The following is a 55,355-nucleotide window of genomic DNA, read 5'->3' on the forward strand; positions in this document are numbered from 1 at the left end:
TGGTGCAGACGTACCACGCGCTGGGCACGGTCAAGCGCCGCTACCAGGGCGTGCAGGACACCAGCCCGGCCCGGCGCATCTCCTACGAGCGGGAACTGGGCCGCTCGGTGGACCGGGTGGTCGCCCAGTGCCGCGACGAGGTCGGAGAGCTGGTCCGGATGGGCGTGCCCCGGTCCCGGATGACCGTCGTGCCCTCCGGGGTCAACCTCGCCTCGTTCTCCCCGCTCGGGCCGGTCGCCGACCGTGAGCCGGTCCGAGCCCGGATCCTGACCGTGGGCCGGCTGGTCGAGCGCAAGGGTTTCCAGACGGTGGTCCGCGCCATGGCGCTGGTGCCCGACGCCGAGTGTGTGGTGGTCGGCGGCCCGCCCGAGGGGCTGCTGGAGACCGACCCGTACGCCCGCAGGCTGCGCGCCCTGGCCGAGTCGTGCGGGGTCGCCGACCGGGTGCACCTCGTCGGCGCGGTGCCCCGGGAGGAGATGGGCCGCTGGTACCGCTCGGCGGACCTGCTGGTCGCCGCGCCCTGGTACGAGCCGTTCGGGTTGACCCCGCTGGAGGCGATGGCGTGCGGCGTGCCGGTCGTCGGCACCGCCGTGGGCGGCATCCGCGACACCGTCGTCGACGGCACGACCGGCGACCTCGTACCGGCCCGGGACCCGCAGGCCCTCGCCGCCGCGATCCAGCGGCTGCTCGACGACCGGATCCGCCGCTTCCGGTACGCCACGGCGGCGCGCGAGCGGGCCCGGTCGCGCTACTCCTGGGAGGCCACCGCCGAACGCCTGGCCGAGGTCTACGGCGAGGTCGCCGCCGTGCGCCGGCCGACCCGGGTGGTGGCCTGATGCCGGCGGGCAGCCCGCTCGACGTGCACCTGACCAACCTCGCCGCGGCACTGGCGCCGTACCGCCGGTGTGAACCGCAACTGGCGCGCTGGGGCGCGGCCCTCGCGCACCGGCTGGCCGGCGGCGGACGGCTGCTCGTCGCCGGCAACGGTGGCAGCGCCGCCGAGGCCCAGCACCTCACCGCCGAGCTGGTGGGCAAGCTGCACGACGACCGCCAGCCCCTGTCGGCCATCGCCCTGCACGCCGAGACCAGCGCGGTGACCGCCATCGCCAACGACTACGGCTACGGCGATGTTTACGCCCGTCAGGTCCGCGCCCACGGCCGGCCCGGCGACGTCCTGTTGCTGCTCAGCACCAGCGGCACCAGCCTCAACCTGCTCACCGCCGCGCACGCGGCGCGCGACGCCGGCCTGACCACGTGGGCACTCACCGGGCCCGCTCCCAACCCGCTCGCCGACGCCTGCGACGAGGTGCTCGCCGTGCCGTCGGCAGACACCCAGGTCGTCCAGGAGCTGCATCTCGTCACCAGCCACCTGATCTGCGAGTACCTCGAACAGGAACTGCCCGCCGCGCTGGCCGTGACCGGGGCCGCCGCGGGCGTGCCCGCCGAGCCGGCACCGGCCGGTCGGCTCGCGTCCGGGCCGGTGCGGACCGGGGTCGAGGTGGTGCTCGACGGCGGGGCCGGACAGCAGGTCGACGCGTGAGGATGAGGGGGAAAGCGTGAGGGGACCCGTGGTGGTGGTCGGGGACACCCTGCTCGACCGGGACGTGGAAGGGGTGGTGAACCGCCTCTGCCCGGACTCCCCGGTGCCGGTGCTCGACGAGACCTCGGCCGTCGACCGACCCGGCGGCGCCGGCCTCGCCGCGGTCTTCGCGGCCGCGCAGGGCGCCGAGGTGGTGCTGATCACCGCCCTCGCCGACGACGCCGGGGGCGCGCGGCTCAGCGCGCTGCTCGCCGCGGCCGGCGTGCAGGTGTACCCGCTGAGCCTGTCCGGCGCGACCCCGGAGAAGATCCGGCTGCGGGCCCGGGGCCGGGTGCTGCTGCGTCACGACCGTGGCGGCGCCTCCGGCGAGCCGGGTCAGCCCTCCGATGAGGTGCTGCGGGTGCTCGCCGCGGCGTCGGCGGTGCTGGTCAGCGACTACGGCCGGGGAGTGGCCCGCCAGCCCGCGCTGCGCGCCGCGCTGGCCGCCACCCGCGCGCCGGTCGTCTGGGACCCGCACCCGCGCGGCCCGGCCGCGGTGCCCGGGGTGCACCTGGTCACCCCGAACGAGTCGGAGGTACGCGAGCTGGTCTCCGCGCTGCCCGGCGCGTCCCGGCTGGCCACCGCGTCCCGGGGTGCGCAGGGGCTGCGGCGGCGGTGGCGGGCGGGCGCGGTCGCGGTGACGTTGGGCGGGGACGGCGCGTTGCTCTGCCACGCCGGGTCGACGCCGCTTGTGGTGCCCACCCCGGGCAGCGCCGAGGGCGACACCTGTGGGGCCGGTGACCGGTTCGCCGCCGCCGCCAGTCTCGCGCTGGCCGAGGGCGCGCTGGTCTCCGAGGCGGTGCAGGCGGCGGTCGCCGAGGCGTCCGCGTACGTGGCGGGTGGGGGAGTGGCCACGGCGCTGCCGCCACCGGAGCAGCCGTTTCCGCGCGTCCTGCGGGCGGGGTCGAACCGCGGACCGGCGAGCGGGCACGGGGTCGCCGGCCCGGGGCATGAGCGGGTGGGCATCGCGGCGGTCGCCACGCTGCTCGCCGAGGTGCGGGGTGCCGGCGGCACCGTGGTGGCCACCGGAGGCTGCTTCGACCTGCTGCACGCCGGGCACGTGGCCACCCTGCAGGCCGCCCGGCAGCTCGGCGACTGCCTGATCGTCTGCGTGAACTCCGACACCAGCGTGACCGGGCTGAAGGGGCCGGACCGGCCGGTCATGTCCGAGGGTGATCGGGCCCGGCTGCTGGCCGCGCTGAGCTGCGTCGACGCCGTCCTCGTCTTCGACGAGCCGACGCCGGAGGCGGTGCTGTCCTGGCTGCGCCCCGATGTCTGGGTCAAGGGCGGCGACTACGCGACCGGCGGCCCAGACGCGGCCGGGCTCCCCGAGGCGGAGGTCCTGCGCCGCTGGGGCGGGAACACGGTGGTGGTGCCGTACCTGGACGGTCGTTCCACAAGTGACCTGATCACCCGTTCGGCCGGCGGGCAGTCCCCCGGCCTGGGCGGACGCACGCAGCAGCCGGTGTCGACGACGCGGGAGCGCAGCCGATGACCGCCACGAGGTCCGGCGCCGGGCCCACCGTCCTGGTCACCGGCGGCTCCAGCGGGCTCGGCGCGGCGGTGGTCGCGGCGGTGGTCGCCGCCGGTGGCCGTCCGCTCGTGCTGGACCGGCAGGCGCCGGTCGACGGCGTGTCCTGGACCGAGTGCGACCTCGCCGACACCCGCGCCGCAGAGGTGGCCACCCAGCACCTCGCCGAGCAGGCCGGCGGCCTGGACGCGGTGGTCACGGCCGCCGGCATGGACGTGCCGGGTCGGCTCGCCGACGTGCCGGGGGAGATCTGGGATCGGATCGTCGCCGTGGACCTGCTGGCCACCGCCGCGGTGATCCGGGCCGCGCTGCCGTTCCTGCAGACCTCTCGGGGCCGCATCGTCACGGTCGCCTCGACCCTGGGGGTCAAGGCGGTCAGCGACGCCACCGCGTACTGCGCGGCGAAGTTCGGCGTGGTCGGGTTCACCCGCGCCCTGGCCGCCGAGCTCGCCGGCCAGGTCGGGGTCACCCTGCTCATTCCCGGCGGGATGCGTACCGCGTTCTTCGACGAGCGCGACCCGCAGTACAAGCCGGGGCCGGACGCCATCCTCAACGACCCCGTCGACACGGCCGCGGCGGTCATGTTCGCGCTCAACCAGCCGCCCGGCTGCGCGGTGCGCGAGATGGTGGTCTGCGCCGAGCAGGAGACGTCGTACCCGTGATCCTCGTGCTGCGCGCCCTCGGCGTCGGCGACCTGGTCACCGCGGTGCCCGCGCTGCGGGCGCTGCGGGCCGCGTACCCCGGTAGGGAGCTGGCGCTCGCCGCGCCCGGCGGCCTGGCCCCGCTGGTCGACCTGGTCGGGGGCGTCGACCGGCTGGTGGACACCGCCGGGCTGGACGGGCCGTCCTGGCCCGGCCCCGCCCCGCAGGTCGCGGTGAATCTGCACGGACGCGGCCCACAGTCGCATCGGCTGCTGGCCGCCGCCCGTCCGGGGCGGCTGCTCGCCTTCGCGAACGCCGCCGCCGGGTTCGGCGACGGGCCGCGGTGGGTCGACGACGAGCACGAGGTGGACCGCTGGTGCCGGCTGCTGTCCTGGTACGACATCCCGACCGACCGCCGTGACCTCGGCCTGCGTCGGCCCGGAAAGGCCGGCCGACCCGCCGGCGCCACCCTGCTGCATCCGGGCAGCAAGGTCCCCGCCAAGCGGTGGCCCGCCGAACGGTTCGCGGCCCTGGCCCGGGCGCTCGACGAACGGGGGCACCGGGTGCTGGTCACCGGCTCGGCCGACGAACGCGCGCTGGCCGCTCGGGTCGCCGACGCGGCCGGCCTCGCGCCGGCCGCCGTGCTGGCCGGCCGGACCGACCTCGGCGCGCTGGCCGCGCTGGTCGCCGACGCCCGGCTGGTGGTCAGCGGGGACACCGGCGTGGCCCACCTGGCCACCGCGTACGGGACCCCGTCGGTGGTGCTCTTCGGGCCGGTGCCTCCGGCGGCGTGGGGGCCACCGCCGGACCGGCCCCGACACCGGGCGCTGTGGGCCGGTGCGGGGGATTGGCGCAGGTGGGACGGGGTAGGGAGCCACCCGACACTGACGGCCCTGCGCCTCGACGAGGTGCTGGCCGCCGTGGACGAGGTGGAAAGGGCGGTGCGGGTCTCCGGTGCGGTTGCGGCGTAGCGACCCGGGTCGGCCCGGTTACGGGCGACGCCGGCGCGGTAAGGGCTGGACCTTCGTCGATCCGGGGGGTGCGGTCGTGCGGGATCCCGCGACCCTGGCGCGGCTGCGGGAGCTGGTGATCCCCCCGGCCTGGCAGGACGTGTGGATCGCGCCGCACGCGAACGGGCACATCCAGGCGACCGGCATCGACGCGGCCGGACGCAAGCAGTACGTCTACCACCCGGTGTGGCGCGAGAAGCAGGACGCGGCGAAGTTCGACCACATGCTGGAGGTGGCCCGGCGGTTGCCGGGGCTGCGGGATCGGGTGGGACAGGACCTGGGCGGGCGAGGGCTGGGTCGGGACCGGGTGCTGGCGACCGTGACCCGACTGCTCGACATGGGGATGTTCCGGGTCGGCAGCGACCAGTACGCGGCCGGCGACGACCCGACGTTCGGGGTGTCCACCCTGCGCCCGGAGCACGCCCGCAGACGCGGCGGCTGCGTGGTCTTCGAGTTCCCCGCCAAGGGCGGTATCGAGCAGGTGCGCCGGATCGAGGACCCGGAGTTGTGCGAGGTGCTGGTCAACCTGCGCCGGCGTCGCCGGCGGGCGGACCGGCTGTTCGGCTACTGGGACGGCCGGGAGTGGCGCGACGTACGCAGTGACGAGGTCAACGGCTACCTGCGCGACGCCAGTGGCGGCGAGATGACCGCCAAGGACTTCCGCACCTGGCATGCCACGGTGCTGGCCGCCGCGGAGTTGGCCGCGGCCGACCCGGCCCGCTCGGCCACCGCCCGGCGCAGGGCGGTGGCGGCGGTGATGCGTGCGGTGGCCGAGCTGCTGGGCAACACGCCGACGGTGGCGCGGACGTCCTACGTGGACCCCCGGGTCGTCGACCTCTACCACGACGGAGTGGTGGCGCCGGTGGACCCGGGTGCGCCGCGCGAGGAGATCGAGCGGGTCGTGTTGGACCTGTTGGCGAAGGCCTGACCGGCCCCGCCGACGATCCTGGGGGGGAAGCGACGGGGCCGGGGCCTCGGCCCGGGGGCGACACCGGGCGGCCGCCCGCCGCGTCCCGCGGCGGGCGCCTCGCCACGGCCCCCGTTCGTGGCCGCTGTCGAGCCCGGTGCACGGGCGCCGCCTCGGCCACGTCGGTCGTCAGTCTGCCCCGGACGAGTTGACTCTGGACGCCAGGCGGTTGACGGGCCGCGCCGCAAGTGCGTCGCCGTCGCGACACGCCTGCGGGCTCACCCCGTACGCCGCCCGGAACACGCGACTGAAGTGGGCCTTGTCCCCGAACCCCCAGCGCGCGGCGATGACCTGCACGGGCTGGGTCCGCAGCGTCGGGTCGGTCAGGTCACGCCGGCACCGGTCCAGCCGAAGGTCCCGGATGTACGACGCCACAGTGGAGTTCTCGGCCTCGAAGAGGCGGTGCAGTGTGCGCAGCGAGATGTGGTGGGCGTCCGCGACGACCTGTGGGCTGAGCGTCGCGTCGCCGAGGTGGCGGTGGACGTACGCCTGCACCTGGGCGACCAGCGCCCGGCGGCGGACCTCGGTCGGCACCGCGTCCTCGGCGACCAGGTGCCGGCCGAGCATGGTGGTGGCCAGGTCCAGCCCCACCGCGCCGAGCCGGCCGGCGTCGGCGGCGTGGTACTGCTCGGGGTGCCCGGTCACCTGGAGCAGGAACTGCGCCAGCAGCGCACCGAGCCCCTCGCTGCCGGACATCCGGCCGCCGTAGAGCGCGGCCATCCGCTGGGGTGGCAGCGGCAGCGCGGCGTGCGGGATCAGCGTGATGATCGAGGTGGCCTGGGTCCGTTGCGGCTCGGTCGAGTGGTGGCAGACGTCGTGTTCGCGGGAGGCGTCGTAGAAGGTGAACTCGCCGGCCAGGATCTCGCTGCGGCGACCGTCCTGACTGGACGTGCCGACGCCACCGGTGGTGAGGGCGAGCACGTAGAGCTCCGGGTCCGAGCGGCGGACCAGCTTGCGGGTGCGGGTGGCGTCCAGTGACGGGTACTGGTACTCGACCAGTTGGATCGCGCCGAGGTCGACGAAGTCGGCCCGGGCGGCGAAGTCGGCCGTGTGCGCGGACCGGATCCGCAACGGCGCGGAGGTGCGCGCCACCAGGTCCAGCCACATGCCGAACCGTTCACCGGGTGGCAGGACGGTGGTGTCGACGGTCTCTCTGGGAAGCATCGGCGTCGCCTCAGGCCGCTCGGCGGGCGATCAGCGCCTCGATGCCGTCGAGGATCCGGTCCAGGCCGAACGTGAACTCGTCGTCCGGGTCGTCGTCCTGGTCGAGGACGCCGGCGTTCAGCACCCGCAGCAGCGCGGGGAAGCGGACCGGGTCGATGAGACGCCCCACCATCCGGCGGTACGCCGGCATCATCTCGCCCGGCTCGACGCCGGCCGCCCGGCTGCCCTCGGCGATCTGGTTGGTGAGCGTGGCCTCGTTGCGGACGTACCCGGTGATCAGCAGGAGGATCGACATCTTCTCGCCTTCGGGCAGGGTGGTGCCGTCGAGGCAGCGCAGCCCGTCCTCCATCCAGTCGAGCTGCTGAGGGGTGATCGGCGGGCCGGTGATCGGCACGTGCAGCAGCCAGGGGCGCTGTCGCAGCACGTCGTGTTCGGCCCAGGCCCAGCGGGTCAGGCGGGCGCGCCAGTCGTCGTCCGGCGAGGCCGGGCCGGGCGACGGGCCGTACCCGGCGTCCACCATGAGCGTCAGCAGCTCGTCCTTGGAGGCGACGTGCCGGTAGAGGGCCATGGTGGCCGCGCCCAACTCCTTGGCCACCCGGCTCATCGAGACGGCCGGCAGCCCGTCGGCGTCGGCGACCCGTACGGCGGCGTCGACGATGGCGGGCACGCTGAGGCCGGGTCGGGGACCCCGCGGTGGCCGCCCCCGCAGGCCCCAGGCGCTCTCAATGGCCGGCGGGAGCGCCGGGCCGCTGTCGTCTTTCGTCTCCGCCACATTTCCTCCTTGCCCCGCCATCCTAGTTCTGCGTATGGTCTACGCATAACAGCGTACGCCATACGCAGAAGGAGTTCTCCCATGACAGCGACGACCGCACCGGCACCCCGCGCGGGCCGGCGGGAATGGATCGGATTCGCGGTGCTGATGCTGCCGCTGCTCCTGGTCTCGATGGACGTGTCGGTGCTCTACTTCGCCGTCCCGTTCATCAGCGAGGAGCTGCGGCCCACCGCAACCCAGCAGCTCTGGATCTTCGACATCTACGGCTTCGTGCTCGCCGGACTGCTGATCACCATGGGCGCCCTCGGCGACCGGATCGGCCGGCGTCGGCTCCTGCTGCTGGGCGCCACCGCGTTCGGCGCCGCGTCCCTGCTGGCCGCGTACGCCGACAGCGCCGCGACGCTGATCGCCGCGCGCGCCGTGCTCGGCGTCGGCGGGGCCACCCTGATGCCGTCCACGCTCGCCCTGGTGCGCAACATGTTCCACGACGCCAAGCAGCGGGGCACCGCGATCGGCATCTGGACCGCCACGCTCACCGGCGGCATCGCCATCGGACCGGTGCTCAGCGGCGTCCTGCTGGAGCACTTCTGGTGGGGCTCCATCTTCCTGATCAACATTCCGGCGATGCTGTTGCTGCTCCTGCTCGCCCCGGTCCTGGTGCCCGAGTTCCGCAACCCGGTGCGCGGGCGGTTCGACCTGGTCAGCGCGGCGCTGTCGCTCGGCGCGCTGTTGCCGGTGATCTACGGCATCAAGGAGATGGCCCGCGACGGCGTCAGCGCGGTCCGGGTGCTGGCCGTCGTCGCCGGTCTGCTCGTCGGGGCGCTCTTCCTGCACCGGCAGCGGACCCGGGCGTACCCGATGGTCGACCTGGCGCTGTTTCGTCGCCACGGCTTCGCCGGGTCGCTCGCGGTGAACCTGCTGGCGATGTTCGCCCTTGTCGGGTTCGCCATCTTCACCACCCAGCACCTGCAACTGGTGCTCGGCCTGAGCCCGCTGCGGGCGGCACTGTGGAGCCTGGTGCCGTCGCTGGCGGTGGGCGGCGTGGCCCCGGCCGCCGCCGCGCTCGCCCAGCGTGTCGAGCGGGCGTACCTGATCGGCGCCGGCTTCGCGATCGCCGTGCTCGGGTTCGCGGTGCTGACTCGGGTCACGCCCGAGACGCCGCTCTGGCTGCTGCTGGTCGGCGCCAGCGTGTACGCGGGCGGCCTGGTGATGGTGATGTCGCTGGTCACCGAGCTGGTCCTCGGTGCGGCGCCGCCGGAGCAGGCCGGTGTCGCCTCCGCCCTGACCGAGTCCAGCAGCGAGCTGGGCGGCGCGCTGGGGATGGCCATCCTGGGCAGCGTGGGCGCCGCGATCTACCGCCGCGAGTTCCTCGACGAGCTGCCGGCCGGGCTGCCGGTGGACGCCCGCGACGCGGCCGGGGAGACGCTGGGCGGTGCCCTCGCCGTGACCCGGGGACTGCCGGCGGAGGTGGGTGACGCGGTGCTGCACGCAGCCCGGTTCGCCTTCACCGACGGGCTGCACCTCGCCGCGATCGCCGCCATGGTGGCGATGGTCCTGGGCGCGGCGACCGCGCTGGTGACGCTGCGCGGCGTCCGGCCGGCCGACCCGGCGGCGCTGGCCGCCGAGCCGACCGAACCGAACGGTACGCCGCTGTCGGAAGCGTCGTCGGTCAGTCGTTGAGCACGTGCGCGAGCCGGTCGCGGAACCGCCGCTCGGAGTCGCTGACCGACTCGCCGCCGAGGCCGAGCAGCCCGCCGCTGGACGCGGCGCCGACCACCTGCTCGGCGATCTTCACCAGCCAGTGCTTGTACGCGCCGGCCTCGCCCTCGTCGACCCGGGCGGCCAGCAACGCGGACGCCTCGCCGGCCCGCACCAGCACGTCGTCGATCATCGCGCCCGGGTCGGCGGGCGCGATGACCGGCAGCTCCTCGCCGCTGTCCGGGTCGCCGACCCGCGCGACGATCTCGCCGGCCACGGCGGCGACCAGCGGGCTGGCCGACTCCCGGCCCGCGGCGATGGTCTCCAGCCCGGCCGCGTTCTCCGCCATGGTCCGGCGGGTGCCGTCGGACTCGGCGGCGCTCGCCGCGGTCAGCACCGACTGCGGGAGGCCGACCAGCAGCCCCCACTCCCCGTCGGAGAAACCGAAACCGGTGTACGCCGGCTGCTCGATCACGGCAACGCCCCTTCCGCCCTGCTCAGTGTGTCAATCCACGGGCCCCGCACCGGTGCCCGGGTCAGGCTAGTCCAGGGTCAGCAGACCCTGCTCGGACACCACGCGCACCGACAGGGTCTTGTACCCGACCTCATCGAAGAGAACCGTCATCTTGTCGTCCTCGTAGGAGAGCACCAGGCCGTGCCCCCACTCCGCGTGGCGCACCTGGCTGTGCACCGGAAACGGCCCGACCGCGCCCTGGTCGGCCACGCTGGTGCCCCGGTGGCAGTTGTCGCAGTGCGCGCAGACCTCGGTCATCTGCTCGCCGAAGTAGGCCAGCAGGGTCTGCCCGCGACAGGCGGTGGTCTCGGCGAAGGCCCGCATCATGTCCGTGCGGGAGCGGGTCACCGTCTGCTGGCGTTCCGCCTCGGCCAGCGCCGCGGCCGCCGCGTCGGTCGGGGTGGGCGAGTAGCGGGGCGCGGCGATGCGCTGCCGGGCGCGCGGCTCGGCGGCGCCGGCCTGCTCCAGCAGCGAGAGGTACTGGCCCAGCTTGCGCGGGCCGAGGCCGGTGGCCTCGCGCAGCTCGGTCTTGGTGGCCGGCTTGCGGCGCAGCAGCGCGGCCAGGTCACGCAGCTCGTCGGGGTCCGGCAGGCCGCCGCTGAAGAACCGTTGCAGGCCCACGTCCTCGGCCTGCCAGAGCAGCAGCACCCGGGCCGGCTGTCCGTCACGTCCGGCCCGGCCGATCTCCTGGAAGTAGCTGTCCGGCGAGTCGGGTAGCGCCATGTGCACCACCCAGGCGATGTTGGGCTTGTCGATGCCCATTCCGAACGCCGAGGTGGCCACCATGATCGGCACCTGGTCGGCGAGGAACGCCTCGTGCAGCTCGTTGCGCGCCCCGGCCGGCATCCCACCGTGGTAGAACTGCGCCGGGAAGCCCGCGTCGGTCAGCCGGGCGGCCAGCTCCTCGGCCGACCTGCGGGTCGGCACGTAGATGATCCCCGGTCGCTCGTCGTCGCGCAGCAGCGCGATCAGCCGCCGCCACCGGTAGTCCTCGGTGGGGCAGTGCGCCACCTCCAGGAACAGGTTGGACCGGTCCAGCCCGGACACCACCACCTCGGGCTCGCGCAGCCGCAGGCGGGCGATGATGTCGTCGCGTACCGGCGGGGAGGCGGTGGCGGTCAGCGCGACCACCGGCGGCCGGCCGATGCCCTCGATGAGGTGGCCCAGCGCCAGGTAGTCGGGCCGGAAGTCGTGCCCCCAGGCGGAGATGCAGTGCGCCTCGTCGATCGCCACCAGCGCCGGCTTCAGCGCGGCGACCTCGGCCATCCGGTCCGGGTTGCTCAACTGCTCCGGCGTGATGAACAGGAACTCCGCCCGGCCCGACTGGATCTCGGCGATCGCCTCGGCCTGCTGCGCGGCCGACTCGTTCGAGCTGATCCGCACCGCCCGCAGCTCCGGACGCTGACGCTCGTTCAGCGCCGCGATCTGGTCCTGTTGCAGCGCCAGCAGCGGAGAGATCACCACGGTCGGGCCGGGGATCAGGCTGGCCGGGATCTGGTAGATGGCCGACTTGCCGGCGCCGGTGGGCAACACCACCAGGGCGTCACGTCGCTTCATCACCGCGCGCATGGCGGCGAGCTGGTTGGGCCGCAGCGCTTTCCAGCCGAAGAGGCTCCGCGCCGCGCGGCGCAACGTCATCGAATGCGTGGACAGTTTCATCGAGGGCCGGAGGTACCCGAGCCCACGACCGCCGAAACGCGTTCGGCGATCATGGGCTCGGCGGGTCGGTGGCTCAGCGCAGGCGGGGGAGCACCTCGCGCTGGTAGAGGTCGAACAGGCCCTGGTAGTGCGGGCCGGTGTTGGCCACGTACACCTCGTCGAAGCCGGCCTTGGCGTACTTGTCGATCATCTCCAGGTGCGCGTCGGCGCTGTTGCCGCAGACGAACGCGTCGCGCACCATCTCCGGCGTGACCAGCTCGGCGGCCTGCTCGAAGTGGCGCGGCGAGGGCAGCACCTGGGACAGCTCGCCCGGCACCCCGGCATTGGGCCAGCGCTCGTACGCGATCCGCGCGCCCTCGGACTCGCTGGCCGCGTACGCCGCCTTGAAGCCGGCCTGGCACGGCTTGTCGCCGCCGCCGTTCTCCCTGAAGCGCCGGACCATCTCACCGTCGGGCATGGTGCTCACGTAGCCGTCGCCGATGCGGGCGGCCAGTTCGATGGCCTTCGGGCCGAAGCCGGAGACGTAGATCGACGGCGGCGTGTCGGGCAGCGTGTAGATCCGGGCGTTCTCCACCGTGTAGTGCTTACCGCGGTGGTTGACGAAGCCGCCGTCCCACAGCTCTCGCAGCACCTCGACGGCCTCCTCCAGCATCTCCAGCCGGACGTCGGCCGGCGGCCAGGCGTCGCCGAAGATGTGCTCGTTGAGCGCCTCGCCGGTGCCGACGCCGAGCACGAACCGCCCGCCGTGCAGCACCGCGCTGGTCGCCGCCGCCTGGGCGATCACGGCCGGGTGGATCCGCACGGTCGGGCAGGTCACCGCCGTGGTCACCGGCAGCGAGCAGACCTGGCTGAGCGCGCCGATCATCGACCAGACGAACGGGCTCTGGCCCTGCGCGTCCACCCAGGGGTGATAGTGGTCGGAGATCCACAGCGCCTCGAAGCCGGCCCGTTCGGCGCCGCGGGCCTGCTCCACCAGCTCGGCCGGCGTGAACTCCTCACTGGACAGAAAGTAACCGATCTTCATCGCTTCCCCTTCGGCGCGCGGACCAGCTGATGGGGAAGCCGTACCCCGGTCGCGGTCGGCCACACCGGTAGGCCGGGGCCTGATCGCTCACCGCCGGCCGAACATCGCCCGGATCGCCGCGAGCAGCAGGAGGGCGCCGACCACCAGGCCGAGCAGGCGTACGCCGGGGATGTCGGCCGGGCTCGTGGCGTCGGCCAGCAGGGCGGGGTCCATCCCCGCACTCTCCCGGGAACGGTGCGGCCGGGCAACTGTAAGGTTTATTGACTATTGAATCGCTCGGTGTGACCATGGCAGCACCGCCTGCCGGTGGCGGTGCGCCGAGGGCGCGCGAGAGATGGGGTACGGGGGCCGCATGAGCGAGCGCAACCAGCGGGTCGGCGGCAACGCGCCGACGCCCGCGACCGACGCCGAGCGTTTCGGGGCCACGGCGTGACCGCGCCCGCCGGGCACCTTCCGGCGCTGGCCGCCGCCGTCCTGCAACCCGGGTTCGTCGGCACCACGCCGCCACAGTGGGTGTGCCGCTGGCTCGGCGAAGGGCTCGGCTCGGTGGTGCTCTTCGCCCGCAACGTCGTCGACACCGCCCAGGTGGCGGCGCTGACCGCCACGCTGCGCGCCGAGCGGCCGGACGTCATCGTGGCGATCGACGAGGAGGCCGGCGACGTCACCCGGATCGAGTCCGCCCGGGGCAGCACCCGGCCGGGGAACTTCGCCCTCGGCGCGGTCGACGATCCGGCGCTGACCGAGGCGGTCGCCCTCGACCTCGGCGTCGAGCTGGCGGCGGCCGGGGTGACCCTCGACTACGCGCCGGACGCCGACGTCAACTCCAACCCGGCCAACCCGGTGATCGGCGTCCGGTCGTTCGGGGCCGACCCGGCGCTCGTCGCGCGGCACACCGCCGCCTGGGTCCGCGGGTTGCAGCGCGGCGGCGTGGCCGCCTGTGCCAAGCACTTCCCCGGGCACGGTGACACCCGCGTCGACTCCCACCACGACCTGCCCCGGATCACCGCCGACCGGGCCCGTCTGGACGCCTGCGAGCTGGTGCCGTTCCGCGCCGCCGTGGCGGCCGGCGTGCAGGCGGTGATGACCGGCCACCTGCTGGTGCCCGCGCTCGACGAGCGGCTGCCGGCCACGTTGAGCCAGCGCATCCTGGGCGGGCTGCTCCGCGACGAGATGGGTTTCTCCGGCGTGGTGGTGACCGACGCGGTGGAGATGCGCGCGGTCGCCGACCGGTACGGCTTCGCCGGCGCGGCGGTGCGGGCGCTGGCCGCCGGGGCCGACGCGATCTGCGTCGGTGGTGAGCGGGCCGACGAGGGGGCGGCCCGGGAGCTGCGCGACGCCATCGTGGCCGCCGTCGTCTCCGGTGAGCTGCCCGAGGAACGCCTCGCCGAGGCCGCCAAGCGGGTCGGGCAGCTCGCCGCCTGGACGGTGGCCGCCCGCGCCGCCCGCTCGGGCGCCGTCCACGGGGCCTCCGACGTCGGGCTGGTCGCCGCCCGTCGTGCCGTGCGGGTCACCACCGGCCCGGACGCGTCGAGCGCGCTGCCGCTGACCCGCGCCGCGTACGTGGTCGAGTTCGAGCCGCCGCGCAACATCGCCATCGGCGCGGAGACCCCGTGGGGCATCGGGGAACCGCTGGGCGAGCTGCTGCCCGGCACGACGACGGTGCGCCACGCCGAGCCCGACGTGCCCGCCGACCCGGGCGCCGGGGCCGGCGACCGTCCCCTCGTCCTGGTGGTCCGTGACCTGCACCGGCACGAGTGGATGCGCGCGGCGGTGCGGCGTGCGCTCAGCGCCCGGCCCGACGCGGTGGTGGTCGAGCTGGGCGTGCCCGAGCTGGTCACCGGGTCGGCCCATCTGGCCACCCACGGCGCCACCCGGGCCAGCGGGCAGGCCGCCGCCGAAGTGCTGACCGGCCGGGCCCGCTGACGCCGACCCGTTCGGTTACGGCTGCTCGGCGACCAGGTCGGCGTACTCGGGGTGCTTGTCGATGAACGCGGCGACGAACGGGCACTGCGGCACCACCCGGCCGCCGCGGGCGCGCACCTGATCCAGGGCGCCCCGGATCAACGCGCTGCCGACGCCCTTGCCCTGGAAGCCGCTGTCCACCTCGGTGTGGGTGAAGACCAGCACCTCCCCACGGGGCAGGTACGCGGTGAAGCCGGCCAGCGCGTCGTCGACCAGGATCTCGAAGCGGTTCTTGGCGGGGTTGTCCTCGACGAGGGTGCTCACCGGGCCATTGTCCCCGTCCGGTCGGCCACCGCGTCGAGTTCGGCCAGCAACCGGTCCACCTCGTCCGCCGTGTTGTAGTGGTAGATGCTGGCCCGCACCGCGCCGCCGCTGTCGCGCAACCCCATCGTCTGGAAGTACTCGTAGGCGTAGTAGTCGCCGGACGACAGGCAGAACCCGGCGTCGCCCAGCGCCTGCTGGGTCGCCGCCGGCGACATCCCGGCGACCCGGAACGAGACCGTCGGGCAGCGCCGCGCCGGCGAGCCGTAGACGGTGATCGCGGGCCGCGCGGCGAGTCCGGCGAGCAGCCGGTCCAGCAGCGCCTCCTCGTGCGCCTGCGCGGCGGCCAGTCCGGCCCGCAGCCGCGCCCGGCGGTCACCGACCGCGTCCGGGTCCAGCCCGGCGAGGTGGTTCACCGCGGCGGTCACGCCGGCCAGCAGCGCGAAGCTCGGGGTGCCGTACTCGAAACGGTCCGGCGCCGCGTCCGCGGACGGCACCAGCTTCGCCGGGCGCAGCGCCGCCCACCGGGCCGGGTCGGCGACCATCGCGGCCAGGTGCGGCCCGGACCACTTGTACGCGCTGGTGACCAGCACGTCCGCGCCGAGCGACGCCAGGTCGGTCGGCCCGTGCGGCACCGAGTGCACCCCGTCGACGCAGACCAGCGCCCCGACGGAGTGCGCGATCTTGGCGATCGCCGGCACGTCCGGCACGGTGCCGATGGCGTTGCTGCCGGCGGTCACCGCGACCAGCCGGGTCCGCTCGCCGACCAGGTCGGCGTACTGGCCGGTGGGCAGCTCGCCGGTGTGCCTGTCGAACTCGGCCCAGCGCACCGTCGCGCCGGCGGCCTCGGCGGCCTGCACCCACGGGCGCACGTTGGCGTCGTGGTCGAGCCGGGACACCACCACCTCGTCGCCCGGCCGCCAACCAGCGCCGAGCGTACGGGCCAGGGTGTACGTCAGCGCGGTGGCGCTCGGGCCCAGCACCACCCCGTCCGGCTCGGCGCCGAGCAGGTCGGCGACCGCCGAGCGGGCCGCCGCCACCAGCTCCAGCGAGCGGCGGCCCGGCTCGAACGCGGCGCTGCGGTTGCCGACGGCCGCGCGCATGACGTCGGTGACCGCGTCGATCACACCGGCCGCGGTCTGGGTGCCCCCGGCGCCGTCGAAGTGGACGAAGCCCTCGGTCAGGGCGGGATAGGCGGCCCGGATACGGGCGATGTCGAAGGCCATGCCCGGACCCTAGCCGGGATGCGTTGCGCGCTCGCCCTCGCCTGGGCGTCGCGGACGTCTCGTACCCTTGGCGAGGTGACGAACCGACCCGCCACCATCCCCCTGCCCCCCGTCCGCCGCGCCGCCGGCCTCTTCGCCGGCCTGGCGCTCGGCCTCGCCGTGCTCGCCGGTTGCAGCTCCCAGGGCGCCTCCACCGACTGCGGGCTGGACGCCTGCACGGTCACCTTCGAGCGGGGTGTCGACGCGAGCGCCACGATCCTGGGCGTCGAGGCCAAGCTGGTCGGGGCCGAGGGCGACCAGGTGACCGTCGAGGTCGCCGGCGAGCAGCTCACCCTCACCACCGGCCAGCAGGCCACCGAGGCCGGCGGCTTCGCGGTCACCCTCGACAGCGTCACCGACCAGCAGGTCAAGATCCGCGTTTCCCGCAACCCGGGCAACTGACCTGGCGGGCGGCGGTGGCCGACGTTTGGGGATCTTCGAAATCGGAGATTGTGGCCGCATGTCACTCACCCGTAGCGCCGAAGCCACCGCCTCCCGAACGGCGGACAGCCGGTGGCTGGAACTCCTCGCCCGGGCCGGCTTCATCGGCTACGGCATCGTCCACCTGCTCTTCGCCTGGCTGGCCCTGCAGATCGCGTTCGGCTCGTCGTCCGACGACGGCGACCAGTCCGGCGCGCTGCGGACGCTCGCCGCGCAACCGCTGGGCAAGTTCCTGGTCATCGCCACCGCGGTCGGCCTGCTCGCCATGGCGATCTGGCAGGGGTTGGAGGCGGCGGTCGGGCACCGCGCCGAGCGGGGCAGCAAGCGGGTCACCGAACGGCTCGCCTCGGCCGGCCGGACCATCGTCTACCTCTACTTCGCCTGGACCGCGTTCAAGGTCTTCTCCGACGCCGGCTCGAACAGCGCCGACCAGCAGGAGGCGCTGACCGGCAAGCTGATGACCTCCACCGGGGGCCGCTGGCTGGTCGGCCTCGCCGGGCTGGTGCTCGCCGCCATCGGCGTCGGTCTGGTGATCTACGGGATCCTCAAGAAGTTCGAGAAGCACCTGAAGACCGGCGAGATGAGCCCGAAGACCCGCAAGCTGGCCCGCCGGCTGGGCATCGCCGGGTACGTCGCGAAGGGCGTCGCGTACGGCATCGCCGGCCTGCTGGTCATCGTGGCGGCGGTGAACTACGACCCGGAGAAGGCCCGCGGTCTGGACGCCGCGCTGCACACCCTTGGCGAGCAGTCGTACGGCACCTTCCTGCTGACCCTGGTCGCCCTGGGCATCGCCTGCTTCGGCGTCTACTGCTTCCTCCAGTCCCGGTACCGCAAGGTCTGAGCTGGTCGATACCGGGGACGTCGGGCACTATTGGGCTTTTGCCCGAACTACCGCCCCCGGTCGAAGGGAAGCGCCCCACTCGTGCAGAGCTATCTCGAAACGGCCGTCGCCGCGCTCGCCGCGGCGGCGGTCGCCCTTTTCCTGGTCGGGGTCATCCACCGGCTCACCCGACGGTTCGGTCGCCGCTCGCTGTTGATGACCGAGTTGACCGACCACGCGCACCGCCCGTTCCAGGTCGCCGTCACGGTGCTCGCGGTGCAGTTCGCCATCCGCTTGAGCACCGGGTACGCCGTCGGTGAGAGCTGGCGGCGGCTGCTGCTGCACCTGCTGGTGCTCTGCGTGATCGCCAGCGCTGCCTGGCTGGTGGCGGCGCTGCTGATCGTCGTGGAGGACACCGCGCTCGCCCGGTTCCGCGTCGACGTGCCGAACAACCGGCACGCCCGACGGGTGCGTACCCAGGTGGTGATGCTGCGGCGGCTGACCGTCGCGGTGATCGTCATCCTGACCGTCGGCGTGATGCTGATGACGTTCCCGAGCGTGCGCGGTATCGGCGCCGGCGTGCTGACCTCCGCCGGTGTGGTCGGTGTGGTGGCCGCGCTGGCCGCCCAGAGTCTGCTCGGCAACGTCTTCGCCGGGCTGCAGCTCGCCTTCAGCGACGCGGTCCGCCTCGACGACGTGGTGGTCGTCGAGGGGGAGTGGGGTCGGATCGAGGAGCTGACCCTCAGCTACGTGGTGGTCCAGATCTGGGACGACCGGCGGCTGATCCTGCCCACCTCGTACTTCACCAGCACGCCCTTTCAGAACTGGACCCGGACCGAGGCGGCCGTGCTCGGCACCGCCGAGTTCGACGTCGACTGGGCCGTGCCGGTGCAGACCATGCGGGAGGAGCTGCGCCGGCTGGTCGAGGGCACCGAGCTGTGGGACGGCCGGGTCTGCGTCCTGCAGGTCACCGACGCCACCGGCGGGACGGTACGGGTGCGCGCGCTGGTCAGCGCCGCCGACGCGGGCAGCCTGTGGGACCTGCGCTGCCTCGTCCGCGAGCACCTGGTGGCCTGGATCCGGGACAACCGGCCCACCGCGATGCCCCGGATGCGCACCGAGCTGGGCGACGCCAGCAGCAACCTGCCGTGGCAGTGGGTCCAGCCCCGGCGGCCGACCCGCCGTCCGGGCGCCACCGAGGCCCCCGACGACGCGCGCGTCTTCGGCGGCAGTGACGACGGCGACGCCCGCAGCGAAGCCTTCGTCGGCCCCGACGAAACCCCCACCCCCACCCCCACCCCCAGTCCCGCCACCCCCACCCGCTGATTCCGGTGATCAAGAGGTTTGCGCCACGGAAAGCGCGACTCCTGACGCAAACCTCTTGATCACCGTCAAAGGGGGGTGGGCGGGGAGGTTTGGGTTGGCTTTGGCGGGGGACCTGCTGCCGGACATCTCTGTCGGCGATCGGCGCGGCAACCGGGCAACAGGAACGGTCACCGACTCGGGGCGCTCTAGGATTGACGAGCGGCAACTCCGGGCATACAGCGCGGTGATGAGAAAAGGAGGACAGCATGGCTGACGTGGCAAATGCCCGCACATCCCGCAATGGGAGCGAGCCCTCCACCGCCGAGCTGGTGCAGCGGGCCACCGAACAGGTCTCCCGTCTGGTGCGAGATGAACTGGCGCTGGCCCGGGCGGAGTTGACCCAGAAGGGCAAGCACGCCGGTATCGGGATCGGCCTGTTCGGCGGCGGCGGCGCGCTGGCGTTCTACGGCCTGGGCGCGCTGGTCGTCACGGCGATCCTGCTGCTCGACCTGGTGCTGCCCGCCTGGGCTGCCGCGCTGATCGTCGCGGTGGCTCTCTTCCTGGTTGCCGGCATTCTCGCGCTGGTGGGAAAGAAGCAGGTCAGCCGTGCGGTCCCGCCGATGCCGGCGGCAGCGGTCCGCAGCCTCCGGGCTGATGTGGACACCGTCGCCGCCGCCGTGAAGGACAGGGGCCGGGCATGACAGGCAACGGGAGGGGCGACACCGAGGCCCTCCGCGAGGAGATCCGCCGCACCCGGGTCGAGCTGGGCGAGACGATGGAGGCGCTGGCCGCCAAGGCGGACGTCAAGGCCCGCCTGAAGGAGTCCGCCGAGCAGGCGCGGGAGCGGATGCGCGAGCAGGCGGCGCAGACCATGGCCCGGGTCCGCGGGCAGGCCGCCCGCGGCGCCGGGATGGCACGCGCCCAGGCGTACGACAAGGGCGGCCTGGTCCGCGAGAAGAGCGAGCTGGTTCGACGCAACCCGGTGCCGTGGGCGGCGATTGCCGCCGGCGCGGTGGCCACCGTGGTGGTGCTGATGATCGTGCGGGGGAGGCGTAGGTGAGCAAGAGCATCGGCAGGGTCGCGTACCGGCCGGTCGGCGTGTTGTTGGGTATCGCCGCGGGTACGGTGGCCGGCGCGATCTTCCGGCAGGTCTGGAAGGTCACGGCGGGCGACGGCGAGGCGCCCAACGCCACCGACGAGGACCGCGGCTGGGGCGAGATCCTGGCCGCCGCGGCGTTGCAGGGGGCCATTTTCGCGGTGGTCCGCGCCGCTGTGGACCGGGGTGGAGCGGTCGGCGTGCGCCGGATGACCGGCCACTGGCCGGACTGACCGACATCGACGTGAGGCCCCCTTCCATATCGACGGGAAGGGGGCCTTTCGCACGGCTCCGCACGCCGCCCAGCGACCTCGGGCATCCGTCAGGTCACATGTCGGAGAAATTCGTCGGACAGGTCGTGCAGACTTTTTGCGTACGTGATTTGCTGTTCCACGCTGTTGCGAGATGGCGTGGGTTGAGAGAAGTTCCCTTCGTGGGGGCCGCCTCAGACGCCGCTGCTCGAAAACGGCCAATCGGCCGCACGGCGTGCACGGCCGCCAGTTTTAGAAGGAGATACACATGGCGCAGGGAACCGTGAAGTGGTTCAACGCTGACAAGGGCTTCGGCTTCATCACCGTCGACGGCGGGGGTGCTGACGTGTTCGTCCACTTCTCGGCCATCCAGTCCAGCGGCTACCGCACGCTGGAGGAGAACCAGCGAGTGGAGTTCGAGATCGCCCAGGGTCAGAAGGGCCCGCAGGCCGAGCAGGTCCGTCCCCTCTGACGAGGGTGGCCGGCCCCCGCCGGTCAGTGGACGACCCGGCGAGGGGTCGTTGCAGTAAAGCCCCGTATCCCTTCCGGGATGCGGGGCTTCCCACGTTCATCAGTCAGCGTCGACGGCGCGAGCGCAGGCCCAGCCAGATGACGACCAACCCGGCCAGGGCCACGATCGGGCCGATCACCGCCCAGATCCGCTCGTCGGTCATCGCGCTGCCGCTGACGTAGCCGAGGCCCTGCACCGTCCACACCGCACCGACCACCACGGCCAGCAGGCCGAGGGTGAGCGTCAGCCAACCCCTCATCGCGGGCCCTCCTTCCCGGATCGGGCGGCGCGCCGCCCCCGGGTCCCAGCATCGCCGTTGCGGTGGCGCGACGCGAGCACCCGGGGTGGGCGGCTCACCACCGGTCGTGCACCTGCGGGCGGATCAGCTCGTCGTAGACCTCGCGTACGCCAGCCAGTTGCGCGGCCGTGAGCGGCTGCAGGTCGGCCGCGGCGGCGTTGCGCCGGGCCTGCTCGGCGTCGCGGGCGCCGGGGATGACGACTGTGACACCGGCCTGGTCCAGCACCCACCGCAGCGCGAACTGCGCCATCGTACGGTCGGAGTCGACCAGCGGCGCCAGCCGACGGACGGCCGCGAGCCCCTGCGCGTAGTCGACGCCGGAGAACGTCTCGCCCACGTCGAACGCCTCGCCGTGGCGGTTGTAGTTGCGGTGGTCGTCGGCGGGGAACTCGGTGTGCTCGTCGTAGCGGCCGGAGAGCAGGCCGCTGGCCAGCGGCACCCGGGCGATGATGCCGACTCCGGCCTGCGCGGCTGCCGGCAGGACGCGCTCCAGCGGCTTGTGCCGGACGGCGTTGAGGATGATCTGGACGCTGGCCACGCCGGGCCGGGCGATGGCGGTGAGCGCCTGGTCGCAGGTCTCCACGCTGACCCCGTACCCCGCGATGGCCTTCTCGGCGACGAGGGTGTCCAGGGCGTCGAAGACCGCGTCGTCGGCGAAGACGGCGGTCGGCGGGCAGTGCAGCTGGACCAGGTCCAGGGTGTCCACTCCGAGGTTGGCCCGGGACCGGTCGGTCCACTGCCGGAAGTAAGCCAGGGTGTACGCCTCCGGCCGCTGCTCGACGCGCCGGCCCATCTTCGTGGCGACGGTCAGGCCTGCGTCGGGCCGGGAGCGCAGGAAGCGGCCGATCAACTGCTCGCTGCGGCCGTCGCCGTACACGTCGGCGGTGTCCAGGAAGGTGACTCCGGCGTCCACGGCGGCGCTGAGCACGGCCATGGCGTCGGCCTCGGTGACCGTGCCCCAGTCGGCGCCGAGCTGCCAGGCGCCCAGGCCAACCACTCCGACAGTCCGGCCGAGCCGGTTGAAGTTGCGCTGTTCCATGCCCCCGAGCCTAGTGATCGGGTTGCCGGCCTGCCAGGCGAGCCGTACCGTCAACAAGACGGACGTACGGTTTGGAGGCGGAGATGTGGGATCCGACGACGTACCTGCGCTACGGCGACGAGCGCTCCCGGCCGTTTCACGACCTGCTCGCCCGGGTCCCCGCCGTGCGGCCCCGGACGGTGGTCGACCTCGGCTGCGGGCCCGGCCAGCTCACCGCGACCCTCGCCGAGCGCTGGCCGGACGCCCGGGTCCGCGGCCTCGACTCCGCGCCGGAGATGATCGACCGGGCGCGCGCCCTGCCGACCCCGGTCGAGTTCGCCGTCGCCGACCTGCGCGACTGGCGCCCGGCCGGCGACGAGGACGTGGTGGTCACCAACGCGGCCCTGCAGTGGGTGCCCGGCCACCAGGAGCTGCTGCGCCGCTGGGCCGCCGACCTGCCCGCCGGCGCCTGGCTCGCCATGCAGGTCCCCGGTAACTTCGACGCCCCGTCGCACCGGGCGCTGCGCGAGGTCGCCGGCCGACCGGCCTGGCGTGCCGAGCTGACCCCGCTGCTGCGCGCCGACCCGGTCGACGACCCGGCCGACTACGCGGAGCTGCTGACCGCCGCCGGCTGCGCGGTGGACGCCTGGGAGACTACCTACGTGCACCTGCTGCCGGCCGAACCCGCCGCCGACCACCCGGTGCTGGCCTGGATGGAGGGCACCGCGCTGCGCCCCGTCCGGGCCGCCCTGGACGCCGCCGGCTGGTCGGCCTTCCGGGCCGAGCTGGGCGTACGGCTCGCCGCCGCGTACCCGGCGCGGCACGGCCAGGTGTCCTTCCCGTTCCGCCGCGTCTTCGTCGTCGCCCGCACCGGCGCTCATGCCCAGGAGAACCCGTGACCGACCTGACCACCTTCATCGCCGGCCTGCCCAAGGTGGAGCTGCACGTGCACCACGTCGGCTCCGCCTCCCCCCACATCGTCGCCGAGCTGGCCGCCCGGCACGAGGGTCGCTCGCCCGTCCCGGCCGACCCGGCGGCCCTGGCCACCTACTTCGAGTTCCGCGACTTCGCCCACTTCGTCGAGGTCTACCTGAGCGTCGTCGACCTCATCCGCGACCCGGAGGACGTCTGGCTCCTCACCCACGAGGTGGCCCGGGAGCTGGCCCGCCAGCAGGTCCGCTACGCGGAGCTGACCATCACCCCGTACTCGCACGTGCGCCGGGGCATCCCCGCGCCGGCGTTCTGCGAGGCGATCGAGGACGCCCGCAAGCGCGCCGCCGCCGACTTCGGCCTTGAGCTGCGCTGGTGCTTCGACATCCCCGGCGAGGCCGGCCTGCCGGCGGCCGAGGAGACGCTGCGCATCGCGCTCGACGAGCGCCCGGACGGGCTGATCAGCTTCGGTCTCGGCGGCCCCGAGATCGGCGTACCCCGGCCGCAGTTCCGGCCCTACTTCGACCAGGCCCGCGCGGCCGGGCTCCGCTCGGTGCCGCACGCGGGCGAGACCACCGGCCCGCAGACCATCTGGGACGCGCTGAACGAGCTGGGCGCCGAGCGGATCGGGCACGGCATCTCCGCCGCCAAGGACCCGGAGCTGCTCGCGTACCTGGCCGAGCGGCAGATCGGGATGGAGATCTGCCCGACGTCCAACGTACGGACCCGGGCGGTGGCCAACCTCGACGAGCACCCGCTGCCCCGGCTGGTCGAGGCCGGGCTGCTCGTCACCATCAACTCCGACGACCCGCCGATGTTCGGCACCACCCTCAACGACGAGTACGCGGTGGCCGCCCGGCTGCTCGGGGCGGGCCCGGGGGAGCTGGCCGCCCTGGCCCGCAACGCGGTGACCGCGTCCTTCCTGGACCCGGCCGGCAAGCAGCGGATCACCGCCGAGATCGACGCGTACGTCGCCAGCGCCGGCTGACGCCGGTCGGGCTGGGCCGCTCGGGTGAGCGGGGCGCGCGGCGGGAGCGTGGGTGTGGGGGGACCTGAGACTCCCGCCGCGCGCGCGGCTCCACCGGCCCGTGGGTGCGCGGTGCGCTGGCCGGTGGAACTGGTGGGTTCGTGCTCTGATCCTGTCAGCCCGCGGGCCTCCGACCGCCGTCGTTAACCGCGATCTAAGGAAGACTTGCGCCGCCGCACAGCCCCGGTCCGCTCAGCCGATCGGAGCGCCCCCGTCGGCCGATCGGTCGGAGGTGTTTTAGTCGCCTGCGCGGGGGTGTTCAGTCGTCGGTGGGGCGCTGCTCAGTCGTCGGTGGGGCGCTGGCGGGGCCAGCGACGGCCGCTCGTCTTCTGGTCCCGGGCGTCGCGCGCCATCCGGCCCACGAGGCCGAACCGGTTGACCTGCCGGGGCGTCGCCTCCGGGTCGGCGAGCAGCATCACCACGCTGGCGCCGCCCAACCGGGCCCGGTCGATGCTGACCGAGCCGTTGGCCTGCAACGCCACCCGCTTGGCGATGTCCAGGCCGAGCCCGGTCGAGCCCTGGTCGCTGGTGCCCCGCCGCAGCGCCCGGTCCGGGTTGGCGATCCCCGGGCCGGCGTCGTCGATCCGGATCGCCACGTACCCGTCGCGGCGGGACACGGCCACCTCGAACGCCGTTCCCTGCGGGGTGTAGCGGAAGACGTTGCCGATCACCGCGTCCAGCGCGGCGGCCAGCTCGGCGCGTGGCACGGGCGCGGGGATGCGCAGCTGAGCGCCGTTGACCCGGTGTGGCCGGTTCTGGTCACCGGCGAGCGCCGCCCAGAACACCATCCGGTCCCGGACGACCTCGCTGACGTCGCACATCGCCGGGCCGGCCTCGTGGGCCACCGCCTTGCGCGTGGTCTTGATCAGCACGTCGATCTCACCTTCGAGGGTGACGATCGCCTGCCGGATCCGCCGGATGCCCCGCAGCCGGTCCAGTTCCGCCGGGCTGAACGAGCCCACACTGGTGTCGTCGGACTCCAGCGCCTCCGCGTCCAGCCGCAGCACCGTCAACGGCGTCCGCAGCCGGTGGGACAGGTCGGCCACCAGCTCCCGCTCATCGGTGCGCGCCGCGTCCAGCCGGTCGGCCATCCGGTTGAAGGCGTACCCGGCCTCCGCCAGCTCACGGGGCCCGGTCGGCTCCACGCGTACGCCCAGGTCGCCGTCGCCGATCGACAGGGCGGCCTTGACCAGACCTCGGGTGGCGTCCACCGCGCGGGCGGCCACCCGGTCGACCACCAGCACCGCCGCGCCGGCCATCGCCGCGCCCACCCCGAACAGCAAAAGCCAGGTGCCGCCGGCGCCCTCGCCCAACGTCGAGTCCGCCACGAACACCTCGACCACGGCCGTCCGATCGCCGAGGACCACCGGGTCGAGCCGGACCACCCCGCCGTCCACGTCGGTGACCAGCGAGCGCCGCTCGGCGCGGGCACGATCCAGGTCGCTGCCGCTGGCGCGGCCGGCGGACTCGTCCAACCCCAGCCCGTGCACCACCGGCCGGGTCGACGCGCCGTCACCACTGGCCACGACGGCGCGTTCCACCACCGCCGGGTCCGTGCTCACCGCCAGCGCCCCGGTCACCAGCGCGCTGCGCCGGGCCGCGTCGGCGATCGCCTCCTCCCGGCTCTGCTCGCGCAGGCTCAACCCGAGCGGGATCAGGAACGCGAGCGCGACGAGACTGCACATGCCGGCCGTGAGCAGGGCCAGCGCCGTCCTCAGTCCGGTGCCACCAGCCGGAACCCGACCCCCCGCACGGTGCGCAGGTAGCGCGGCTTCGCCGCGGACTCGCCCATCTTTCTGCGGAGCCAGTACAGGTGTACGTCGATGGTCTGATCCTCGCCGACCGATGGCTGCCGCCATACCTCCTCCAAGAGTTCCCGGCGGGACACTACCCGCCCGGGTCGTGCGGCGAGATACGCCAGCAGGTCGAATTCCTTACGGGTCAGCGCCAGCGGCTCCCCGTCGAGCTGGGCGCTGCGCTCACCGACGTCGACCCGCAACCCGCCGACGGTGTGCACCGCGGGCTGCACCGTCCGGCTGGCCCGCCCGGCACGCCGCAGCACCGTGGTGATGCGGGCGTCCAGGTGCGCGCCCGTGAACGGCTTGACCATGTAGTCGTCGGCCCCGGCGCGCAGCAGCTTGACCACCGACTGCTCGTCGTCGCGGGCGGTGGCGATGATGATCGGGACGTCGGTGATGCCGCGCAGCATCCGCAGGGCGTCGGAACCGTCGAGATCGGGCAGGCCGAGGTCCAGCACCACCAGGTCGGGTGTCTCCGCGGCGACCCGGCGCAACGCGTCCAGGGCGGTGCCCACGGCGTGCACGGCATGCCCCCGGTCAGCGAGGGACCGCAGCATCGCGCCGCGTACGACGTGATCGTCTTCGACCAGGAGCACGGAGGCCACGACAAGACCGTACTTGGCCTGGCAAGTTGATCGCGTTGCGACGTGCCTGGGAACCGGGCAAGCTGGTACAACGATGTCCTTCACCCTGTTCGCCGACGCCCGCCTGGCGCTCGCCCGGGACAGCCTCGCCGGCCTCTCCACCGGCGACGCGCTCGGCGCGCGGTTCTTCCTGCCGGGGCCGCCGCAGGACCTCACCGACGCCACGCTGCCGCCCGCGCCCTGGGAGTGGACCGACGACACCGAGATGGCCTGCTCGGTGGTCGCGGAACTGGCCGCGACGGGCCGCATCGACCCGGACCGGCTGGCACTGGCGTTCGCGGAACGCTGCGACGCCCGGCGCGGGTACGGCCCCGGCGCGATGCTGATCCTGCGGCTGATCCGCACCGGCACCCCGTGGCCGGTGGCCGCCGCGTCCGCCTTCGACGGCCAGGGCTCCTGCGGCAACGGCGCGGCGATGCGGGTGGGCCCGCTGGGCGCGTACTTCGCCGACTCCACCGCCCGCGCCGCCGCGCAGGCCCGCGCCTCGGCCGAGGTGACCCACGCGCATCCCGAGGGAATCGCCGGCGCGGTCGCGGTGGCGGTCGCCGCCGCGCTCGCCGCCCGGGCCCGCCTCGACGGACACCGACCGGCCCCGGCCCGGCTCCTGGCCGGGATCGCCGCCGCGGTCGACCCGGGCACCGAGGTGCACCGCGGCGTGCACCGCGCCGTCGGGCTGCTCGGCCGGCCCCTGTCCCGCGTGGTGGCGGCGCTCGGCAACGGCGCCCGCGTGACGGCCCAGGACACCGTCGCGTTCACGCTCTGGGTGGCCGCCACCCACCTCGACGACTACCCGGAGGCCATCCGGGTCTGCGTGCGCGCCGGCGGTGACGTGGACACCACGGCGGCCATCACCGGCGCGGTGGTGGCCGCGTACACCGGCGTCGGCACGCCGGGCGGTGTGCCCGAGGCGTGGCTGGCCGCCCGCGAGCCGCTGCCCACCTGGCTACCCTGACCGCTCGCCTGCCCGGCACCGTGGGTGCCCCTTGCCAGGTCCTGGGCTCGTGGTGTCCCTGACTGTCCGGTGTCCCGAACGCTCGGCAGCCCTGCCTCACCGGCTGCGTTCACAGCCGCCAAGGGTGCCACGTCACCTTTGCTCTGCTTCAACCCGCGCAACAGTTTTGGGGCCTGGGTGGTGCGCGGGTTGAAGCAGAGCAAAGGACGCGCGAAGGGCTGCGGCCGCCGCCCGGCCATGAGCTGACGCCCGTCCGCCGCTGCGGCCGGTGCTGCCTCAGCCGGTGCGGGCAGGAGTGGCCGCCGAGGCCAGCTCCGCGGCGGCCGCCGGATCCGTGGGCGCGTCCGTGCCGTCCGGCTGCGACGCCGGCGTCACCGTGTCGGTCTCCGCCGCGCCGGTCACCGCTGCCAGCGCTCCCCGCTCGGCCGGGTCACGTCGCCGCATACGGCTGACCAGCCAGCCGATCGCCGCGCCGCCGCCCAGGCCGGCCAGCAAGCCGGCGGCGAGCATCGCGTCGGCGTTGCCGGATTCCTCTGCGGAGCCGCCCGCCGCCGTGTCACCGCCGCCGGAAGCGCCGTCGGCGCCCTGCGCCCCTGCGGCGGGACCGTTCCCCGCGTCCGCCGCCGGGGCGCCGTGCCCGCCGTGCCCGACCGGCCCGGCCGCACCCGCCGCCGCCGGCAACAGAGTCAGCACCGGGGCCCGGTGTGCGCCGCTGGCGTCCGCCCACCGGACGACCGTGCCGTCGGCGTACGTCTGGACGACCTCGAAGGTGAGCCGCTCCGCCTGCGGCAGCGGGCCCATGGACAGGGCCAGCCGGGCCGGGCCGGACGCGCCCGCGCCGACGCGGACCCAGGTCACCGCCGTGGTCACGGTGCTCACTCCGGAGGAGTGGATGCCGGCCACCGGCTTGTCCAGCGTACGGGAGCTGATCTTGGGCGCCCAGCCGTCGACCGACATCGGGTAGACCTCGGCCACCGGGGCGTCGGCCGGCAACCGGACCTCGATCCGGGTGGTCTTCGTGCCGGCCCGCTCCTCGGGCACGCTGAACTCCAGCCGTACGGCGTCGCCCTGCCGTGCCTCGGTCGGGGTGGTCGTCACGTCCGCGGCGTGCGCCGCCGTACCGGGCCAGAGCAGCAGCCCCGCGGCGGTCAGCGCGGTCACCGCCGCGATTCGCCGCGGGCGGCCTCCGCCGTGCGTGCTCGCCATCTCGTGCCCCCATCCGTCTCGACGTGACCGGCTCCGGTTTCCGGCCACACCTTCTAGTTCGGCTGGCAGGCGCGAAAGGTTCAACGCCGGACGCGAGGAAGGTGCCCTTCCCGGCCGCGAGGGGGTGGACCGATAGCATCGGCAGGAGCCGAGGACCGGCATCGTTTCGTACTGCTTGGAGGAGTCACCGTGTCCGCACCCCGTACCCCCGCCGTGGCCGACCCTGTCGTCGTCGCCGCCGGGACGACGGCGGCCGACGCGGTGGCCGCGGCCGGACTGCCCGCGAACGGCCCCAAGGCGATCGTCGTGGTCCGCGACCCGCAGGGTCAGCTGCGCGACCTGGACTGGGCGCCGACCGAGGAGACCGTCGTCGAGCCGGTCAGCCTGGACTCGCCCGACGGGCTCACCGTGCTGCGCCACTCCACCGCGCACGTGCTCGCCCAGGCCGTGCAGGACATCTTCCCCGAGGCCAAGCTGGGCATCGGCCCGCCCATCGAGAACGGCTTCTACTACGACTTCGACGTCGCCAAGCCGTTCCAGCCCGATGACCTCAGCAAGATCGAAAAGCGCATGCAGGAGATCGTCAAGTCCGGGCAGCGGTTCCGTCGCCGCCGCTTCGGCAGCCTCGACGAGGCGCGCGCCGAGCTGGCCGACGAGCCGTTCAAGCTGGAGTTGATCGAGGTCAAGGGCGAGGGCCTGGACACCGACGAGGTGATGGAGGTCGGCGGCGGCGAGCTGACCATCTACGACAACCTCGACGCCAAGGAGGACAAGGTCTGCTGGTCGGACCTGTGCCGGGGCCCGCACCTGCCGACCACCCGACTGATCGGCGCGTTCAAGCTGATGCGCTCGGCCGCCGCGTACTGGCGCGGGTCGGAGAAGAACCCCCAACTGCAGCGGGTGTACGGCACCGCGTGGCCGACCCGCGACGAGCTCAAGGCGTACCTGAAGCTGTTGGAGGAGGCCGCCCGGCGCGACCACCGCAAGCTCGGCGCGGACCTCGACCTGTTCAGCTTCCCCGACGAGATCGGCTCGGGCCTGGCGGTCTTCCACCCCAAGGGCGGCATCATCCGCCGCGAGATGGAGCACTACTCGCGGCGGCGGCACGAGGAGGCGGGGTACGAGTTCGTCAACACCCCGCACATCTCCAAGGCGCAGCTGTTCCACACCTCCGGGCACCTGCCGTACTACGCGGACACGATGTTCCCGCCCATGCAGCTGGAGGGCGCGGACTACTACCTCAAGGCCATGAACTGCCCGATGCACAACCTGATCTTCAGGTCGCGGGGGCGGTCGTACCGCGAGCTGCCGCTGCGGATGTTCGAGTTCGGCACGGTCTACCGGTACGAGAAGTCCGGCGTCGTGCACGGCCTGACCCGGGTCCGTGGCCTGACCCAGGACGACTCGCACATTTACTGCACCCGCGAGCAGATGGCCGGCGAGCTGTCCACGCTGCTCAGCTTCGTGCTGGACCTGCTGCGCGACTACGGCCTGGACGACTTCTACCTGGAGCTGTCGACCCGGGACGACTCGCCCAAGTTCATCGGCGCCGACGAGGACTGGGCGGAGGCGACCGAGGCGCTGCGGACCGCCGCCGAGACCTCGGGTCTGGAGCTGGTGCCCGATCCGGGTGGCGCGGCGTTCTACGGGCCGAAGATCTCCGTGCAGGCGCGCGACGCGATTGGCCGGACCTGGCAGATGTCCACCATCCAGGTCGACTTCAACCAGCCGGAGCGGTTCGGGTTGGAGTACCAGGCCGCCGACGGCAGCCGCCAGCGGCCCGTGATGATCCACCGGGCGCTGTTCGGGTCGATCGAACGGTTCTTCGGGGTGCTCACCGAGCACTACGCAGGCGCGTTCCCGGCCTGGCTGGCCCCGGTGCAGGTGGTGGGCATTCCGATCCGCGAGGACCACACCGACTACCTGCACGGCTTCGTCGCGGCGCTGCGGGCCGAGGGCATCCGGGCCCAGGTGGACGCGGGTGACGACCGGATGCAGAAGAAGATCCGTACGGCGCAGCAGCAGAAGATCCCGTTCATGGTGATCGCCGGTGACGACGACGTGGCGGCCGGCACGGTGTCCTTCCGCTACCGCGACGGCTCCCAGCGCAACGGTGTGCCGATCGCCCAGGCGGTCACCCACGTCCTCGACGTGGTGACCTCCCGCACGAACGTCGGCCCGTCGGCCGCACCGGAGTAGCCGGCGCCGCGCGCCGCGCGTCATGATCGTGCTCGATCCAGGAAGTAGTGGTCTCCCCGCCGCGGGAGGCCACTACTTCCATGTTCGGGCGCGATCACGCCCGAAAGGCGGGCGTCAGCCTGGTCAGATGCCGCAGGTGGGTGCCGACCAGCCGCCGACCGCCGCGACGTGGGTGTGGTCGTTGTGGTCCGGGTAGCCGGGGCCGAGGATCTGTCCGAAGCCGTGGTTGCGGGCCTGCTGGGCCAGCCGGCACAGCGACGGTGAGCCGACCAGGTCCACCGCGTCGCCGTACAGGTGGCGGCTGTTCGAGGCCCCGCCGACCGCGCTGTTGCAGGCGTAGCTGCGGAAGCTGCTGCTGATCCCGATGGGCACGTCACCGAGGGCGTGCCGCAGGGCCTGGAGCTTCCACATCGAGACGAGCGCGTTGGCGCGGGCGGTGCTCGCCGCGACCGCTCCGCCGGACCAGGTGCTGTTGCAGTTGTTCAGCTCGGCGTAGCTGAAGTTGACCGGTGTGCAGTCGTCGTCCTGGAGGGCGTACAGCCGGTTGAAGGTCTGCGGGCCGGCGACGCCGTCCGCGCCCAACCCGTACGCCTGCTGAAAGCGGATCACCGCGGACCGGGTGGCGGGGCCGTAGGCGCCGTCGATGGTGAGCACGGCGCCGTAGCCGGGGTAGCCGGCGACGCGGATCTGGAGTTGCCGGACGTCCTCGCCGGACATCCCCTGCGACAGGGTGCGCCCCCAGGTGTAGCAGCCGTCCGCGTGCGCCACGCTGGCGGTGAGGGTGACCCCGGTCACCGTGGTGGCGACGGCCAGCGCGAGCGCCGCGATGACCCTGCCGAGTCGTCGGATCATGAAGCTCTCCATTCATTTATTCAAGTGCCTGAATGCATGGAAGTTTCAGGTCTCGGCGGCAATCCGTCAACAACTTGCAGCAAGGAGTTTCCCGGTGACGGGTGTCGCGGCTGGCCCACGCGGCTCCGTAGGATCGGCTCGTGACAGGGGCGGAGCGGCACACGGACAGCGACGGCATGGCGGACGGCCTGGATCGGCTCTGGACGCCGCACCGGATGACCTACATCTCCGGCGAGGACCGCCCGGCCGAGGGCTACGAGAAGCCGACCGGCTGCCCGTTCTGTCTGGCCCCCGGGCTGCCCTCCGAGGAGAGCCTGGTGGTCGCCCGCGGCGAGCGCGTCTTCGTGGTGCTCAACCTCTACCCGTACAACCCGGGGCACCTGCTGGTCTGCCCGTACCGGCACGTCGCCGACTACACCGACCTCGACGAGCCGGAGACGGTCGAGCTCGCCTCGTACACCCAGACCGCGATGCGGGTGATCCGCAAGGTCAGCAACGCGCACGGCTTCAACCTGGGCATGAACCAGGGCGGGGTGGCCGGCGCCGGCATCGCCGCCCACCTGCACCAGCACGTGGTGCCGCGCTGGGGCGGCGACGCGAACTTCATGCCGGTGATCGGCCGCACCAAGGTGCTGCCCCAGCTGCTCGGCGACACCCGCGACCTGCTCGCCCGCGCCTGGCCGTCCTGACCCGCCGGGCCTGACCTCGCCGCCGCGAGGACCGCGCCGGTCCGGCTAGTCGGCGCGCAGCAGGTCGGCAAGCTCCGCCCAGCTCCTTACCGGGTGTACGCGGGGCAGCAGCGCGGCGTGCGCGGCGACCTCCGCCCGGCGGGGCCGGAACAGGTAGCGGTGCGGCACCGAGTCGAGGTAGCCGAGCACCTCCAGCCTGTCGTCGACGAAGTGGGTCAGGTCGAGCCGCCGGGCGATCGGCGCCTTGGCCGGCCGGGTCCGGCAGAAGTGCACCCGCTCGACGGGGATCCCGGTGCGAGCCGTGAGATCGTGGTGGGCCAGCCACTCCCGGGTCCGCCGCTCGGTGGACTCGCCGCACTTGGAGACGAGGTGCACCTCGTCGAACGCCGGCCCGAGCGCTCCGAGCGCGTCGAACGCCCCGTCGACCATGGGCGTCCGCAGGTAGTGCGCGCCGAAGAAGGAGGTGTCGGCGTCGTCGTCGGCCGGCTCGATGAGCACACCGCCGATGTCCACGCCCAGCCGTCGCATGGCGTCGATCATGCCGTACGGCCCCGGCGCGCGCGTACCGCGTTTCCGCGTGCGGAGTTGCTACGCCCCGCCCGGTGAAGGTGGCACGATCGGCCGATGGCAGTGACGACACGGATGTTGGGGCGCAGCGGCATCGAGGTCAGCGCCCTCGGCATGGGGTGCTGGGCGATCGCCGGTCCATGGGCGGAGGGCAGCCAGCCGCTGGGCTGGGGCGCGGTCGACGACGACGAGTCCGTGCGGGCGGTACGCCGCGCGCTCGAGGAGGGCATCACACTCTTCGACACCGCCGACACGTACGGCGCGGGGCACGGCGAGCGGGTGCTGGGGCGGGCCCTCGCCGGCCGCCGGGACGAGGCCGTGATCGCCACCAAGTGGGGCTACACGTTCGACGAGGCGACCCGGCAGGCGACCGGGGAGGACGCGTCACCGGCGTACCTGCGGCGGGCCGTGACCGCGTCGCTGCGCCGGTTGGGCACCGACCGGATCGACCTCTACCAGCTGCACCTGGCCGACCTGCCGGTGCCCCGCGCGGAGGCGCTGATCGGCGTCTGCGAGGACCTGGTCGCCGAGGGCCTGATCCGCGCGTACGGGTGGAGCACCGACCGCCCGGACCGGGCCGCCGCCTTCGGACAGGCCGCCTCCGGCGCCACCGCCGTGCAGCACGCCCTGTCAGTGCTGCGCGACGCCCCCGAGGTGCTCGCCGTCTGCGACAAGTACGACCTGGCCAGCGTCAACCAGGGGCCGCTGGGGATGGGCCTGCTCACCGGCAAGTACACGGCCACGTCGACGTTGCCCCGCGACGACGTGCGCGGGTTGGCGCCAGGCTGGCTGGAGTGGTTCCGCGGCGGCCGGCCCGCGCCGGAGTGGCTGCGCCGGGTCGGGGCGGTCCGCGCCGCGCTGACCGCCGACGGGCGCACCCTCGCCCAGGGCGCGCTGGGCTGGATCTGGGCACGCAGCGGGCGCACCATCCCGATCCCCGGCTGCCGTACGGTCGCCCAGGTCGAGGAGAACGCCGCCGCGCTGCGCCGGGGGCCGCTGGCGCCGGACCAGTTCGTCGAGGTGGAACGCCAACTCGCCGCCCTGCGCACCGCCGCGCTGCGCGACGCCGATCGCCCACACTGGCCCCGCCCCACCCACCCCACGACCCACCCCTGACCCGCACACCGCGCGCAGTGCGGGCACGCCCTCTCCGACGCCGGTCCCGTCCCGTCCCGTGCTGTGGCGTGCCGCGCGGTGCCGTGTGCCATGGCGGCGCCGCGTGCTGTGCTGGTGTCGCGTCCTGTCGAGCTGCCCCAGATCTGGGGCAGCGTCGGTGCGGATGTGGTCCGCTCCGGCAGCGGCGCCCCGAATGTGGGGCAGCTCGACAGGACGCGAACACGTAGGCCGCGCCGCAGCCCCGCCCACGCGCGACGGCTCGCGCGCGACGGGGAGTCGTCCGGGACAGGCGCGCGGGCACCAGGGCCAGCGGGCAGACAGGGCCAGCGAATACGCAGGGGGCACGCAGGATTACGGGGTGTGTTCCTTGCGGGCCTGGTCGGCCAGGTGGGTGGGCATCGGGTCGTGGCGTACGAAGTGGCGGCGGAAGGTGCCCGTGCCGGCGGTCATCGAGCGCAGCTCGACGGCGTAGCGGAGCAGTTCGGTGGCCGGCACCTCGGCGCGCACGAGGGTACGGCCCTCGGCTTCCTCGTCGGGTTCGGTGCCGAGCACCCGGCCGCGCCGGCTGGACAGGTCGCCCATCACCGCGCCCACCGAGCCGTCCGGCACCCGGACGGTCACCTCCTCGATCGGTTCCAGCAGCGTCGGCTGGCCGCGCTCGGCGGCGTCGCGCAGCGCGAGCGCGCCGGCGGTCTGGAAGGCCGCGTCGGAGGAGTCGACGCTGTGCGCCTTGCCGTCGACGAGGGTGACCCGCAGGTCCACCACCGGATGGCCGGCGACCAGCCCGCGTTCCAGCTGGGCGCGGACGCCCTTCTCGACTGACGGGATGTAGTTGTGCGGCACCGCGCCGCCGACGATCCGGTCGACGAACTCGAAGCCGGCGCCGCGGGGCAGCGGCTCCACCTCGATGTCGCAGACCGCGTACTGGCCGTGGCCGCCGGACTGCTTGACGTGCCGGCCGTGCCCCCGTGCCGGCACGGTCAGCGTCTCGCGCAGCGACACCTTGACCGGTTCGGTGTCCAGCTCGACGCCTCCGGCGCGCAGCCGGTCCAGCACGACGTCGGCGTGCGCCTCGCCCATGCACCAGAGCACCAGCTGGTGGGTCTCCGGGTTGCGTTCCAGCCGCAGGGTGGGGTCGCCGGCGACCAGCCGGGCGAGGTTGCGGGCCAGCGCGTCCTCGTCGGCGCGGCTGCGGGCGACGATCGCCACCGGCAGCAGCGGCTCCGGCATCTCCCACGGCGCGATCAGCAGCGGGTCGTCCTTGGCCGAGACGGTGTCGCCGGTCTCCGCGCTGCCCGACTTGGTGATCGCGCAGATGTCGCCGGCCACGCAGTGCGGCACCTCGCGCAGGGTCGCGCCCAGCGGGGTGTAGATGTGCCCGACCCGCTCGTCGGCGTCGTGGTCGGGGTGCCCGCGCTCGGCCATGCCGTGCCCGCAGATGTGCACGGTCTGTTCGGGGCGCAGCGTGCCGGAGAAGACCCGGACCAGCGAGACCCGACCGACGTGGCGGTCGACGGTGGTCTTGACGACCTCGGCGACGAGCGGGCCGTCCGGGTCGCAGGTCAGCGGCGGGCGGGGCGAGCCGTCCACGCCGGTGACCGCCGGCAGCTCGTGCTCCAGCGGTGACGGGAACGCGGCGGTCAGCACCTCCAGTAGCGCGTCCAGGCCAACGCCGGTCTCGGCGCAGACCGGCACCGCCGGATAGAAGTGGCCCCGGGCGACGGCCTTCTCCAGGTCGTCGATGAGCACGTCGTCGCTGATCTCCTCGCCGTCGAGGTAGCGGTCCATGAGGGTCTCGTCCTCGCTCTCGGCGATGATCCCCTCGATCAGCTCGTCGCGGGACTCGTCGATGGCCCGCTGGTGCTCCGGGTCCGGGTCGCGGACGTCGGCGGGGAGCCCGGCGCTGTAGTCGAAGACCCGGCGGGTGATCAGCCCGAGCAGGCCCTCGGTGGAGACGCCGTCGTCGCCGAGCATCGGCAGGTAGAGCGGCATCACGTTGTCACCGAAGACCCGCTGGCAGAGCGCCACCGTCTCGTCGAAGTCGGCGCGGGGCGCGTCGAGGCGGGTCACCGCGACGGCGCGCGGCATGTCGACAGCGGCGCACTCCTCCCACAGCGCCACCGTGGCGGCGTCCATCCCACCGGCCGCCGAGACGACGAACAGCGCGGCGTCGGCGGCCCGCAGGCCGGCCCGCAGCTCGCCAACGAAGTCGGCGTACCCGGGTGTGTCCAGCAGGTTGACCTTGATGCCGTTGTGCAGCAGGGGCGCGCAGGACAGGCTCACCGAGCGCTGCTGGCGTACGGCGGCCGGGTCGTGGTCGCCGACCGTGGTGCCGTCGACGACGCTGCCGGCCCGGCCGATGGTGCCGGTCGCGGCGAGCAGCGCCTCGACGAGCGTCGTCTTGCCCGCACCGGAATGCCCGACGAGCACCACGTTGCGAACCCGCGCGGGGTCGGTCACCACCGGCGTGCCGCCGGTGGCCCCCTTTTCCTGATTTTTCTGCGCCATGGGGCGCACCTCCCTCAGCCGGTGGTGGGTGGCGACCGCCGCGCGAGGTGGAAGCGGCCCGGGGCGAGTGCGCGGCGATATCCTCCGGTGGTCTGCTGCACAGCGGGAACTCAACGGGCGGGCGGGTGAGCTGGCTCACCTCCCGGCTCGATCTCACACCCGTTGCCGTACAGGCACAAGCCTGCCCCGGGCGGGTCGCAGGGACCGGCCGTATCGCCGGACCTGGGCGGACCGTTATCGTGGGGACCGCCATGGCGAAGATCTTCCAAGTGTCGGCCCGCGCGGGGATGACCCGCGTCGTCGAGCCGATCGCACGTGCCCTCCTGCGCGCGGGCGTCACTCCCAATGCCGTCACCGTCGCGGGCACCGTTGGTGTGCTCATCGGCGCGCTCGGCTTCGGTGCCCGCGGCCACCTGGTCGCGGGCGCGTTGATCGTGACCGTGTTCGCGCTCACCGACCTGCTCGACGGGACGATGGCCCGGATGAGTGGCGGCTCCACCCGCTTCGGCGCGTTCCTCGACTCAAGCATGGACCGGGTCGCCGACAGCGCCGTCTTCGGCGCGGTGGCCTACTGGCTGGCCACCCGGGGCGACCACTCCGGGGTGGCCGCCGCGCTGCTGTGCCTGGCCGCCGGCGGGCTCGTCTCCTACGTGAAGGCGCGCGCCGAAGGGTTGGGCATGACCTGCAACGTGGGCATCGCCGAGCGCACCGAGCGGCTGCTGATCGTCGGCGTCGGCGGGATCCTCACGGGCGTCGGCGTGAAGCCGGCCCTGGAGATCGCGCTCTGGCTGCTCGCCGCCATCTCGATCTTCACGGTGGGGCAGCGGGTGGCGCACGTCTACCGCCAGGCCCAGCAGCTCCAGCCGGACGGCCAGGCGTGAGCGGGCTGCCGGCGACCCGGCGTCGGACGACCGGCGGCCGGGCCGCGTGAACCTCACCGAGCTGGGCTACGTCGCCGGATGGCGGCTGGTCCGCGCGCTTCCCCGGCCGTTGGTGGCGGCGGCGTTCCGGGCGGGCGCGGACCGCGCCCATCGCGGCGGTGGCGGGGGTACGGCCCGACTGCGCGCGAACCTGCGCCGGGTGGTCGGCCCGGAACTGCCCGAGGCGGAGCTGGACGATCTCGTCAAGCGCGGGCTGCGCTCGTACGCCCGGTACTGGATGGAGGCGTTCCGGCTGCCCGCGTTGAGCCGGGAGCAGATCCTGGCCGGGTTCCGCCTCGACGGCGCGGAGTTGCTCGCCGCCGACGTGGCCGCCGGCCGGGGCGCGGTGGTGGCGCTGCCGCACGCCGGCAACTGGGATGCCGCGGGCGCCTGGGTCGCGGCCACCGGTTGGCCGATCACCACCGTCATGGAGCGGCTCAAGCCGGAGGGCGTGTACGAGCGTTTCCTGGCCTTCCGGGCCGAGCTCGGGATGGAGATCCTGCCCACCCACGGTGGCCCGCGTCCGGCGTTCGACGTGCTGCTGGACCGCGTCCGCGCCGGCGCGGTGGTGCCGCTGCTGGCCGACCGGGACCTCTCCGCCCGGGGGGTGGAGGTGGACTTCTTCGGTGGGAAGACCCGGATGCCGGCCGGGCCGGCGCTGCTCGCCCTGCACACCGGAGCGCCGCTGTACGTGGCCTCGTTGTGGTACGAGCAGGACGTGGCGTGCGCCTCGCTCGCCGGCCCGCTGCCGGTGCCCGGGCCCGAGGCGGGGCCTCTGGACCAGCGGGTCCGGTCGCTGACCCAGCTGATCGCCGACGGTCTGGCGGCGGGTATCGCCCGGCATCCGGAAGACTGGCACATGTTGCAGCGGATGTGGTTGGACCAGAGGAGGGCGGGGGAGGGCACGGCGCTGCCCTCGTCAGCCCCCGGCCAGGGCTGAGGGGGTGGGCTGACGCATGCGGATCGGCATCGTGTGCCCGTACTCGTTCGACGTCCCCGGCGGGGTGCAGAACCACGTCATGGATCTCGCCGAGGCGCTGATCGTGCTCGGTCACGAGGTCAGCGTGCTCGCTCCGGCGGATGAGGATTCGCCGCTGCCGGAGTACGTGGTGTCCGCCGGCCGGGCGGTGCCGCTGCCGTACAACGGGTCGGTGGCCCGGATCGCGTTCGGCCCGGTCTCGACCGCGCGGGTCCGGCGCTGGCTCACCAACGGTGACTTCGACGTGCTGCACGTGCACGAGCCGCTGACGTTGAGCCTGTCGCTGCTGGCGGTGCTCTCCGCTCGCGGCCCGGTGGTGGCCACGTTCCACACGGCGATGACCCGTTCGCGGGTGCTGGCCGCCGCGCAGGGTGTGCTGCAGATCGTGTTGGAGCGGATCACCGCCCGGATCGCGGTGAGCGCGCTGGCCCGCAAGGTGCAGGTCGAGCACATGGACGGCGGCGCGGTGGAGATCCCCAACGGGGTGGCGGTGGCGAAGTTCGCCGACGCCGAGCCGCTGCCAGGCTGGCCGGGGGAGTGCGGGCCGGGCACCGGCGGCACGGTGGGCTTCCTGGGCCGGTTCACGGAGGCGCGCAAGGGTTTCCCGGTGCTGCGGGACGCCTTCGTGGCGCTGGCGGCGACCCGCCCGGGGTTGCGGCTGCTGGTCGCCGGCCCGGGTGACCCGGACGACCTGTACGACCAGTTCCCGGCCGCGCTGCGGGAGCGGGTGACGTTCCTCGGGCTGGTCTCCGAGGCGGACAAGGCCCGGATGCTGCGCAGCGTGCACCTGTACGTGGCGCCGAACACCGGCGGCGAGTCGTTCGGGATGATCCTCACCGAGGCGCTGGCCGCCGGCACCACGGTGATCGCGAGTGACCTGGACGCGTTCCGCCGGGTGCTCGACGGTGGGCGGGCGGGGCGGCTGTTTCCGACCGGAGACGCGGTGGGATTGCGTGACGCCCTGTCCGAGCTGCTCGACGACCCGGCCGGGCGGGCCACGCTGAGCGCCTGCGGCGATCAGGTGGTGGCGAATTTCGACTGGCCGGTGGTTGCTCGGCGTGTTCTTGAGGTATACGCAGCGGCGATCGAGGCGACCGACGGGCGGGTCATCGACCAGGAATGGGTGGGGCTGGGCTGACCCGCGTGACGGATGGTGCGGCTGGTGACGCCGGTGACCGGCGCGGGCGTGCGCAACGGAGGAGAAACGGAGCAGCACTACGATGCCGCACATGTGGTGGGTGGTGGCCGCGAGTGTGCTCGTGGGGGTGCTTGCGGCGTACCTCATCTGGACCGCCGGCCGGGTCGAGCGGCTGCAGGGCCGCGCGGAGCTGGCGGCGCGGGCCCTCGACGCCCACCTGCTGCGCCGGGCAGCGGCCGCGGCGGTGCTGGCGGAGCGGCGTTTCGGCGTCGAGTTGTACGCGGCGGCCCGGATCGCGCTGGACGCTCCGCCGCAGGAGCGGGAGGCGGCTGAGAACGACCTGACCCGGCAGTTGCGCTCGGTGCGGCTGGACCCGGCCGATCCGGACTGCACGGCGGTCATCGCGGCGAGCCGCCGTCTCGCGTTGTCCCGGCAGGTGCACACCGACCTGGTTCGCGACGCCCGGTCGGCGCGCAGTCGTCCGCTGGTGCGGTTGTTTCGGATGGGGCGGGGCCGGGAGTGGCCGCGCTACTTCGACATCGACGACCCGACGCTCGTCGTGCCGGCCGACGTTCCGGCCGGCTGATCGGGGCGGGCGGAGGCTGACCGGGGCGGGCCGGCGCGGCGGTGAGCAGGGCCACAGTGCAGGCCACCGGGGGTCTGATTGGCTGTCGGCGCGGCGTTGACCAGTGCGTAGCATTTCCGCTGCCACCCCCACCGCACGTCCAAGGAGCGATGACCCGTGCCCGAAACCACCGCCTCGACCACCGGCACCGCCCCCGTCGTCGGCACGGCCCGCGTGAAGCGGGGCATGGCCGAGATGCTCAAGGGCGGCGTGATCATGGACGTCGTCAACGCCGAGCAGGCCAAGATCGCCGAGGACGCCGGCGCGGTCGCGGTGATGGCCCTGGAGCGGGTGCCCGCCGACATCCGCGCGCAGGGCGGGGTGTCCCGGATGAGCGACCCCGACATGATCGACGGGATCATCGAGGCGGTGTCCATCCCGGTGATGGCCAAGGCCCGCATCGGTCACTTCGTGGAGGCGCAGATCCTCCAGTCGCTCGGCGTCGACTACGTCGACGAGTCCGAGGTGCTGACCCCGGCCGACTACGCGAACCACATCGACAAGTGGGCGTTCACCGTGCCCTTCGTCTGTGGCGCGACCAACCTGGGCGAGGCGCTGCGCCGGATCACCGAGGGCGCGGCCATGATCCGCTCCAAGGGCGAGGCCGGCACCGGTGACGTCTCCAACGCCACCACCCACATGCGCAAGATCCGCCAGGAGATCCGCCGGCTGTCCTCGCTGCCGGCCGACGAGCTGTACGTCGCGGCCAAGGAGCTGCAGGCCCCGTATGAGCTGGTCAAGGAGGTCGCCGAGAGCGGCAAGCTGCCGGTGGTGCTGTTCACCGCCGGCGGGATCGCCACACCGGCCGACGCGGCGATGATGATGCAGCTCGGCGCGGAGGGCGTCTTCGTCGGCTCCGGCATCTTCAAGGCCGGCAACCCGGCTCAGCGGGCCGCCGCGATCGTCAAGGCCACCACCTTCCACGACGACCCGGATGTGCTGGCGAAGGTCTCCCGGGGTCTGGGTGAGGCGATGGTCGGCATCAACGTCGACGAGATCCCGCAGCCGCACCGCCTGGCCGAGCGCGGTTGGTGAGGATGAACCGACCCACCATCGGTGTGCTCGCGCTCCAGGGCGACGTCCGGGAGCACGTGGCGGCGCTGGCCGCGGCGGGCGCGGATGCCCGCCCGGTCCGCCGCCCGAGCGAGCTGGACGCGGTCGACGGGCTGGTGATCCCGGGGGGCGAGTCCACCACCATCAGCAAGCTCGCCGACATCTTCGAGATGCGTGAGCCGATCGACAAGCGGATCGCCGACGGCATGCCGGTCTACGGCTCCTGCGCCGGCATGATCATGCTGGCCACCGAGGTGCTGGACGGTCGGGCCGACCAGCGCGGCTTCGCCGGGATCGACATGACCGTACGGCGTAACGCGTTCGGCCGGCAGGTCGACTCGTTCGAGGCGCCGGTGGAGGTCGCCGGCGTGCCGGGGGAGCCGTTCCACGCGGTGTTCATCCGCGCGCCGTGGGTCGAGCGCGTCGGCGCGGCCGTCCAGGTGATCGGGAAGGTGACCGGCGGCCCGGCCGCCGAGCGGATCGTGGCGGTGCGGCAGGGCAACCTGCTGGCCACCTCGTTCCACCCTGAGCTGACGGGTGACCTGCGCGTACACGCGTACTTCGTGGAGCTGGTGCGCGCCGCCTGAGCGGCGGAAGCGCGGTGGCGGGCATGAATCCCGCCCCCGGATCGTTGGTCTGGGCAGGCCCCGGCGCCGTGCCGCCGCCCCGGGCCGGTCCCGGGTGTGACATGGCGGGGTGTGACCTCGGTAAGATTGTCGCGGTTCGGCAGGGCCGTCGCCCGGCGCGGCACTTCCCGCGGGGCCGACCGGCCGCCGGATCGCCGATGCGGCGCGGAATCGGTGCGGCAGTCGACGCAGGCGTGCAATGACAGACGGAGGTAGAAGATGTCCGGCCACTCAAAGTGGGCGACGACCAAGCACAAGAAGGCCGTCATCGACGCCAAGCGCGGCAAGATGTTCGCCAAGCTGATCAAGAACGTCGAGGTGGCCGCGCGGACCGGTGGCGGCGACCCGTCCGGTAACCCGACGCTCTTCGACGCGATCCAGAAGGCGAAGAAGAGCTCGGTGCCGAACGACAACATCGACCGCGCCGTCAAGCGCGGCTCCGGCCTGGAGGCCGGCGGCGCCGACTGGCAGACCATCATGTACGAGGGGTACGGCCCGAACGGCGTGGCGATGCTGATCGAGTGCCTCACCGACAACCGCAACCGGGCGGCGACCGAGGTGCGCACCGCGCTCACCCGCAACGGCGGCTCGCTCGCCGACGCCGGCTCGGTGTCGTACATGTTCTCCCGCAAGGGCGTGGTGATCGTGCCCAAGGAGGGCACCAGCGAGGACGACGTGATGATGGCCGTCCTCGACGCCGGCGCCGAGGAGGTCAACGACCTCGGTGAGGCGTTCGAGGTGGTCTCCGAGCCGACCGACCTGATCCCGGTGCGCACCGCGCTGCAGGACGCCGGCATCGAGTACGAGTCGGCCGAGTCCTCCCTGATCCCCAGCATGAACGTCCCGCTCGACGAAGAGGGCGCCCGCAAGGTCTTCAAGCTGATCGACGTCCTGGAGGACTGCGACGACGTGCAGAACGTCTACGCGAACTTCGACGTCAGCGACGACGTGATGGCGGCCGTCGACGCCTGAGGTCCGGCCCGTCCGGCCCGTCCGGCCTGCCCGGCCTGCCCGGCGTGATCCACACCAGGTCGCCGATGTGGGGGTGTCCGCGCGAGCGGTTGCCCCCATATCGGCGACCTGACGTGTGTCAGCGCCCCCTTGATCGGCTCGGGATGACGGGTGCCACCGGCAGCAGCCCGGCAGGCCGCACGACGATCGACCGTCGGGCGATCGCGTCCAGTCTCGGCCCCACCTCGTAGCCGTCGAGCCAGACCCACCCGTCATAGGTTGGCCAGTCGAGAACGCGGATGACGCGGAACAGGATCGGCCGGCTGAACTGGATACTCGCCGCGCGGGTGACCTGAAAGAGGTCACCCGCCCGCACGGCCGCCGGATTTCCGGTCGCGCCACGCCTTGAGATGATCACTTGCCTCGACCAGCCGGGGACACGAACCATCCGGGCCGCACCTGGTGCAGACGTTGCGATGATGAAAGTCGATCACGTAGCTCGCCATCGTCACGAGGAACGGCGGCTCGGGTCGGGGCTCCTCACCCATCATGGCGATCACCTCGCTGGGGCGACGCCGCGCTCTTCTCCTCGCTCGACGCGAGCGGCGTGGTGCGCCGGTAGGCGCCAGCCCGGCCCGGGAACCGGGTCCGCTCCACCACGTCGACTGGCTCATCCGGTCGGTGAAACCACTTCCAACGGCACACGGCCTGCCTCCCGAAGTCAATGCGAGTAGGGCATCTAGCAGGCAGGATTCCGTTGCCGGCCAACGATCTGCAACGTCTCACACCGAAAACCGCGCTTCGAGATTGACGGCGTCTCGTTTGGCCGGCCATGCTGTTCCAGATGAGACAGACAGGCCACGAGAGGTGAGACCGGAGGCCGAATGAGTGAGGTCGGTTCGTCAGTCCCACGGCGGCAACTCGGGCGGCTTCTGCGCCAGGCACGTGAGGAAGCCGGAATCAACCTTGAGGCTGCCGCCAATGACCTCGAATGGTCCCGCGCCAAGATGTACCGGTTGGAGAGTGGCCAGACTGCGCTGCGTACTCATGACGTGGTGTTGATGTGTCAGCTCTACGGCACGTCTGCCGAACTGACCGAGGTGTTGGTCAGTCTTGCCCGGGAGAGCAAGTCCCGGGGGTGGTGGCACGCCTATGACGAGGTGATCCCGGGCTGGTTCGAGTTGTACGTGGGACTGGAGGCCGCCTCCTCTTCCATCCGCCAGTACGAGCCGACCCTCATTCCCGGACTCCTCCAGACCCCGGAGTACATGGCCGCGGTGTTCGAGACCAAACCCGGGCGTACCCCGCAGGAGGTGGCGCAGAAGGTCGCCCTACGGATGCAGCGACAGAAGCTGTTGACCAGGCGCAGTCCTGCGGCCCCGCGTCTTGATGTCGTGATCGACGAAGCCGTGGTCCGCCGACCCATCGATGACATCGAGGGCTGGCGGATGCAACTCGCTCACCTGGTCAACGCCGCTCAAGCGCCGAACATCGCCGTCCGGGTGCTGCCGCTGGGGATCGGACCGCACCGGGCATCCGTTGCCGGAGCCTTCGTCTTGCTCGATTTTCCGGCAGTCGGCACCCGGCCGGCGGAGCCCAGCACGGTCTACAGCGAGTCGCTGACCGGTGGCCTCTACCTCGATCGTCCGGCGGAGGTCCAGACGTACTCTGAGGTCTGGCAGGCGCTTTGGGATCTTGCCCTGCCCGAGCGCGCCTCGGAGGATCTGGTGAGCACAGTGATCAAGGAGACCTACGATGAGTGATCTGACCGGTGCCCGCTGGCGCACGAGCACACGTAGTGGCAATGAGGGCAACTGCGTGGAGGTCGCGGACAACCTTCCCGATGTCGTGGCCATCCGGGACAGCAAGGACGTCGAAGGGCCGGCGCTCACCTTCTCCCCGGCGGCCTGGGCCGCGTTCGTGACCCACGCCAAGGCCTAATCTTGGCTGGGGCGGTGGGCGCGGCCAGCGGTGACCCTCGGTCACCTCCGTCGGGGCGGATGCGGTCGTAAGCGGTATACCTCAGAGTCATATTCATACCTCTGAGGTATACCGCTCAACAGCAGTCCGACACGGCGGGCAGCCAAAGCGGATGACCAGCGCCCTTCGCCGCAACCCCAGCCCCGTCTTGAGTTAGGACTTATTCGTCTAGGGGAGCGGCGGCCGTAGGCTTCCTTCCTCGGGGAGCGAACGAGGAGGTTCCGGGGGAGATGGTGGAACGCCGATTCGCGCCGGGTGAGGTGGTCGTCCGGCGGGAGATCCTGCGGGGCGAGGTCTGGTTCGGCTGCCCGACGATCTGCGTCGAGGACTCGCCCGACCTGCTCGCCCTCTACCTCCCGCCGGGGGCGGAGTTCGGCTTCCCGACCGACGGCGTCTTCCCCTGTGGCCGGCACCCGTGGGAGACGGCCGGCCACCGCTCCTGGTCGGGGCACGGCAAGCTGATGCTGCACCGGCCGGGCGAGGCGCACTCGGTGGACGTGTTCTGGACGGGCCCGCAGCGCGACTTCGCGGGCTGGTACTTCAACCTGCAGGATCCGCTGCGGCGTACCCCGATCGGGGTGGACACTCTCGACCACGAGCTGGACCTGTGGTGGGGCGCGGACGACGACCGGTACGTCTGGAAGGACGTCGAGATGTTCGCGCAGCGCCTCGTCGAGGGGCGCTACCCGGGCATGGCGGACGCGATCCGCGGCGAGGGCGACCGGATCGCCGCCCTGCTCGACGCGGGTCAGCGGTGGTGGGATCCGGCGTGGGCGCGGTGGCAACCCGATCCGGCCTGGTCGGCGCCCCGGTTGCCGGCCGGCTGGGCCTCGGTGCCCACCCGCTGACCACGGGCGACTGCCGTGTGAGCCGCGCCGGCCGTGTGGTCGGTCAGCACTGCGGCACCGGATCGACGAGAAACACCTGGTCGGTGGCCGGTGTACGCGACGGGCGCCGGTGTCCGCTCAGGACACCGACGCCCGCGGGGGCCGTCGCCGGTCAGCCGATGCTCTCGCGCTCCCGCCAAGCAGCGCGCAGCGAGGTCCGGCCGTTGGTGCGGAGCAGCGAACCCTCGTAGACGCGGGCCCCGGCGACCACGAAGGCGCCGGCGGCGACCAGCAGGACGGCCAGCGACACGATCGGCTCCCAGCCGGCCGCGTCGCCGGTGAACAGCCGCAGCGGCATCGCCGTGGGCGACGAGAACGGCAGGTACGACAGCACCCGCATCGCGGTCGCGTTGTCGTTCAGGAAGATCACCGCGAAGAACGGCAGCATGACGGCGAGCTGCACCGGTGTCGACACACCGGCGATGTCCTCCTGGCGGTTGACCAGGGCGCCGGCCGCCGCCCACATCGCGGCCAGCAGCACGAAGCCGAGCAGGAAAAACGGCACGAACCAGCCGATCGCCGGAGCGAGCAGGGTGAGCAGGTCCCCGCTGTCACCGATCCGCATGCCGAGGACGGTTACGAGACCGATCAGCGCGATCTGCCCGAGCGCCAGGATGCCCCCGGCGATCACCTTGCCGGCCAGCAGCGCCCGTACCGGCACGGCCGCCACCAGGATCTCCACGATCCGGGTCTGCTTCTCCTCGGTGACGCTCTGCGCGATCTGCAGGCCGAAGGTCTGCGAGGTGATGAAGAAGACGAACGCGAACACGAACGGCACCAGGAACGCCACCACCGGGTCGACCGCGTCGGGGTCGAGGAGGCGCACCGGCGGCGCGATGCTCAGCGCCCGGACCACCTCGTGAGGTGCGTCGTCCATGGCGAGCACCGCCGGACCGCTGACGACCGCGGCGTCCACGTCCCCGTCGCGGACGGCCTGCTCGGCGGCCCGGTCGTCGGCTACCACCCGGACGTCGAGCCCGGCGGCGCGCAGCGGGCCGGCCGCGTCCTGGGTGACGGCCACGCTCTTCGGGCCGCCGGAGAGCAACGGCGGCAGGATGGTGCCGGCGGCGGCGATCACCAGGAAGAACAGCGTGCCGAACAGGAAGGTGCGATCGCGGAGCTTGACCCGGATCTCGCGTTCGGCGACCAGCCGGGTGGCCTGGGTGACGTTCACTGGGTGACCTCTCGGAAGATCTCGGTGAGCGAGGGGCTGACCGGGCGGAAGGCGCGGACCGGGCCGCGGGCGAGGGCCGCGTGCAGGATGGGCTGCTCGTCGGCGCCGACCGGCAGGTCGAAGACCGCCCGCGCGCCGTCCAGCTCGACCAGGGTGACCCCGGGCTGGTCGCGGACCCAGCCGGCGTCGGTCGCCACCACCAGCTCAAAGCGGGGCGAGGTGTACGAGTCGCGCAGCCGCGTACGGCTTCCGGCGGCCCGGATCACCCCGTCATTGATGATCACCAGGTCGTCGCAGAGGCGCTCCACCACGTCGAGTTGGTGGCTGGAGAACAGCACCGGCACTCCGGCGGCGGCGCGTTCGCGCAACACGGCGACGACCGTGTCGACGGCGAGGGGGTCGAGACCGGAGAACGGCTCGTCGAGCACCAGCACCTCGGGGTCGTGCACCAGCGCGGCGGCGATCTGGGCCCGCTGCTGGTTGCCCAGCGACAGCGTCTCCAGCAGGTCGTCGCCGCGCTCACCCAGCCCGACCCGCTCCAGCAGAGCGTCCGTGGCGCGGCGGGCGGCGGGGGCGTCCAGGCCGTGCAACCGGCCCAGATAGGCGACCTGCTCCCGCGTGGTCATCTTGGGGTACAGGCCCCGTTCCTCCGGCATGTAGCCGAAGCGGCGGCGGTCCTGCCGGGTGAGCTTCGCGCCGCCCCAGCTCACCTCCCCGGCGTCGGGGGCGAGCACACCCAGGATGATCCGCATGGTGGTGGTCTTGCCGGCGCCGTTGGCGCCGACGAAGCCGGTCATCCGGCCGGCGGCCACCTCGAAGGACACGTTCTTGAGCACCTGCCGGTCGCCGAAACTGCGGTCGACGCCGTCGAGTTGGAGCGTTCTCGTCACGCGTCCACGCTAGATCGAACCCGTCGGCCCGCCATCCCTCCGGGGGCTGAGCCGAGGGGTCCGCCGAGCGACGGACACCGGTCATCCGCCGGGGCGGACCACCCCGTTCTCGTACGCGAACACCACCGCCTGGACCCGGTCGCGCAGGCCCAGTTTCGCCAGCACCCGACTCACGTGCGTCTTCACCGTCGCCTCGCCGAGGCACATCGTCGCGGCGATCTCGGCGTTGCTCGAGCCGGCGGCGAGCAGCACCAGCACCTCCCGTTCCCGTGGGGTCAGCTCGCCCAGCGCGGCCTCGGCCCCCCGGTGCGCGGTGCCCGCCGGATCACCGGGACGGGCGAACGTGGAGATCACCCGGCGGGTGATCTCCGGGGCGAGCAGACCGTCGCCGCGGGCCAGCACCCGGATCGCCTCGATCAGCTCCTCGGGTGTGCCGTTCTTGAGCAGGAAACCGCTGGCCCCGGCCCGCAGCGCGGTGAAGAGATAGTCGTCGCGGTCGAAGGTGGTGAGGATCAGCACCGCCGGTGCGTCGGGCCCGTCGTCGGTGATCCGCCGGGTGGCCTCCAGCCCGTCCATGCCGGGCATCTCCACGTCCATCAGCACCACGTCCGGGCGCGTGGCGCGGGCCATGGTGACGGCCCGCGCGCCGTCGGCGGCCTCACCGACCACCGTGATGTCGTCCTCCACCTCCAGGATGATCCGAAAGCCGGTGCGCACGAGATGCTGGTCGTCGGCGAGCAGCACCCGGATCGGGGTGATCGATGCGGTGCTCACGACGACCGCCCCGCCCCGGCCGTCAACGACCGTCCGTCTCCGGTTTCGCGCTGCCGGCCGATCGCCGGGTCCGCGAGCGGGAAGCGGGCACGGACCCGCCAACCCCCGCCGGCCCGGGGCCCGGCCTCCAGCTCGCCGTCGTGCGCGGTGACCCGCTCGCGCATCCCGATCAGGCCGAGCCCGGCGGCATCGGCCCGGCCGCCGGTCCGTCCGTCGTCGGTCACGTCGACCTCCACCTCCCGGGCCAGATAGCGGACCCGCACATCCAGCAGATCCGCCCCGGCGTGCTTCAGGGTGTTGGTCACCGCCTCCTGCGTCACCCGGTAGGCAGCCTGCGAGACCGACTCGGGCAGTGCGACGGGCTCGCCGTACACCCCGAGGGTGGCCCTCAGGCCCGCGGCCCGCGCCCGCTCGACCAGCTCGGCGATGCGCTCGACGTCGCCGGGCGCGGGCCGCTCGACGTCGCCGTCGCCGGAGGCGCGCAGCACGCCGAGCATCCGGCGCAGCTCGTCGACGGCGGTGCGGGCGCTCTGCTCGATGGCAGCGAGTGCCGTGCGGGCCTTGCCCGGGTCGCGGTCGAACACCCGGCGGCAGGCGGACGCCTGTACGCCCATCACCGACACGTGGTGGGCGACGACGTCGTGCAGCTCCCGGGCGATCCGGACCCGTTCGCCGAGCACCGCCCGCTCCCGGCCCTCGGCCTGGGACCGGCGCAGCTCCTCGGCCTGTTCGCGCAGCTCGTGCTCGCGCCGCGCGGCCACCCAGGCGGTCTCGCCGAAGAAGTACGCGAACCCGAAGACCAGCACGTTGACCAGGACGCCGCTGACCATCGCGGCGAGCACCGGCGGCACCGGGCCGACCGCGTCGTCGAAGGCGCCGGGCGGGATGTGGTCGATCGTCACCGCGTAGTAGACGCCCAGCCAGGCGAACATCGTGGCGATCACGCCGATCCGCAGCCGGCGGGCCACCTGGTGGTCCGGTCCCCAGGCGCCCATCGTGTAGAGGGCGCAGAACAGGGCCCACGCGGAGAACTGGGTCTCCGGCGCCGACCGGGCCTGCGCGGCGATGAACGCCACCGCGACGACCAGCAGGGTGGCTGCCGGCCAGCGCCGCCGCCCGACCAGCGGAAGCGTCACCGCGACGGTCCAGAACAGCTGCTCCGGCCCGGACGGCGGTGGCCCCAGCAGGAACGCCCCGGTGCTGCGGGCCAGGGTGAGGCTGACCAGCGCCAGCCCGGTCACCGCGAGCCCGATCCACAGGTCGATCCGCCGCTGCTCCGCCGTCGGGCCCGGACGGCGCCACTCGTCGCGCTGTGCCTCGGTCATCCGGGAACGATGCCACGTCGTCAGCCGCGTCCGCTATCCGGACGGACCGGCGGTGACCGCGCGCCGACGTGCGGCGGCCCGACGCGGTGTCCGCGCCGGGCCGCCGTCTCCGCTGTCGCTCAGGTCGTCTGGCGACGGCTCTTGAGGGCCGTGTCGACCAGGTCCCACACCAGCACCACGGCGACGCCCAGCGCGATGAGGGCGTTGAGGAGGCTGCGGTTGTCCGCGTCCGCCAGCCAGCTCAGCCGCTCGCCGAGAGCCGGGTTGAGCAGCGCGTCGGAGAGCGCCAGCCCGGCCAGCGGCACCGTGAACGCCAGGTTGAGCAGCGCCTTCACCCCGAACAGCGGCCAGCTCCAGCGCCCGATCCGGTACTTGACGATCTCGAACACCGCGATGGCGAGCAGGACGACCATCAGCGCCGGCAGCCAGAACGACCAGAGCGCCGGGTCGAGGACGGGGATGTTGTCGCCGTCGCTGGCACGCACCCACGACTGGTAGTGCTGCAAGGGCAGGTAGCCGATGGTCAGCACCAGCATGGCCACCGCCGCGATGGTGTCGACGAGGGAGACGTCGCGGTGCGCGGGGACGTCGGGCAGCTCGTCGACGGTCCAGTCGGGCAGGTCGACGGTGGGCTGGGACCGCTCGATGAGGACGAAGGTCAGCGTGAGCCAGAAGCTGATGTGCACGGCCACGTGCAGGGCGACGACGAGGCCCGGCCCGATGGCGCCGAAGCCCTTGCCCTCGACCACGTTGACGACCGTGACCACCGTGCCGGCGAGCGCCGGGATGAAGCTGAGCAGCAGCTTCAGCAGCCGCAACCAGACCAGGTAGTAGGTGGGGCCGAGGAGCTGGAGTCGGCGGTCGGCGTAGCGGGCGGCCAGCCGGTCGGGGTTGCCCAGCTCGGTGAGCACCTCCCGCTCGGCGGCCGCCGCGTCCTCGCCGCCCCCCGTCCGGTCCTCGATCATGTCCTCGATCGAGGCGCGCAGCTCGGTCGCGATCTCGTCGCGCCGCTGGGCGGGCACCGAGCGCAGGGTGGCGGCCAGGTAGCGGTCGGTCAGGGTGTTCATCGGTCCACTCCTTGGATCAGCCCGGTGATCGAGGTCTGTACGGCGGCGAGGTCGTCCAGGAGCCGGCTCAGCATCGACTCGCCCTCGTCGCTGGTCCGGTAGAACTTGCGCGGCCGGCTCTCCTCGGTGTTCCACTCGCTGGTGAGCAGGCCCTGGTCCTCCAGGCGGCGCAGCAGCGGGTAGAGCGTGTTGGCGTCGACCGGAAAGCCGTGGTCGGTGAGCCGTTGCAGCAGTGCGTAGCCGTAGTCCGGTCGGCGGAGCGCGACCAGGCTGGCCACCACGACGGTGCCTCGACGCAGCTCCTGCAGGTGCGTCCGTAGAACATCCTCGCTAACCATGTGTCACACCATATTGTGTGGCACACACTGTTGTCTACGCCAATAACGTCGCCTCTGCGCGAGGTGTTAGGGCGACCGAAGGCACGCACGACAGCGGCCCGACGCCCAGAGGGCGTCGGGCCAGGTGAACGAGGTGGTGGCGCGCTACTCGAAGCGGGACACGTCGCCGGCGCCCCGGCGCAGGATCTCCGGCTCGGGCCCGGACAGGTCGATCACCGTCGTCGGCTCCTTGCCGCAGTCGCCGGCGTCGAGCACCGCGTCGAGCTGGTGGTCGAGCCGTTCCTTGATCTCCCAGCCCTGGGTCATCGGCTCGTCCTCGCCGGGCAGCGCCAGGGTGCTCGACACCAGCGGCTCGCCCAGCTCGGCGAGCAGCGCCTGGGTCACGGTGTGCCGGGGCACCCGCACGCCGACGGTCCGCTTCTTCGGGTGCAGCATCCGGCGCGGCACCTCCTTGGTGGCCGGCAGGATGAACGTGTAGCTGCCCGGCGTGGACGCCTTCACCAGGCGGAAGACCGCGTTGTTGATCTGCACGAACTGGCCGAGCTGCGCGAAGTCCCGGCAGACCAGGGTGAAGTGGTGCCGGTCGTCGAGGTGGCGGATCTCGCGGATCCGGTCCAGCCCGTCCCGGTTGCCCAGTTGCACGCCGAGGGCGAAGCACGAGTCGGTGGGGTAGGCGATGAGGCCGCCGCCGCGGATCAGGTCGGCAACCTGGCCGATGATCCGGGGCTGCGGGTTTTCCGGGTGTACGTCGTAATACCTCGCCATGTTCCGAGAATAGTCGTGGGGGAGACGCGGACCACCCTCGGCGCGGACGGTGGAGCCGCCGAGATCACCTCGGTAGGGTAGGTCCCGGTCGGCTCCGACCACCGAGATCCACACCGCCGGGGGGCGCCAGGCATGGCTGATTCGTTCGCGCATCTGCACGTGCACACCGAGTACTCGATGCTCGACGGAGCGGCCCGGCTGAAGGACCTGTTCGCCGAGGCCAACCGGCTGGGCATGCCGGCGGTGGCGATCACCGACCACGGCAACATGCACGGCGCGAACGACTTCTACAACCAGGCGATGGCCGCCGGGATCACGCCGATCCTGGGCGTCGAGGCGTACGTGGCGCCGGAGTCGCGCTACCACAAGGCGCGGGTCAAGTGGGGTCGGCCGGAGCAGAAGAGCGACGACATCTCGGGTAACGGCGCGATCACCCACAAGACCATGTGGGCGAAGAACGCCCAGGGTCTGAAGAACCTGTTCACCCTCAACTCGCGCGCGTCCATGGAGGGGCACTACGTCAAGTGGCCCCGGATGGACATGGAGCTGATCGCCGAGCACGCCGAGGGCATCATGGCGACCACCGGCTGCCCGTCCGGCGCGGTGCAGACCCGGCTGCGGCTGGGGCAGTTCGACGAGGCGCTCAAGGTCGCCGCGAGCTACCAGGACATCTTCGGCAAGGAGAACTACTTCCTGGAGATCATGGATCACGGCCTCTCCATCGAGAGCCGGGTCCGCGAGGGTCTCACCGAGATCGCCCGCAAGCTGGACATCCCGCCGGTCGTCACCAACGACTCGCACTACACGCACGAGGCCCAGGCCACCGCGCACGACGTGCTGCTGTGCGTGCAGACCGGCAGCAACATCGACGACCCGAACCGGTTCCGCTTCGAGGGCGGCGGCTACTTCGTCAAGAGCGCCGACCAGATGCGCGCGGTCGACTCGTCCGAGCTGTGGCAGCAGGGCTGCCGCAACACCCTGCTGGTGGCCGAGAAGGTCGACCCGAAGGGCATGTTCGAGTTCCACAACCTGATGCCGCGCTTCCCGGTGCCCGAGGGCGAGACCGAGGAGTCCTGGTTCCGCAAGGAGACCTTCGCCGGGCTGGCCCGCCGCTACCCGAACGGCATCCCCGAGGGGCACGTCGTCCAGGCCGAGTACGAGCTGGGCGTCATCAACCAGATGGGCTTCCCGTCGTACTTCCTCGTGGTCGCCGACTTCATCCAGTGGGCGAAGAAGCAGGGCATCGCGGTGGGCCCGGGTCGTGGCTCGGCCGCCGGCTCGCTCGTGGCGTACGCGCTGGGCATCACCGACCTGGATCCGATCCAGCACGGCCTGATCTTCGAGCGGTTCCTCAACCCCGAGCGGGTCTCGATGCCGGATGTCGACATCGACTTCGACGAGCGTCGGCGCGGTGAGGTGATCAAGTACGTCACCGACAAGTGGGGTGAGGACAAGGTCGCCCAGATCGCGACCTTCGGCACGATCAAGGCGAAGGCCGCGATCAAGGACTCGGCCCGGGTGCTGGGTTTCCCGTACGCGGTCGGCGACCGGATCACCAAGGCGATGCCACCGGCCGTGATGGGCAAGGACATCCCGCTGACCGGCATCTTCGACCCGAAGCACCCCCGCTACGCCGAGGCCGGCGAGATCCGGGGCCTGTACGACTCGGACCCGGACGTTCGCAAGGTGATCGACACGGCCAAGGGCATCGAGGGGCTGATCCGGCAGACAGGTGTGCACGCGGCCGGCGTCATCATGTCCGCCGAGCCGATCATCGAGCACATCCCGTTGACGCGCCGCGACGCCGACGGGGCGATCATCACGCAGTTCGACTACCCGACCTGCGAGTCGCTCGGGCTGCTGAAGATGGACTTCCTCGGCCTGCGGAACCTGACGATCATCGACGACGCGGTCAAGAACATCGAGCTGAACCACGGCCTCAAGCTCGATCTGCTGGGCCTGCCGCTGGACGACAAGGCCGCGTACGAGCTGCTGGCCCGCGGTGACACCCTCGGCGTGTTCCAGCTCGACGGTGGGCCGATGCGGTCGCTGCTGCGGTTGATGAAGCCGGACAACTTCGAGGACATCTCCGCCGTCCTGGCGCTGTACCGGCCCGGCCCGATGGGCGTCGACTCGCACACCAACTACGCGCTGCGCAAGAACGGCCTCCAGGAGATCACGCCGATCCACCCGGAGCTGGAGGAGCCGCTGCGGGAGATCCTGGCGCCCACGCACGGCCTGATCGTCTACCAGGAGCAGGTGCAGCGCGCCGCGCAGATCCTCGCCGGCTACACCCTCGGTCAGGCGGACCTGCTGCGCCGCGCGATGGGTAAGAAGAAGAAGGAGATCCTCGACAAGGAGTTCATCCCGTTCCGGGACGGCTGCCGCGAGCGCGGCTACTCCGACGAGGCGATCCAGGCCGTGTGGGACGTGCTGGTGCCGTTCGCCGGGTACGCCTTCAACAAGGCGCACTCCGCCGCGTACGGCCTGGTGTCCTACTGGACCGCGTACCTCAAGGCGCACTACCCGGCCGAGTACATGGCGGGGCTGCTCACGTCCGTCGGTGACGACAAGGACAAGATGGCGCTCTACCTGTCCGAGTGCCGCCGGATGCGGATCCAGGTGCTGCCGCCGGACGTGAACACCTCGGCCGGGCCGTTCACGCCGGTCGGCAAGGACATCCGCTTCGGCCTCGCCGCGGTCCGCAACGTCGGCGCGAACGTGGTCGCCTCGATCATGCGGTGCCGCCAGGAGAAGGGCGACTACACCGACTTCTACGACTTCCTGTCCAAGGTGGACGCGGTGGTCTGCAACAAGAAGACCATCGAATCGCTGATCAAGGCGGGCGCGTTCGACTCGATGGAGCACCCCCGCAAGGGGCTGCTCGCGGTGCACGCCGACGCCATCGACGCGTACGCCGACGTCAAGCGCAAGGAGGCGGTCGGCCAGTACGACCTCTTCGGCGCCGGCTTCGGTGACGCCGACACCGGCAGCACGACGGTGATGCCGGTCATCGGCGACGGCGAGTGGGACAAGCGCGACAAGCTGGCCTTCGAGCGGGAGATGCTCGGCCTGTACGTCTCCGACCACCCCCTGTTCGGCCTCGAGCACATCCTGGGCGCGGCGGCCGACACCACCATCGCGTCCCTGGCCGAGGACGGGGCGGTGCCGGACGGGGCTGTCGTCACGCTCGCCGGCATCCTCTCCGGGGTGCAGCGGCGGGTCACCAAGCAGGGGCGGGCCTGGGCCTCGGCCACGCTGGAGGACCTGGCCGGTGGGGTGGAGACGCTGTTCTTCCCCAACACCTACGAGGTGATCGGGCAGTACATCGCCGAGGACGCCATCGTGGTGGTCAAGGGTCGGGTGGACCGCCGCGACGACACCCCACGGATCATGGCGATGGACATGTCCATGCCGGACGTCAGCACCAGCGCCACCAACAAGCCGGTCACCCTCACCATCCCGGTGCACCGCTGCACGCCGCCGCTTGTGGAACGGCTCAAGGAGACCCTGGTGCTGCACCCCGGTGACACCGAGGTGCACGTCAAGCTGCTCAACGGTGGGCGCACCACCACCCTGCGGCTGGG

At 72.7% G+C, this 55,355-nt stretch carries 56 protein-coding genes (2 of these 56 cut by a window edge); 32 read left to right on the forward strand and 24 right to left on the reverse strand.

All coding sequences use genetic code 11. The features are described from left to right. The 6 genes in view from ACFYPH_RS15000 to ACFYPH_RS15025 are tightly spaced (at most 16 nt apart) and all read left to right on the forward strand, a layout consistent with a single transcriptional unit that may run on beyond the window. Positions 1 to 836, forward strand: the 3' portion of a protein-coding gene (locus tag ACFYPH_RS15000; RefSeq protein ID WP_387182052.1) for a glycosyltransferase. It extends 382 nt beyond the left edge of the window; the window shows 836 of its 1,218 coding nt (coding positions 383–1,218); its start codon lies beyond the left edge, outside the window; its stop codon occupies positions 834 to 836. Beyond that, positions 833 to 1,540: an SIS domain-containing protein gene (locus tag ACFYPH_RS15005; protein WP_354861001.1), complete on the forward strand. Its 708-nt coding sequence runs from the start codon at positions 833 to 835 to the stop codon at positions 1,538 to 1,540. Before ACFYPH_RS15000 ends, ACFYPH_RS15005 begins: the two co-directional genes overlap by 4 nt. 16 nt (positions 1,541 to 1,556) lie before the next feature. Beyond that, positions 1,557 to 3,074: a PfkB family carbohydrate kinase gene (locus ACFYPH_RS15010; protein WP_387182055.1), complete on the forward strand. Its 1,518-nt coding sequence runs from the start codon at positions 1,557 to 1,559 to the stop codon at positions 3,072 to 3,074. Then, positions 3,071 to 3,772 (forward strand): SDR family oxidoreductase, encoded by a 702-nt coding sequence (locus ACFYPH_RS15015; RefSeq protein ID WP_387182058.1) that lies wholly within the window; start codon positions 3,071 to 3,073, stop codon positions 3,770 to 3,772. Before ACFYPH_RS15010 ends, ACFYPH_RS15015 begins: the two co-directional genes overlap by 4 nt. Continuing rightward, positions 3,769 to 4,722 (forward strand): glycosyltransferase family 9 protein, encoded by a 954-nt coding sequence (locus ACFYPH_RS15020; RefSeq protein WP_387182061.1) that lies wholly within the window; start codon positions 3,769 to 3,771, stop codon positions 4,720 to 4,722. The genes ACFYPH_RS15015 and ACFYPH_RS15020 overlap by 4 nt, the downstream gene beginning before the upstream one ends. Next, the gene (locus tag ACFYPH_RS15025; RefSeq protein WP_355136257.1) at positions 4,706 to 5,689 is read left to right on the forward strand and encodes a DNA topoisomerase IB; all 984 of its coding nucleotides are present in this window, start codon (positions 4,706 to 4,708) and stop codon (positions 5,687 to 5,689) included. The genes ACFYPH_RS15020 and ACFYPH_RS15025 overlap by 17 nt, the downstream gene beginning before the upstream one ends. Before the next feature lie 168 nt (positions 5,690 to 5,857). Here the strand turns inward: ACFYPH_RS15025 and ACFYPH_RS15030 are convergent, their stop codons facing one another. Next, positions 5,858 to 6,892 (reverse strand): helix-turn-helix domain-containing protein, encoded by a 1,035-nt coding sequence (locus ACFYPH_RS15030; protein WP_355136259.1) that lies wholly within the window; start codon positions 6,890 to 6,892, stop codon positions 5,858 to 5,860. A gap of 10 nt (positions 6,893 to 6,902) precedes the next feature. Next, positions 6,903 to 7,664 (reverse strand): TetR/AcrR family transcriptional regulator, encoded by a 762-nt coding sequence (locus ACFYPH_RS15035; RefSeq protein WP_387182065.1) that lies wholly within the window; start codon positions 7,662 to 7,664, stop codon positions 6,903 to 6,905. A gap of 81 nt (positions 7,665 to 7,745) precedes the next feature. Here ACFYPH_RS15035 and ACFYPH_RS15040 point away from each other — a divergent pair, with 81 nt between their 5' ends. After that, a complete protein-coding gene (locus ACFYPH_RS15040) occupies positions 7,746 to 9,344 on the forward strand; it encodes an MFS transporter (protein WP_387182067.1) in 1,599 nt (532 codons plus the stop codon). Here ACFYPH_RS15040 and ACFYPH_RS15045 read toward each other — a convergent pair. From ACFYPH_RS15045 to ACFYPH_RS15060, 4 genes are all read right to left on the reverse strand, one after another. Beyond that, positions 9,334 to 9,837: a hypothetical protein gene (locus tag ACFYPH_RS15045; protein ID WP_354860983.1), complete on the reverse strand. Its 504-nt coding sequence runs from the start codon at positions 9,835 to 9,837 to the stop codon at positions 9,334 to 9,336. The genes ACFYPH_RS15040 and ACFYPH_RS15045 overlap by 11 nt on opposite strands. Positions 9,838 to 9,903: 66 nt before the next feature. After that, positions 9,904 to 11,535: an ATP-dependent DNA helicase RecQ gene (locus ACFYPH_RS15050; RefSeq protein WP_354860982.1), complete on the reverse strand. Its 1,632-nt coding sequence runs from the start codon at positions 11,533 to 11,535 to the stop codon at positions 9,904 to 9,906. Positions 11,536 to 11,608: 73 nt separating this feature from the next. Further along, positions 11,609 to 12,559 (reverse strand): TIGR03557 family F420-dependent LLM class oxidoreductase, encoded by a 951-nt coding sequence (locus ACFYPH_RS15055; RefSeq protein WP_387182071.1) that lies wholly within the window; start codon positions 12,557 to 12,559, stop codon positions 11,609 to 11,611. Between the two features lie 87 nt (positions 12,560 to 12,646). Beyond that, the gene (locus ACFYPH_RS15060) at positions 12,647 to 12,772 is read right to left on the reverse strand and encodes a hypothetical protein (RefSeq protein WP_255421242.1); all 126 of its coding nucleotides are present in this window, start codon (positions 12,770 to 12,772) and stop codon (positions 12,647 to 12,649) included. Positions 12,773 to 12,988: 216 nt separating this feature from the next. Here ACFYPH_RS15060 and ACFYPH_RS15065 point away from each other — a divergent pair, with 216 nt between their 5' ends. Next, a complete protein-coding gene (locus ACFYPH_RS15065) occupies positions 12,989 to 14,482 on the forward strand; it encodes a glycoside hydrolase family 3 protein (RefSeq protein ID WP_387182074.1) in 1,494 nt (497 codons plus the stop codon). Positions 14,483 to 14,497: 15 nt separating this feature from the next. Here ACFYPH_RS15065 and ACFYPH_RS15070 read toward each other — a convergent pair whose 3' ends face one another. After that, the gene (locus ACFYPH_RS15070) at positions 14,498 to 14,785 is read right to left on the reverse strand and encodes a GNAT family N-acetyltransferase (protein WP_363938878.1); all 288 of its coding nucleotides are present in this window, start codon (positions 14,783 to 14,785) and stop codon (positions 14,498 to 14,500) included. Beyond that, entirely contained in the window at positions 14,782 to 16,008 is a 1,227-nt protein-coding gene (locus tag ACFYPH_RS15075) for a cysteine desulfurase-like protein (protein ID WP_387182078.1), read from the reverse strand. Before ACFYPH_RS15075 ends, ACFYPH_RS15070 begins: the two co-directional genes overlap by 4 nt. Before the next feature lie 75 nt (positions 16,009 to 16,083). Here ACFYPH_RS15075 and ACFYPH_RS15080 point away from each other — a divergent pair, with 75 nt between their 5' ends. The 7 genes from ACFYPH_RS15080 to ACFYPH_RS15110 all read left to right on the forward strand — a co-directional run bounded on the left by ACFYPH_RS15080 (position 16,084) and on the right by ACFYPH_RS15110 (position 20,432). Next, complete coding sequence (locus ACFYPH_RS15080) at positions 16,084 to 16,449, forward strand: hypothetical protein (protein ID WP_354860975.1); 366 nt, start codon at positions 16,084 to 16,086, stop codon at positions 16,447 to 16,449. A 58-nt stretch (positions 16,450 to 16,507) separates the two neighbouring features. Continuing rightward, the gene (locus ACFYPH_RS15085) at positions 16,508 to 17,329 is read left to right on the forward strand and encodes a DUF1206 domain-containing protein (protein WP_387182082.1); all 822 of its coding nucleotides are present in this window, start codon (positions 16,508 to 16,510) and stop codon (positions 17,327 to 17,329) included. Between the two features lie 81 nt (positions 17,330 to 17,410). After that, on the forward strand, positions 17,411 to 18,634 hold the full coding sequence (locus ACFYPH_RS15090; protein ID WP_354860972.1) for a mechanosensitive ion channel domain-containing protein: 1,224 nt from the start codon (positions 17,411 to 17,413) through the stop codon (positions 18,632 to 18,634). A 245-nt stretch (positions 18,635 to 18,879) separates the two neighbouring features. Continuing rightward, entirely contained in the window at positions 18,880 to 19,314 is a 435-nt protein-coding gene (locus ACFYPH_RS15095) for a phage holin family protein (RefSeq protein ID WP_007458124.1), read from the forward strand. Beyond that, the gene (locus ACFYPH_RS15100; RefSeq protein WP_355136272.1) at positions 19,311 to 19,673 is read left to right on the forward strand and encodes a DUF3618 domain-containing protein; all 363 of its coding nucleotides are present in this window, start codon (positions 19,311 to 19,313) and stop codon (positions 19,671 to 19,673) included. Before ACFYPH_RS15095 ends, ACFYPH_RS15100 begins: the two co-directional genes overlap by 4 nt. Next, entirely contained in the window at positions 19,670 to 19,942 is a 273-nt protein-coding gene (locus ACFYPH_RS15105; protein ID WP_354861985.1) for a DUF4235 domain-containing protein, read from the forward strand. Before ACFYPH_RS15100 ends, ACFYPH_RS15105 begins: the two co-directional genes overlap by 4 nt. Positions 19,943 to 20,228: 286 nt before the next feature. Then, positions 20,229 to 20,432: a cold-shock protein gene (locus tag ACFYPH_RS15110; protein WP_013732668.1), complete on the forward strand. Its 204-nt coding sequence runs from the start codon at positions 20,229 to 20,231 to the stop codon at positions 20,430 to 20,432. 103 nt (positions 20,433 to 20,535) lie between these two features. On the opposite strand, the gene ACFYPH_RS15115 is transcribed toward ACFYPH_RS15110, so the two are convergent. Continuing rightward, entirely contained in the window at positions 20,536 to 20,730 is a 195-nt protein-coding gene (locus ACFYPH_RS15115; RefSeq protein ID WP_354861983.1) for a hypothetical protein, read from the reverse strand. Between the two features lie 94 nt (positions 20,731 to 20,824). Beyond that, complete coding sequence (locus ACFYPH_RS15120) at positions 20,825 to 21,808, reverse strand: aldo/keto reductase (RefSeq protein ID WP_387182088.1); 984 nt, start codon at positions 21,806 to 21,808, stop codon at positions 20,825 to 20,827. An 83-nt stretch (positions 21,809 to 21,891) separates the two neighbouring features. Between ACFYPH_RS15120 and ACFYPH_RS15125 the strand changes: the two genes are divergently transcribed. Both ACFYPH_RS15125 and ACFYPH_RS15130 read left to right on the forward strand, forming a co-directional pair. Further along, a complete protein-coding gene (locus ACFYPH_RS15125) occupies positions 21,892 to 22,686 on the forward strand; it encodes a trans-aconitate 2-methyltransferase (RefSeq protein ID WP_354861979.1) in 795 nt (264 codons plus the stop codon). Then, entirely contained in the window at positions 22,683 to 23,705 is a 1,023-nt protein-coding gene (locus ACFYPH_RS15130; RefSeq protein WP_387182091.1) for an adenosine deaminase, read from the forward strand. Before ACFYPH_RS15125 ends, ACFYPH_RS15130 begins: the two co-directional genes overlap by 4 nt. A 320-nt stretch (positions 23,706 to 24,025) precedes the next feature. Here the strand turns inward: ACFYPH_RS15130 and ACFYPH_RS15135 are convergent, their stop codons facing one another. Together ACFYPH_RS15135 and ACFYPH_RS15140 are read right to left on the reverse strand one after the other, a co-directional pair. Further along, entirely contained in the window at positions 24,026 to 25,429 is a 1,404-nt protein-coding gene (locus tag ACFYPH_RS15135; RefSeq protein ID WP_363941735.1) for a HAMP domain-containing sensor histidine kinase, read from the reverse strand. A 29-nt stretch (positions 25,430 to 25,458) separates the two neighbouring features. After that, positions 25,459 to 26,148, reverse strand: a complete 690-nt coding sequence (locus ACFYPH_RS15140; RefSeq protein ID WP_007458139.1) for a response regulator transcription factor — start codon at positions 26,146 to 26,148, stop codon at positions 25,459 to 25,461. Positions 26,149 to 26,221: 73 nt separating this feature from the next. Here ACFYPH_RS15140 and ACFYPH_RS15145 point away from each other — a divergent pair, with 73 nt between their 5' ends. Further along, positions 26,222 to 27,139: an ADP-ribosylglycohydrolase family protein gene (locus ACFYPH_RS15145; protein ID WP_387182095.1), complete on the forward strand. Its 918-nt coding sequence runs from the start codon at positions 26,222 to 26,224 to the stop codon at positions 27,137 to 27,139. A 276-nt stretch (positions 27,140 to 27,415) separates the two neighbouring features. Here ACFYPH_RS15145 and ACFYPH_RS15150 read toward each other — a convergent pair whose 3' ends face one another. Further along, on the reverse strand, positions 27,416 to 28,300 hold the full coding sequence (locus tag ACFYPH_RS15150) for a DUF1775 domain-containing protein (protein WP_355065671.1): 885 nt from the start codon (positions 28,298 to 28,300) through the stop codon (positions 27,416 to 27,418). A 234-nt stretch (positions 28,301 to 28,534) separates the two neighbouring features. On the opposite strand from ACFYPH_RS15150, the gene thrS reads away from it, so the two are divergent. Beyond that, positions 28,535 to 30,544 carry a threonine--tRNA ligase gene (gene thrS, locus ACFYPH_RS15155; protein ID WP_354861970.1) on the forward strand — a complete coding sequence of 670 codons (2,010 nt, stop codon included), beginning with the start codon at positions 28,535 to 28,537 and terminating at the stop codon, positions 30,542 to 30,544. Positions 30,545 to 30,667: 123 nt separating this feature from the next. Here thrS and ACFYPH_RS15160 read toward each other — a convergent pair whose 3' ends face one another. Next, on the reverse strand, positions 30,668 to 31,396 hold the full coding sequence (locus ACFYPH_RS15160; RefSeq protein ID WP_387182100.1) for a D-Ala-D-Ala carboxypeptidase family metallohydrolase: 729 nt from the start codon (positions 31,394 to 31,396) through the stop codon (positions 30,668 to 30,670). A 176-nt stretch (positions 31,397 to 31,572) separates the two neighbouring features. Between ACFYPH_RS15160 and ACFYPH_RS15165 the strand changes: the two genes are divergently transcribed. Continuing rightward, positions 31,573 to 32,085, forward strand: a complete 513-nt coding sequence (locus ACFYPH_RS15165) for an HIT domain-containing protein (RefSeq protein WP_354861989.1) — start codon at positions 31,573 to 31,575, stop codon at positions 32,083 to 32,085. Positions 32,086 to 32,130: 45 nt separating this feature from the next. On the opposite strand, the gene ACFYPH_RS15170 is transcribed toward ACFYPH_RS15165, so the two are convergent. Then, entirely contained in the window at positions 32,131 to 32,613 is a 483-nt protein-coding gene (locus ACFYPH_RS15170) for a hypothetical protein (protein ID WP_355065675.1), read from the reverse strand. 96 nt (positions 32,614 to 32,709) lie between these two features. On the opposite strand from ACFYPH_RS15170, the gene ACFYPH_RS15175 reads away from it, so the two are divergent. Continuing rightward, positions 32,710 to 33,768 carry an aldo/keto reductase gene (locus ACFYPH_RS15175; protein ID WP_355065677.1) on the forward strand — a complete coding sequence of 353 codons (1,059 nt, stop codon included), beginning with the start codon at positions 32,710 to 32,712 and terminating at the stop codon, positions 33,766 to 33,768. A gap of 351 nt (positions 33,769 to 34,119) precedes the next feature. Here ACFYPH_RS15175 and ACFYPH_RS15180 read toward each other — a convergent pair whose 3' ends face one another. Further along, entirely contained in the window at positions 34,120 to 36,276 is a 2,157-nt protein-coding gene (locus ACFYPH_RS15180; RefSeq protein WP_387182104.1) for an elongation factor G-like protein EF-G2, read from the reverse strand. Between the two features lie 251 nt (positions 36,277 to 36,527). On the opposite strand from ACFYPH_RS15180, the gene pgsA reads away from it, so the two are divergent. The 7 genes from pgsA (at position 36,528) to ACFYPH_RS15215 (ending at position 42,589) form a co-directional block, all read left to right on the forward strand. Beyond that, complete coding sequence (gene pgsA / locus ACFYPH_RS15185) at positions 36,528 to 37,157, forward strand: phosphatidylinositol phosphate synthase (protein WP_354861795.1); 630 nt, start codon at positions 36,528 to 36,530, stop codon at positions 37,155 to 37,157. 46 nt (positions 37,158 to 37,203) lie between these two features. After that, on the forward strand, positions 37,204 to 38,136 hold the full coding sequence (locus ACFYPH_RS15190) for a phosphatidylinositol mannoside acyltransferase (RefSeq protein WP_387182108.1): 933 nt from the start codon (positions 37,204 to 37,206) through the stop codon (positions 38,134 to 38,136). Positions 38,137 to 38,152: 16 nt separating this feature from the next. Continuing rightward, positions 38,153 to 39,313 (forward strand): glycosyltransferase family 4 protein, encoded by a 1,161-nt coding sequence (locus ACFYPH_RS15195; protein WP_354861798.1) that lies wholly within the window; start codon positions 38,153 to 38,155, stop codon positions 39,311 to 39,313. An 82-nt stretch (positions 39,314 to 39,395) separates the two neighbouring features. Then, positions 39,396 to 39,899, forward strand: coding sequence for a hypothetical protein (locus ACFYPH_RS15200; protein WP_355065683.1), 504 nt, complete (start codon positions 39,396 to 39,398; stop codon positions 39,897 to 39,899). Between the two features lie 156 nt (positions 39,900 to 40,055). Beyond that, positions 40,056 to 40,973: a pyridoxal 5'-phosphate synthase lyase subunit PdxS gene (pdxS, locus tag ACFYPH_RS15205; protein WP_354861802.1), complete on the forward strand. Its 918-nt coding sequence runs from the start codon at positions 40,056 to 40,058 to the stop codon at positions 40,971 to 40,973. Between the two features lie 2 nt (positions 40,974 to 40,975). Next, positions 40,976 to 41,578: a pyridoxal 5'-phosphate synthase glutaminase subunit PdxT gene (gene pdxT / locus ACFYPH_RS15210; RefSeq protein ID WP_354861804.1), complete on the forward strand. Its 603-nt coding sequence runs from the start codon at positions 40,976 to 40,978 to the stop codon at positions 41,576 to 41,578. A gap of 258 nt (positions 41,579 to 41,836) precedes the next feature. Next, positions 41,837 to 42,589 carry a YebC/PmpR family DNA-binding transcriptional regulator gene (locus ACFYPH_RS15215; protein ID WP_354861806.1) on the forward strand — a complete coding sequence of 251 codons (753 nt, stop codon included), beginning with the start codon at positions 41,837 to 41,839 and terminating at the stop codon, positions 42,587 to 42,589. A gap of 118 nt (positions 42,590 to 42,707) precedes the next feature. Here ACFYPH_RS15215 and ACFYPH_RS15220 read toward each other — a convergent pair whose 3' ends face one another. Then, positions 42,708 to 42,944: a hypothetical protein gene (locus tag ACFYPH_RS15220; RefSeq protein WP_387182355.1), complete on the reverse strand. Its 237-nt coding sequence runs from the start codon at positions 42,942 to 42,944 to the stop codon at positions 42,708 to 42,710. 508 nt (positions 42,945 to 43,452) lie between these two features. Between ACFYPH_RS15220 and ACFYPH_RS15225 the strand changes: the two genes are divergently transcribed. The 3 genes from ACFYPH_RS15225 (at position 43,453) to ACFYPH_RS15235 (ending at position 45,396) form a co-directional block, all read left to right on the forward strand. Continuing rightward, complete coding sequence (locus ACFYPH_RS15225) at positions 43,453 to 44,331, forward strand: helix-turn-helix transcriptional regulator (protein ID WP_354861812.1); 879 nt, start codon at positions 43,453 to 43,455, stop codon at positions 44,329 to 44,331. Beyond that, positions 44,324 to 44,509 (forward strand): DUF397 domain-containing protein, encoded by a 186-nt coding sequence (locus ACFYPH_RS15230; RefSeq protein WP_354861814.1) that lies wholly within the window; start codon positions 44,324 to 44,326, stop codon positions 44,507 to 44,509. Before ACFYPH_RS15225 ends, ACFYPH_RS15230 begins: the two co-directional genes overlap by 8 nt. A gap of 269 nt (positions 44,510 to 44,778) precedes the next feature. Next, entirely contained in the window at positions 44,779 to 45,396 is a 618-nt protein-coding gene (locus tag ACFYPH_RS15235; RefSeq protein WP_354861815.1) for a DUF402 domain-containing protein, read from the forward strand. A gap of 151 nt (positions 45,397 to 45,547) precedes the next feature. Here ACFYPH_RS15235 and ACFYPH_RS15240 read toward each other — a convergent pair whose 3' ends face one another. From ACFYPH_RS15240 to ACFYPH_RS15270, 7 genes are all read right to left on the reverse strand, one after another. Beyond that, positions 45,548 to 46,609, reverse strand: coding sequence for an ABC transporter permease (locus tag ACFYPH_RS15240; RefSeq protein ID WP_363937048.1), 1,062 nt, complete (start codon positions 46,607 to 46,609; stop codon positions 45,548 to 45,550). Next, positions 46,606 to 47,499, reverse strand: coding sequence for an ATP-binding cassette domain-containing protein (locus tag ACFYPH_RS15245; protein ID WP_355136300.1), 894 nt, complete (start codon positions 47,497 to 47,499; stop codon positions 46,606 to 46,608). Before ACFYPH_RS15245 ends, ACFYPH_RS15240 begins: the two co-directional genes overlap by 4 nt. An 81-nt stretch (positions 47,500 to 47,580) precedes the next feature. Next, positions 47,581 to 48,273, reverse strand: a complete 693-nt coding sequence (locus tag ACFYPH_RS15250; RefSeq protein WP_387182117.1) for a response regulator — start codon at positions 48,271 to 48,273, stop codon at positions 47,581 to 47,583. After that, the gene (locus ACFYPH_RS15255; protein ID WP_355136304.1) at positions 48,270 to 49,598 is read right to left on the reverse strand and encodes a sensor histidine kinase; all 1,329 of its coding nucleotides are present in this window, start codon (positions 49,596 to 49,598) and stop codon (positions 48,270 to 48,272) included. The genes ACFYPH_RS15250 and ACFYPH_RS15255 overlap by 4 nt, the downstream gene beginning before the upstream one ends. Before the next feature lie 119 nt (positions 49,599 to 49,717). Beyond that, a complete protein-coding gene (locus ACFYPH_RS15260) occupies positions 49,718 to 50,665 on the reverse strand; it encodes a permease prefix domain 1-containing protein (protein ID WP_387182120.1) in 948 nt (315 codons plus the stop codon). Then, positions 50,662 to 51,003, reverse strand: coding sequence for a PadR family transcriptional regulator (locus ACFYPH_RS15265; protein ID WP_110564981.1), 342 nt, complete (start codon positions 51,001 to 51,003; stop codon positions 50,662 to 50,664). Before ACFYPH_RS15265 ends, ACFYPH_RS15260 begins: the two co-directional genes overlap by 4 nt. Positions 51,004 to 51,147: 144 nt before the next feature. Next, the gene (locus ACFYPH_RS15270; RefSeq protein ID WP_234583555.1) at positions 51,148 to 51,768 is read right to left on the reverse strand and encodes an L-threonylcarbamoyladenylate synthase; all 621 of its coding nucleotides are present in this window, start codon (positions 51,766 to 51,768) and stop codon (positions 51,148 to 51,150) included. A gap of 132 nt (positions 51,769 to 51,900) precedes the next feature. Between ACFYPH_RS15270 and dnaE the strand changes: the two genes are divergently transcribed. Continuing rightward, positions 51,901 to 55,355, forward strand: partial view of a DNA polymerase III subunit alpha gene (gene dnaE, locus ACFYPH_RS15275; protein WP_355065703.1) — the 5' portion only. 76 nt of this gene lie beyond the right edge of the window; only the first 3,455 of its 3,531 coding nucleotides appear in the window; it begins with the start codon at positions 51,901 to 51,903; the stop codon falls past the right edge of the window.

It is taken from the genome of Micromonospora sp. NPDC005252, from assembly GCF_042872475.1.
Lineage (GTDB): Bacteria > Actinomycetota > Actinomycetes > Mycobacteriales > Micromonosporaceae > Micromonospora.

Bases quoted from the DNA above. Each gene is read 5' to 3' on its own strand.
- ACFYPH_RS15015 (WP_387182058.1), top strand. From the start codon at position 3,071: ATGACCGCCACGAGGTCCGGCGCCGGGCCCACCGTCCTGGTCACCGGC.
- ACFYPH_RS15030 (WP_355136259.1), bottom strand. From the start codon at position 6,892: ATGCTTCCCAGAGAGACCGTCGACACCACCGTCCTGCCACCCGGTGAA.
- ACFYPH_RS15040 (WP_387182067.1), top strand. From the start codon at position 7,746: ATGACAGCGACGACCGCACCGGCACCCCGCGCGGGCCGGCGGGAATGG.
- ACFYPH_RS15050 (WP_354860982.1), bottom strand. From the start codon at position 11,535: ATGAAACTGTCCACGCATTCGATGACGTTGCGCCGCGCGGCGCGGAGC.
- ACFYPH_RS15055 (WP_387182071.1), bottom strand. From the start codon at position 12,559: ATGAAGATCGGTTACTTTCTGTCCAGTGAGGAGTTCACGCCGGCCGAG.
- ACFYPH_RS15060 (WP_255421242.1), bottom strand. From the start codon at position 12,772: ATGGACCCCGCCCTGCTGGCCGACGCCACGAGCCCGGCCGACATCCCC.
- ACFYPH_RS15075 (WP_387182078.1), bottom strand. From the start codon at position 16,008: ATGGCCTTCGACATCGCCCGTATCCGGGCCGCCTATCCCGCCCTGACC.
- ACFYPH_RS15085 (WP_387182082.1), top strand. From the start codon at position 16,508: ATGTCACTCACCCGTAGCGCCGAAGCCACCGCCTCCCGAACGGCGGAC.
- ACFYPH_RS15095 (WP_007458124.1), top strand. From the start codon at position 18,880: ATGGCTGACGTGGCAAATGCCCGCACATCCCGCAATGGGAGCGAGCCC.
- ACFYPH_RS15100 (WP_355136272.1), top strand. From the start codon at position 19,311: ATGACAGGCAACGGGAGGGGCGACACCGAGGCCCTCCGCGAGGAGATC.
- ACFYPH_RS15110 (WP_013732668.1), top strand. From the start codon at position 20,229: ATGGCGCAGGGAACCGTGAAGTGGTTCAACGCTGACAAGGGCTTCGGC.
- ACFYPH_RS15115 (WP_354861983.1), bottom strand. From the start codon at position 20,730: ATGAGGGGTTGGCTGACGCTCACCCTCGGCCTGCTGGCCGTGGTGGTC.
- ACFYPH_RS15120 (WP_387182088.1), bottom strand. From the start codon at position 21,808: ATGGAACAGCGCAACTTCAACCGGCTCGGCCGGACTGTCGGAGTGGTT.
- ACFYPH_RS15125 (WP_354861979.1), top strand. From the start codon at position 21,892: ATGTGGGATCCGACGACGTACCTGCGCTACGGCGACGAGCGCTCCCGG.
- ACFYPH_RS15135 (WP_363941735.1), bottom strand. From the start codon at position 25,429: ATGTGCAGTCTCGTCGCGCTCGCGTTCCTGATCCCGCTCGGGTTGAGC.
- ACFYPH_RS15145 (WP_387182095.1), top strand. From the start codon at position 26,222: ATGTCCTTCACCCTGTTCGCCGACGCCCGCCTGGCGCTCGCCCGGGAC.
- ACFYPH_RS15160 (WP_387182100.1), bottom strand. From the start codon at position 31,396: ATGATCCGACGACTCGGCAGGGTCATCGCGGCGCTCGCGCTGGCCGTC.
- ACFYPH_RS15165 (WP_354861989.1), top strand. From the start codon at position 31,573: ATGGCGGACGGCCTGGATCGGCTCTGGACGCCGCACCGGATGACCTAC.
- ACFYPH_RS15170 (WP_355065675.1), bottom strand. From the start codon at position 32,613: ATGCGACGGCTGGGCGTGGACATCGGCGGTGTGCTCATCGAGCCGGCC.
- ACFYPH_RS15175 (WP_355065677.1), top strand. From the start codon at position 32,710: ATGGCAGTGACGACACGGATGTTGGGGCGCAGCGGCATCGAGGTCAGC.
- ACFYPH_RS15180 (WP_387182104.1), bottom strand. From the start codon at position 36,276: ATGGCGCAGAAAAATCAGGAAAAGGGGGCCACCGGCGGCACGCCGGTG.
- pgsA (WP_354861795.1), top strand. From the start codon at position 36,528: ATGGCGAAGATCTTCCAAGTGTCGGCCCGCGCGGGGATGACCCGCGTC.
- ACFYPH_RS15195 (WP_354861798.1), top strand. From the start codon at position 38,153: ATGCGGATCGGCATCGTGTGCCCGTACTCGTTCGACGTCCCCGGCGGG.
- ACFYPH_RS15200 (WP_355065683.1), top strand. From the start codon at position 39,396: ATGCCGCACATGTGGTGGGTGGTGGCCGCGAGTGTGCTCGTGGGGGTG.
- pdxT (WP_354861804.1), top strand. From the start codon at position 40,976: ATGAACCGACCCACCATCGGTGTGCTCGCGCTCCAGGGCGACGTCCGG.
- ACFYPH_RS15215 (WP_354861806.1), top strand. From the start codon at position 41,837: ATGTCCGGCCACTCAAAGTGGGCGACGACCAAGCACAAGAAGGCCGTC.
- ACFYPH_RS15225 (WP_354861812.1), top strand. From the start codon at position 43,453: ATGAGTGAGGTCGGTTCGTCAGTCCCACGGCGGCAACTCGGGCGGCTT.
- ACFYPH_RS15230 (WP_354861814.1), top strand. From the start codon at position 44,324: ATGAGTGATCTGACCGGTGCCCGCTGGCGCACGAGCACACGTAGTGGC.
- ACFYPH_RS15235 (WP_354861815.1), top strand. From the start codon at position 44,779: ATGGTGGAACGCCGATTCGCGCCGGGTGAGGTGGTCGTCCGGCGGGAG.
- ACFYPH_RS15255 (WP_355136304.1), bottom strand. From the start codon at position 49,598: ATGACCGAGGCACAGCGCGACGAGTGGCGCCGTCCGGGCCCGACGGCG.
- ACFYPH_RS15260 (WP_387182120.1), bottom strand. From the start codon at position 50,665: ATGAACACCCTGACCGACCGCTACCTGGCCGCCACCCTGCGCTCGGTG.
- ACFYPH_RS15265 (WP_110564981.1), bottom strand. From the start codon at position 51,003: ATGGTTAGCGAGGATGTTCTACGGACGCACCTGCAGGAGCTGCGTCGA.
- ACFYPH_RS15270 (WP_234583555.1), bottom strand. From the start codon at position 51,768: ATGGCGAGGTATTACGACGTACACCCGGAAAACCCGCAGCCCCGGATC.